General features: G+C 63.9%; 48 protein-coding genes and 1 pseudogene (2 of these 49 cut by a window edge). 27 read left to right on the plus strand and 22 right to left on the minus strand.

Translation table 11 applies throughout. The features are described from left to right. Positions 1–505, minus strand: partial view of an NAD(P)-dependent alcohol dehydrogenase gene (locus tag AB3X98_RS05150; RefSeq protein ID WP_368604435.1) — the 5' end (the start) only. The gene continues 512 nt to the left of window position 1, outside the view; the window shows 505 of its 1,017 coding nt (coding positions 1–505); its start codon is at positions 503–505; its stop codon lies off the left edge, out of view. A 110-nt stretch (positions 506–615) separates the two neighbouring features. On the opposite strand from AB3X98_RS05150, the gene AB3X98_RS05155 reads away from it, so the two are divergent. Next, positions 616–1,530 (plus strand): LysR family transcriptional regulator, encoded by a 915-nt coding sequence (locus tag AB3X98_RS05155; protein WP_069266654.1) that lies wholly within the window; start codon positions 616–618, stop codon positions 1,528–1,530. A 143-nt stretch (positions 1,531–1,673) separates the two neighbouring features. Here the strand turns inward: AB3X98_RS05155 and AB3X98_RS05160 are convergent, their stop codons facing one another. Beyond that, positions 1,674–3,185, minus strand: a complete 1,512-nt coding sequence (locus tag AB3X98_RS05160; protein WP_368604434.1) for a CoA-acylating methylmalonate-semialdehyde dehydrogenase — start codon at positions 3,183–3,185, stop codon at positions 1,674–1,676. Positions 3,186–3,370: 185 nt separating this feature from the next. Between AB3X98_RS05160 and AB3X98_RS05165 the strand changes: the two genes are divergently transcribed. Both AB3X98_RS05165 and AB3X98_RS05170 read left to right on the plus strand, forming a co-directional pair. After that, complete coding sequence (locus tag AB3X98_RS05165) at positions 3,371–4,312, plus strand: LysR family transcriptional regulator (RefSeq protein ID WP_069266652.1); 942 nt, start codon at positions 3,371–3,373, stop codon at positions 4,310–4,312. 110 nt (positions 4,313–4,422) lie between these two features. After that, positions 4,423–5,619, plus strand: a complete 1,197-nt coding sequence (locus AB3X98_RS05170) for a phytanoyl-CoA dioxygenase family protein (protein ID WP_368604433.1) — start codon at positions 4,423–4,425, stop codon at positions 5,617–5,619. A gap of 63 nt (positions 5,620–5,682) precedes the next feature. On the opposite strand, the gene AB3X98_RS05175 is transcribed toward AB3X98_RS05170, so the two are convergent. Continuing rightward, entirely contained in the window at positions 5,683–6,588 is a 906-nt protein-coding gene (locus tag AB3X98_RS05175; RefSeq protein ID WP_368604432.1) for an SDR family oxidoreductase, read from the minus strand. A gap of 162 nt (positions 6,589–6,750) precedes the next feature. Between AB3X98_RS05175 and AB3X98_RS05180 the strand changes: the two genes are divergently transcribed. Together AB3X98_RS05180 and AB3X98_RS05185 are read left to right on the plus strand one after the other, a co-directional pair. Further along, on the plus strand, positions 6,751–6,945 hold the full coding sequence (locus AB3X98_RS05180) for a hypothetical protein (protein WP_368610220.1): 195 nt from the start codon (positions 6,751–6,753) through the stop codon (positions 6,943–6,945). A 195-nt stretch (positions 6,946–7,140) separates the two neighbouring features. Continuing rightward, positions 7,141–8,622 carry an alkaline phosphatase family protein gene (locus AB3X98_RS05185; RefSeq protein WP_368604430.1) on the plus strand — a complete coding sequence of 494 codons (1,482 nt, stop codon included), beginning with the start codon at positions 7,141–7,143 and terminating at the stop codon, positions 8,620–8,622. Positions 8,623–8,660: 38 nt separating this feature from the next. On the opposite strand, the gene AB3X98_RS05190 is transcribed toward AB3X98_RS05185, so the two are convergent. The 4 genes from AB3X98_RS05190 to AB3X98_RS05205 all read right to left on the minus strand — a co-directional run bounded on the left by AB3X98_RS05190 (position 8,661) and on the right by AB3X98_RS05205 (position 12,140). Beyond that, a complete protein-coding gene (locus AB3X98_RS05190; RefSeq protein ID WP_368610223.1) occupies positions 8,661–9,269 on the minus strand; it encodes a membrane integrity-associated transporter subunit PqiC in 609 nt (202 codons plus the stop codon). Further along, positions 9,269–10,567, minus strand: a complete 1,299-nt coding sequence (locus tag AB3X98_RS05195; protein WP_342948784.1) for an MlaD family protein — start codon at positions 10,565–10,567, stop codon at positions 9,269–9,271. The genes AB3X98_RS05190 and AB3X98_RS05195 overlap by 1 nt, the downstream gene beginning before the upstream one ends. Next, positions 10,564–11,769, minus strand: a complete 1,206-nt coding sequence (locus AB3X98_RS05200; RefSeq protein WP_368604429.1) for a paraquat-inducible protein A — start codon at positions 11,767–11,769, stop codon at positions 10,564–10,566. The genes AB3X98_RS05195 and AB3X98_RS05200 overlap by 4 nt, the downstream gene beginning before the upstream one ends. A 101-nt stretch (positions 11,770–11,870) precedes the next feature. Then, positions 11,871–12,140 (minus strand): CsbD family protein, encoded by a 270-nt coding sequence (locus tag AB3X98_RS05205; protein WP_069266645.1) that lies wholly within the window; start codon positions 12,138–12,140, stop codon positions 11,871–11,873. A 416-nt stretch (positions 12,141–12,556) separates the two neighbouring features. Between AB3X98_RS05205 and AB3X98_RS05210 the strand changes: the two genes are divergently transcribed. Further along, positions 12,557–12,805, plus strand: a complete 249-nt coding sequence (locus tag AB3X98_RS05210; protein WP_069266644.1) for a hypothetical protein — start codon at positions 12,557–12,559, stop codon at positions 12,803–12,805. A gap of 46 nt (positions 12,806–12,851) precedes the next feature. On the opposite strand, the gene AB3X98_RS05215 is transcribed toward AB3X98_RS05210, so the two are convergent. Continuing rightward, positions 12,852–13,316, minus strand: a complete 465-nt coding sequence (locus AB3X98_RS05215) for an LEA type 2 family protein (RefSeq protein ID WP_069266643.1) — start codon at positions 13,314–13,316, stop codon at positions 12,852–12,854. 331 nt (positions 13,317–13,647) lie between these two features. Between AB3X98_RS05215 and AB3X98_RS05220 the strand changes: the two are divergent. Beyond that, positions 13,648–13,791, plus strand: a pseudogene (locus AB3X98_RS05220) (GGDEF domain-containing protein); the annotation flags it as partial. Between the two features lie 595 nt (positions 13,792–14,386). Then, a complete protein-coding gene (locus AB3X98_RS05225; protein ID WP_069266641.1) occupies positions 14,387–15,166 on the plus strand; it encodes an ABC transporter substrate-binding protein in 780 nt (259 codons plus the stop codon). Between the two features lie 77 nt (positions 15,167–15,243). On the opposite strand, the gene AB3X98_RS05230 is transcribed toward AB3X98_RS05225, so the two are convergent. Further along, positions 15,244–16,140 (minus strand): AraC family transcriptional regulator N-terminal domain-containing protein, encoded by an 897-nt coding sequence (locus AB3X98_RS05230; RefSeq protein ID WP_368604428.1) that lies wholly within the window; start codon positions 16,138–16,140, stop codon positions 15,244–15,246. Positions 16,141–16,294: 154 nt separating this feature from the next. On the opposite strand from AB3X98_RS05230, the gene AB3X98_RS05235 reads away from it, so the two are divergent. Next, a complete protein-coding gene (locus AB3X98_RS05235; RefSeq protein ID WP_342948788.1) occupies positions 16,295–17,074 on the plus strand; it encodes an SDR family oxidoreductase in 780 nt (259 codons plus the stop codon). Between the two features lie 21 nt (positions 17,075–17,095). On the opposite strand, the gene AB3X98_RS05240 is transcribed toward AB3X98_RS05235, so the two are convergent. Further along, positions 17,096–17,299, minus strand: coding sequence for a DUF3079 domain-containing protein (locus AB3X98_RS05240; RefSeq protein ID WP_342948789.1), 204 nt, complete (start codon positions 17,297–17,299; stop codon positions 17,096–17,098). A gap of 232 nt (positions 17,300–17,531) precedes the next feature. On the opposite strand from AB3X98_RS05240, the gene AB3X98_RS05245 reads away from it, so the two are divergent. The 3 genes from AB3X98_RS05245 (at position 17,532) to AB3X98_RS05255 (ending at position 21,693) form a co-directional block, all read left to right on the plus strand. Continuing rightward, positions 17,532–20,054: a penicillin acylase family protein gene (locus tag AB3X98_RS05245; RefSeq protein ID WP_368604426.1), complete on the plus strand. Its 2,523-nt coding sequence runs from the start codon at positions 17,532–17,534 to the stop codon at positions 20,052–20,054. A 265-nt stretch (positions 20,055–20,319) separates the two neighbouring features. Then, the gene (locus tag AB3X98_RS05250) at positions 20,320–20,880 is read left to right on the plus strand and encodes a hypothetical protein (RefSeq protein WP_368604425.1); all 561 of its coding nucleotides are present in this window, start codon (positions 20,320–20,322) and stop codon (positions 20,878–20,880) included. Between the two features lie 300 nt (positions 20,881–21,180). Next, a complete protein-coding gene (locus tag AB3X98_RS05255) occupies positions 21,181–21,693 on the plus strand; it encodes a hypothetical protein (RefSeq protein WP_368604424.1) in 513 nt (170 codons plus the stop codon). A gap of 278 nt (positions 21,694–21,971) precedes the next feature. Here the strand turns inward: AB3X98_RS05255 and AB3X98_RS05260 are convergent, their stop codons facing one another. The 7 genes from AB3X98_RS05260 to tssJ all read right to left on the minus strand — a co-directional run bounded on the left by AB3X98_RS05260 (position 21,972) and on the right by tssJ (position 28,730). Further along, the gene (locus tag AB3X98_RS05260; protein WP_368604423.1) at positions 21,972–22,871 is read right to left on the minus strand and encodes a transporter substrate-binding domain-containing protein; all 900 of its coding nucleotides are present in this window, start codon (positions 22,869–22,871) and stop codon (positions 21,972–21,974) included. Further along, positions 22,864–23,724 (minus strand): ABC transporter permease, encoded by an 861-nt coding sequence (locus AB3X98_RS05265; RefSeq protein WP_256094886.1) that lies wholly within the window; start codon positions 23,722–23,724, stop codon positions 22,864–22,866. The genes AB3X98_RS05260 and AB3X98_RS05265 overlap by 8 nt, the downstream gene beginning before the upstream one ends. Beyond that, the gene (locus AB3X98_RS05270; RefSeq protein WP_368604422.1) at positions 23,705–24,559 is read right to left on the minus strand and encodes an ABC transporter ATP-binding protein; all 855 of its coding nucleotides are present in this window, start codon (positions 24,557–24,559) and stop codon (positions 23,705–23,707) included. Before AB3X98_RS05270 ends, AB3X98_RS05265 begins: the two co-directional genes overlap by 20 nt. Then, the gene (locus tag AB3X98_RS05275) at positions 24,556–25,641 is read right to left on the minus strand and encodes an ABC transporter substrate-binding protein (protein WP_368604421.1); all 1,086 of its coding nucleotides are present in this window, start codon (positions 25,639–25,641) and stop codon (positions 24,556–24,558) included. Before AB3X98_RS05275 ends, AB3X98_RS05270 begins: the two co-directional genes overlap by 4 nt. Before the next feature lie 234 nt (positions 25,642–25,875). Beyond that, on the minus strand, positions 25,876–26,658 hold the full coding sequence (gene icmH, locus AB3X98_RS05280) for a type IVB secretion system protein IcmH/DotU (RefSeq protein WP_069266633.1): 783 nt from the start codon (positions 26,656–26,658) through the stop codon (positions 25,876–25,878). After that, positions 26,655–28,001, minus strand: coding sequence for a type VI secretion system baseplate subunit TssK (gene tssK / locus AB3X98_RS05285; RefSeq protein WP_069266632.1), 1,347 nt, complete (start codon positions 27,999–28,001; stop codon positions 26,655–26,657). The genes icmH and tssK overlap by 4 nt, the downstream gene beginning before the upstream one ends. 114 nt (positions 28,002–28,115) lie before the next feature. Then, complete coding sequence (gene tssJ / locus AB3X98_RS05290) at positions 28,116–28,730, minus strand: type VI secretion system lipoprotein TssJ (RefSeq protein WP_342948796.1); 615 nt, start codon at positions 28,728–28,730, stop codon at positions 28,116–28,118. A gap of 354 nt (positions 28,731–29,084) precedes the next feature. Between tssJ and AB3X98_RS05295 the strand changes: the two genes are divergently transcribed. The 14 genes from AB3X98_RS05295 (at position 29,085) to AB3X98_RS05360 (ending at position 48,187) form a co-directional block, all read left to right on the plus strand. Beyond that, on the plus strand, positions 29,085–29,777 hold the full coding sequence (locus AB3X98_RS05295; RefSeq protein WP_176732944.1) for a M48 family metallopeptidase: 693 nt from the start codon (positions 29,085–29,087) through the stop codon (positions 29,775–29,777). Positions 29,778–29,837: 60 nt separating this feature from the next. Beyond that, positions 29,838–30,392, plus strand: coding sequence for a type VI secretion system contractile sheath small subunit (gene tssB, locus AB3X98_RS05300; protein WP_342948797.1), 555 nt, complete (start codon positions 29,838–29,840; stop codon positions 30,390–30,392). An 18-nt stretch (positions 30,393–30,410) separates the two neighbouring features. Then, on the plus strand, positions 30,411–31,904 hold the full coding sequence (gene tssC / locus AB3X98_RS05305) for a type VI secretion system contractile sheath large subunit (protein ID WP_069266629.1): 1,494 nt from the start codon (positions 30,411–30,413) through the stop codon (positions 31,902–31,904). Positions 31,905–32,044: 140 nt separating this feature from the next. Further along, on the plus strand, positions 32,045–32,548 hold the full coding sequence (locus AB3X98_RS05310; protein ID WP_028206760.1) for a type VI secretion system tube protein Hcp: 504 nt from the start codon (positions 32,045–32,047) through the stop codon (positions 32,546–32,548). 81 nt (positions 32,549–32,629) lie between these two features. Further along, positions 32,630–33,109 (plus strand): type VI secretion system baseplate subunit TssE, encoded by a 480-nt coding sequence (gene tssE, locus AB3X98_RS05315; RefSeq protein ID WP_069266628.1) that lies wholly within the window; start codon positions 32,630–32,632, stop codon positions 33,107–33,109. A 69-nt stretch (positions 33,110–33,178) separates the two neighbouring features. Beyond that, positions 33,179–35,017: a type VI secretion system baseplate subunit TssF gene (gene tssF, locus AB3X98_RS05320; RefSeq protein ID WP_368604420.1), complete on the plus strand. Its 1,839-nt coding sequence runs from the start codon at positions 33,179–33,181 to the stop codon at positions 35,015–35,017. Next, positions 34,981–36,066 (plus strand): type VI secretion system baseplate subunit TssG, encoded by a 1,086-nt coding sequence (gene tssG, locus AB3X98_RS05325; protein ID WP_342948799.1) that lies wholly within the window; start codon positions 34,981–34,983, stop codon positions 36,064–36,066. The genes tssF and tssG overlap by 37 nt, the downstream gene beginning before the upstream one ends. Positions 36,067–36,097: 31 nt before the next feature. Beyond that, complete coding sequence (tssH, locus tag AB3X98_RS05330) at positions 36,098–38,758, plus strand: type VI secretion system ATPase TssH (RefSeq protein ID WP_368604419.1); 2,661 nt, start codon at positions 36,098–36,100, stop codon at positions 38,756–38,758. A gap of 69 nt (positions 38,759–38,827) precedes the next feature. After that, on the plus strand, positions 38,828–39,949 hold the full coding sequence (tssA, locus tag AB3X98_RS05335; protein WP_368604418.1) for a type VI secretion system protein TssA: 1,122 nt from the start codon (positions 38,828–38,830) through the stop codon (positions 39,947–39,949). Between the two features lie 2 nt (positions 39,950–39,951). Further along, entirely contained in the window at positions 39,952–42,480 is a 2,529-nt protein-coding gene (locus AB3X98_RS05340; RefSeq protein ID WP_368604417.1) for a type VI secretion system Vgr family protein, read from the plus strand. 73 nt (positions 42,481–42,553) lie between these two features. Continuing rightward, positions 42,554–45,484, plus strand: coding sequence for a hypothetical protein (locus tag AB3X98_RS05345; RefSeq protein WP_368604416.1), 2,931 nt, complete (start codon positions 42,554–42,556; stop codon positions 45,482–45,484). Further along, the gene (locus AB3X98_RS05350; protein ID WP_368604415.1) at positions 45,481–46,536 is read left to right on the plus strand and encodes a hypothetical protein; all 1,056 of its coding nucleotides are present in this window, start codon (positions 45,481–45,483) and stop codon (positions 46,534–46,536) included. Before AB3X98_RS05345 ends, AB3X98_RS05350 begins: the two co-directional genes overlap by 4 nt. A 182-nt stretch (positions 46,537–46,718) precedes the next feature. Further along, positions 46,719–47,432, plus strand: a complete 714-nt coding sequence (locus tag AB3X98_RS05355) for a hypothetical protein (RefSeq protein ID WP_368604414.1) — start codon at positions 46,719–46,721, stop codon at positions 47,430–47,432. Between the two features lie 470 nt (positions 47,433–47,902). Continuing rightward, complete coding sequence (locus AB3X98_RS05360) at positions 47,903–48,187, plus strand: PAAR domain-containing protein (RefSeq protein WP_368604413.1); 285 nt, start codon at positions 47,903–47,905, stop codon at positions 48,185–48,187. Between the two features lie 42 nt (positions 48,188–48,229). On the opposite strand, the gene AB3X98_RS05365 is transcribed toward AB3X98_RS05360, so the two are convergent. The 4 genes from AB3X98_RS05365 to AB3X98_RS05380 form a co-directional block, all read right to left on the minus strand. Further along, the gene (locus tag AB3X98_RS05365; protein ID WP_368604477.1) at positions 48,230–49,132 is read right to left on the minus strand and encodes an OmpA family protein; all 903 of its coding nucleotides are present in this window, start codon (positions 49,130–49,132) and stop codon (positions 48,230–48,232) included. Between the two features lie 28 nt (positions 49,133–49,160). After that, positions 49,161–50,171, minus strand: a complete 1,011-nt coding sequence (tagF, locus tag AB3X98_RS05370) for a type VI secretion system-associated protein TagF (RefSeq protein ID WP_342948813.1) — start codon at positions 50,169–50,171, stop codon at positions 49,161–49,163. Then, positions 50,168–54,025 carry a type VI secretion system membrane subunit TssM gene (gene tssM, locus AB3X98_RS05375; protein WP_368604412.1) on the minus strand — a complete coding sequence of 1,286 codons (3,858 nt, stop codon included), beginning with the start codon at positions 54,023–54,025 and terminating at the stop codon, positions 50,168–50,170. The genes tagF and tssM overlap by 4 nt, the downstream gene beginning before the upstream one ends. Positions 54,026–54,157: 132 nt before the next feature. Further along, positions 54,158–55,015: a M15 family metallopeptidase gene (locus tag AB3X98_RS05380; protein WP_069266615.1), complete on the minus strand. Its 858-nt coding sequence runs from the start codon at positions 55,013–55,015 to the stop codon at positions 54,158–54,160. Positions 55,016–55,159: 144 nt separating this feature from the next. Here AB3X98_RS05380 and AB3X98_RS05385 point away from each other — a divergent pair, with 144 nt between their 5' ends. Further along, positions 55,160–56,077, plus strand: coding sequence for a hypothetical protein (locus tag AB3X98_RS05385; protein ID WP_368604411.1), 918 nt, complete (start codon positions 55,160–55,162; stop codon positions 56,075–56,077). A 39-nt stretch (positions 56,078–56,116) separates the two neighbouring features. Here the strand turns inward: AB3X98_RS05385 and AB3X98_RS05390 are convergent, their stop codons facing one another. Continuing rightward, positions 56,117–57,187, minus strand: partial view of a 3-deoxy-D-arabino-heptulosonate 7-phosphate synthase gene (locus AB3X98_RS05390; protein ID WP_368604410.1) — the 3' portion only. It continues 378 nt past the right edge of the window; only the last 1,071 of its 1,449 coding nucleotides appear in the window; the start codon falls outside the window, past its right edge; it ends in the stop codon at positions 56,117–56,119.

Genomic DNA, 57,187 nt, shown 5'->3' on the forward strand with positions numbered 1-57,187 from the left:
TGCCGAGCAGCACCACGGTCGCACCGGGCCGTGCGCCGCCATCCGCGAAGATCGCGTTCCAGGCGGTGATGCCGGCGCACGAGATCGTTGCGGCCTCCTCGTAGCTCAGGTGCGCGGGAATCGAGACGAGCGAGGTTTCCTCAGCGACGAAGCGTTCGGCGAGCACCCCGTCGAATTGCGCACCGGGCGACTCGCGCACTTTCCACGGTGTGGGTGGGCCATCCACCCAATGCGGGAAGTAGGTGTTGATCACGCGGTCGCCGGGCTTGAAGCGCGTGACGGCCGCACCGACTTCGACCACTTCGCCCGCGCCGTCGGCGACGGGCACGAGCGGCGTGTCGCCAAGGCCGAGGTAATCGCCGCGCGCGAACATCAGGTCGCGATAGTTGAGCGAGGCTGCGTGAATCTTCACGACCACGTCATGCGGACCGGGCGCGCGCGGCGTGAAGTCGGTGCGCGCGAGTGCGCCATGGCCGCTGCCGGCCTTCAGTTTCCATGCGTTCATGACTGCTCCAGTACGAGTGGGAGCACCTATGATAGTGTTGCTTGCGAGGCGACATTGGTGAGATTCCGGAGCTTGGTTGTCGCCGCGGTGGATACAAAAGGAGTGGGGATATGAACGATCGCCTGAACGGCGTGGCCGAATTCGTAGACGTGGTGGACGCGGGCAGCTTCTCCGCCGCGGGCGAGCGCCTTGGCGTGACGCGCTCGGCGGTCGCGAAGATCGTCGCGCGGCTCGAACAGCGCCTGGGCGTGCGCCTGCTGCAGCGGACCACGCGCAGCTTGAGCCTCACCGACGAAGGCCACGCGTACTACGAGCAGTGCCGCCGCGTGCTGGGGGAGCTGAGCGCCGTGGAAGCCGCCTTCGATCACGGACGGCGCGAGCCTGCCGGGCGCTTGCGGATCAGCGCGCCGGTGCTGTTCGGACGCCAGTGCGTGGCGCCCGTGGTGCGGCGGCTCGTGGAGGAGCATCCGCGTCTGAATGTCGAACTCTCGTTTAGCGACCGGGTGGCCGATCTCGTCGAGGACGGCTTCGATCTGGCCGTACGCATCGGGACGCTGCCCGATCACGGCACGCTCGTCGCGCGCCGGCTTGGCGTGCAGCGCATGGGTATCTGCGCGTCGTCTGCGTATCTCGCGCAACACGGCAAGCCCGCGGACGTCGCAGCCCTCGCCACTCACACGGGCATCGCCTATGGCCGAGCGGGGCAGAGCCCGGCGTGGCGCGTGCGCGGGCCCGGCGGCGAGATCGAGGAATGCCGGCTCGCGTCGCGGCTGTGCTTCGACGACCTGCTGGCGATCGCCGATGCCGCCGCCGCCGGCGCCGGTCTCGCGTGGCTGCCGTGCTGGCTCATGAGCCCGTATTTGAGCGACGGTCGACTCGAACTCGTCATGGACAGCAAGAGCGTGATGGGCGACGAAGTGCACGTCGTGCGGCAGAAGGCGCGTCACATGCCGTCGAAGGTGCGCGTGGCGGTGGATGCGCTCGTCGCGGATATTTCGCGCATGCTCGGCGCGCAACCGGACTGACCGTGCGCAGCGCGTCTCGCACTGCCGACGCGTCATGGCGTCGTGATGATCAGTGACACTTCATCAAAGCATGAATGGCGTCCTTTGATGCGACCGCGAGGCCAGTGTCCACGCCACGCAAACTCACGCAGGCCCGACAACTGTTACTTCGCCACCGGCATCGAAAATTCCGCACCCTTTTCGGTGCTTTCCGGCCAGCGCTGCATGATCGACTTCTGCTTCGTATAGAAGCGCACGCCTTCTTCGCCATACGCGTGCATGTCGCCAAAGAGGCTGCGCTTCCAGCCGCCAAAGCCGTGCCATGCCATCGGCACCGGAATCGGCACGTTGATGCCCACCATGCCCACTTCGATCTGGCGGCCGAACTCGCGCGCCACGTGGCCGTCGCTCGTGAAGCAGGCGACGCCGTTACCGAACTCGTGATCGTTGATGAGTTCCACGGCCTCGGCGAAATCCTTCACGCGCACGCAGGCGAGCACCGGTCCGAAAATTTCTTCCTTGTAGATGCGCATCTCGGGCGTGACGTTGTCGAACAGCGTACCGCCGGTGAAGAAGCCTGCTTCGTGGCCCGGCACCTCGAGGCCGCGTCCATCCACCACGAGCTTCGCGCCTTCTTCCACACCGCTCGCGATATAGCCTTCGATGCGCTCGAGCGCCTGCTTCGTGACGATCGGGCCCATTTCCGCGTCGGCTTCCATGCCGTTCTTCACGATGAGGCTGCGTGCGCGCTCGGCGAGGCGCGGCACGATCTTGTCGGCCACATCGCCCACCAGCACGGCCACCGAGATCGCCATGCAGCGCTCGCCGGCCGACCCGTAGCCCGCGCCGATCAGCGCGTCCACGGTCTTGTCGAGATCCGCGTCGGGCATCACGACCATGTGGTTCTTCGCGCCGCCGAGCGCCTGCACGCGTTTGCCGTGCTTCGCACCGGTCTCGTAGATGTAGTTCGCGATCGGCGTGGAGCCCACGAAGCTCACGGCCTTCACGTCGCGGTGCGCGAGCAGGGCGTCGACCACGGCCTTGTCGCCTTGCACGACGTTGAACACGCCGTCGGGCAGGCCGGCTTCCGTGAGCAGACGCGCCATGAAAAGCGAAGCGGAAGGGTCGCGCTCGCTAGGCTTGAGGATGAACGTGCAGCCGGCTGCGAGCGCCACCGGGAACATCCAGCACGGCACCATGCAAGGGAAGTTGAACGGCGTGATGCCCGCCACCACGCCCAGCGGCTGGCGCACGGTCCAGTTGTCCATGCCCGTGGAAACCTGTTGGGTGTAGTCGCCCTTGAGCAGTTGCGGAATGCCGCAGGCGAATTCGATCACGTCGATACCGCGCGCCACTTCGCCCTGCGCGTCGGAGAAGACCTTGCCGTGCTCGGCCGTGATGATCGCCGCGAGTTCGTCCGCGTGACGGTTCATCAGCTCGAGGAACCGCAGCATGACGCGCGCGCGGCGAATGGGCGGCGTGTCGCGCCACTTCGGGAACGCGGCTTTCGCGCTCGTCACGGCGGCGTCCACGTCGGCGACTTCGCCCAGCACGAGGCGGCGCGCGGCGGCGCCGGTCGCGGGGTTGAAGATCGCTTGCGTGCGGTCGCCCGTGCCGCGCTCGGTCTTGCCGCCGATGAAGTGGACTACGTCTGCGGAATCGGTATAGGCCTGCATGTCATCTCCTCGTTAGGTGAGTGCGTGCCGCCAGTCTACGGAGGGTGCGGGGGCGAGGAAAGACGCTGGCGCTGAATTGATTGTTTTCAGCTGTGAACAATCACTGGCGTAGTCTGTGAAAAGTGCGCGAACGGCATGCTAGTATCGACGCGGGATTCACGAGTTTTGACGCGGACTTTTTATCGATGGATACGCAGCGAGTCGAAGCACTCTGGACGCATTTGCACTGGCTCAATGTGCTGGCCACCCAGGGCAGCTATACCGCGGCGGCGACGCGCCTGGGCGTGAGCAAGGCGGCCGTGAGCCAGCGCATCGCGGAACTGGAGCGCGTGGCGGGCGTGCCGCTTGTGCAGCGCACCACGCGCAGCGTGCGCTTCACGGAGGCGGGGCTGCGGCTCGTGGAGGACACGCGCGCGCAGTTCGACAGCATCGCCGCGAGCTTCGCGAGCGTGCGCGAGATGGCCGACGTCGCCCGCGGCACGGTGCGCGTCACTGCGCCGGTCGCCTTCGCGCGCCAGCAACTGGTGCCGCGTCTCGCGCACTTTTCGCGCACGCATCCCGAAGTGCGCGTGCAACTGGAGCTTTCCGACCGGCTCAGCTCGATTGCGACCGAAGGGTTCGATCTCGCGATTCGCCATAGCGCGCAGGTGCCGGAAACCCACGTGGCCTGGAAGCTCTGCGACACGCGCTCGGTCATCGTCGCCACGCGGCCTTACCTCAAGCAGCGAGGCACGCCGCAAACGCCCGCCGATCTGGCGCAGCACGACTGTCTGTTCTATCCGCGCCCGCTGGGGGCGGGCGTGTGGTCGTTCGAGAAAGCCGGCCGCCGCGCGGAAGGCGCGCGCGAGACGGTGACGGTAAACGGCCCGTTCTCGGCGAACAACAGCGAGGCGTTGCGCGACGCGGCGCTGGAACATCTCGGCATCGCGCTGTTGCCCGATTTCAGCGCGCAGGCCGCGCTGCAGGCCGGCAAGCTCGTCGTGCTGCTGCCCAACTGGCGCCCCGTGGGCGCGTTCGCTTCGCAATTGCACGTCGTGCGGCCGTATGGGGCGCAAGTGCCGCGAGCGGTCAAGCACTTTACGGAGTTTCTGCGGCAGACGTTCAAGGATGGCTTTCCGCTGGAGTGAGGTGGCGCACGCAGCCCTGCCGCCGCCTTCCTGATGCGGTTTTGATAGATTTTTGGTATCCACGGCGCCGGGTGCCGACGTTATGCTTGATCCAACATGGAGGCAGACGCATGGACCAGCACGAAATACCGGTGGCGGATGTGGGACGGCAATGGTACGTCGAACGCGAATGCTCGCTGGACGCCTTCGTGAACCGACTGCGCGACGACGGCAGCCCGTTGCGTTACGCCTGCGATGTGAGGCAGCGCATTCCCGTCTACGACTGCGCCGCGCTCGAAGGCGCGCTGCACGACGCGGCGCGGCGCGCGCAGTTGCAGGCGGAATGGGCGCATGTGCTGCGCGACGGCGCCGGCGTGCTGGTGCTCGAGCGCGCCTACGCGAATACGCAGCCCGTGGACGATGCCACCGCCGTGTTCGAAGCCATCATCCGGGCCGAGCGGGAGCAGGGCACGAGCGGCGCGGACCATTTCGCGAAGGCGGGCGCAAACGACCGCATCTGGAATGCGCAACAGAAGCTGTGCCTCGAAGCGCCTGCCGTGTTCGTCGACTACTTCGCAAATCTGCCGCTCATGGCCGTGTGCGAGGCGTGGCTCGGACCGTGCTATCAGATGACTTCGCAGGTCAACGTGGTGCGGCCGGGCGGCGCGGCACAGGAAGCGCACCGCGACTATCACCTGGGATTCCAGACGATCGAGCAGGCGCAGCGTTATCCGGCGCACGTGCATCATGTATCCGCTTTCCTCACGCTCCAGGGGGCGGTGGCGCACAGCGACATGCCGGTCGAGAGCGGGCCGACGAAACTCCTGCCGTACTCGCAACGCTATGCCGAGGGCTATCTTGCATGGCGGCGAGCCGATTTCCGCGCGTACTTCGAAACGCATTGCGTACAGTTGCCGCTTACCAGGGGCGACGCCCTGTTCTTCAATCCCGCGCTATTTCATGCGGCGGGCGCGAACCGCACCGCCGACGTGCAGCGCATGGCGAATCTGCTGCAGGTTTCGTCGGCAATGGGGCGCGCAATGGAAGCGCTCGACCGTGCGAGCATGTGCGAGGCGATTTATCCTGTGCTGCGCGAGTGGCGCAGGAAGGGCCTGGGCGTTGCAGACGAACTCGCGACAATGGCGGTCATCGCGTCGTGCGCCGAAGGCTATCCGTTTCCCACGAATCTCGACCGGGACCCGCCTCTGGGGGGCCTCGCGCCAGAAAGCCAGCAGGCACTCATGCAGCGCGCGCTGCATGAGGACTGGGAGCCAGGCAGATTCGCCGTGGCGTTGCGCGCGCATGACGCGCGACGCGACCCCGCGTAAGCGCGGCGATGGCGTCGTCGACCACGAGACGGTGAGGTGAGGATATTCAGGATTGCTGCCGGATCAAGTCGACGCTCCCACCTCGGCGAAGCGCGCTTCGTTCAGATCGGCAATCAGCGAGGGACCGGTCGGGCGCCAGCCTAGCCGCGCCTGGGTGAGCGCGCTCGAAGCGGGCATGTCGAGGCCGACGAACATCCCCATCCAGCCGAAATGCGCGGCTGCCTCTTCCGGCGCGATGGAAACGACCGGCAGGCCGAGCCCGCGGCCTAGCGCCTCGGCGATTTCGCGGCTCGTCACGCCTTCTTCGCCAACCGCGTTGTAGCGCGCGCCCGGTTGACCTTTTTCAACGGCGAGCCGATAAAGGCGCACGACGTCGGAGAGGTGGCCGGCCGGCCAGCGGTTCTGGCCGTCGCCCACGTAGGCGCAAACGCCTTTCTCGCGGGCGATCGCGACGAGCGGCGTAATGAGTCCCTGCCGGAACGGGTTGTGGACCTGAGGCAGCCGCACCGCGCCTACATTGAGCCCTTGTTCCAACAGTACCTGCCCAGCCAGTTCGGACGCAATGCGCGGGTTGGGATGGCCCGGATTGAAGACGTCCTCGCTGGCCAGTTCGCCTGGCTGGGCGTTGCCGATGCCCGTGCCGGACGTGATCAGTAGCGGACGATCCGAGCCGGCGAGGGCGGTGCCGAGCGCCGCAATGGCGCGCTTGTCCTTTTCGCAGTTTTCGACGAAGCGCGAAAAGTCGTGGTCGAAGGCCGTGTGGATCACGGCGTCCGCTTGCTCCGCGCCGCTGCGCAGGCTTGCCGGTTCCTCCAGCGTGCCGCGATGCACGCGTGCACCCGCCCTGGCGAGCGCCTGTGCGCCGGCTTCGGAACGGGTCATGCCGATCACTTCGTGACCGGCTTCGATGAGTTCCGGCACGAGCGCCGAGCCGATGAAGCCGGTCGCGCCAGTTAGAAAAATACGCATGGTCATCTCTCCTGGGTCATGACTGGCGTACTATCTCCAAATTCTCTATACCGTTAAAGTAGTGAGTTCATCATAGTAAGATGACTAACAGGCTTTCCATTCCGATTCATTCGGCGGGCTCGTCGACGAGTTGTGCAGCATGAGCCCCGAGTTCGACGCACTGTGGCGCGAGAACGAAGTGCTGGCACATGCAGAAGCCGACCACGTGAGCGCTTGCACCATCCCACGCTGGGTCTGATCGCGCTGGAGCAATCGGCGTTTTCCGTCGATGGCCGGCCCGACCTGCACATGATCGCCTACCAGCCGGTCGATGCCGGGCAGGCCGAGCGCATCAAGGCGCTCATCGAGCAGTCGTGACCCTGCCGCACGCATCCTGACCTCCCTCGTCCTCCTCTCTCATCGCCACACTCCGAGCGTGTCGTGGCTGCACCACAGCGGGCGCGAGGCTTGCGGGCAAAGGCCGTCCGCTGCTCGCCGTCGCGAGCGCGTTTCGCTTCGCGGCAGCGAGGCACGGGCGGATTGCCAGCGCCGCATCCAACCAGGAGACGTGTCATGGGAGACGACAATAGCCCGCATCACGGATACGACCGGCGCCGCTTTCTTGCCGGCGTAGCGGCGGTTGCCGGCAGCGTTGCATTATCGGGCTGCGGTGGCGGAGGCGGTGACGACCCGGCCGGCCAGAACGGCGACGCGCCCGCGCCCTCGGTCGGCGACGTTCCCTCGCCGGACGGCGCTGACCGTTATAGCTTGCCGCGTCCGGCGTTGCCGAATCCCGCGAGTTCGGGCATCGACTTCATCGTGCTCGTCACGATGGAAAATCGTTCCTTCGACCACTTCCTCGGCTGGGTGCCGGGCGCCGAAGGCATGCCCGCGAACCGGCAGTTCAAGGACGCGTTCGGCGCGACGCAAACGCCGTTTTCGCTCGCAGCGAATTCCGCCTATGGCTACCAGGCGTGCGCGTACCAGGACCCCAATCACAGCTACGACGGCGCGCGTACGCAACTCGCTTCGGGCGCGATGAACGGCTTTCTCCTCACGCCGGGCACGAGCCTGCATCAGGGCGACTTGCTGCCCATCGGTTACTACACTTCGGCCGATGTGCAGTTCTTCGACGCGGTCGCGAGCAGTTACACGATCGGCGACTTCTACTTCACCGGCATCCTCACCAGCACGTTTCCCAATCGCCTTTATCTGCACAGCGGCGCCACGGATCGCCTCGACGACAGTATCGACAATTCGACGCTCCCCACGATCTGGGACAGGCTCAGCGCCGCGAATATCGGCTGCAACTACTACTATCACGACGTGCCGTTCACGGCGCTTTACGGCAGGCGCCATGTCGGCATTTCGCGTCCGTTTGCGGATTTTGTCGCGCATGCCGGGACGGGTACGCTGCCGCCGTTCTGCATGGTCGATCCGGCATTCGCGGGCGAGCCGCAAGGCACTTCCGCGGACGATCATCCGCACGCGGACATCCGCAACGGCGAGGCGTTTCTCGGGCAGGTGTACGAAGCGCTGCGCACGAGTCCGACCTGGAACCGCACGCTGATGATCGTCGTGTATGACGAGTGGGGCGGCTTTCTCGAGCACGTGGTGCCGCCCACGAGGCCGATCAGCAAGAACGAGCTCGCACTCGGCAACGACGGCAAGCTGGGTTTTCGCGTGCCGCTCGCGCTGCTGGGGCCGCGCGTTCGCGCGGGCACGGTCACGCGCTATCCGTTCGACCCGAGTTCGATTCACGCGCTGCTGCAATGGCGCTTCGGCTTGCAGCCGCTCGGCGTGCGCAGCAGCGATTCGGCGACCTTCAATCTGGCCTATGCGCTCGATTTCACCGATGCGCCGCGCACAGACGCGCCTGCGTTCACGATTGCCCAAGGCACGTTCGGCGGGGAGTGCTCGGGGATCCCCGGGGTGTCGCCGTCGAATCCGGTGTCGTCGATCGATCAGTCGCAGCTCGCGACCAACCCGAACGTGGACCGCTTCGCGGACCTGCGCGCCAAGGCGGCGTCGTTAGGATTCCAGACGGGAGGTTAGCGCTGCGGGGAGGGCTGCCTGTGTCAGCGATCGCCGTGTCAGCGCACGGCGATCGATGCGGCGATCCGGACGGCGAGCTCGCCGAGCACGCGACTGAGCGCAGCGGCTTGCGCCGCCGCATCGTGACCCTCGACCGGCGCGCTTAGCGCCGCCTCCTGGCTCATTGTGGTTCGTGCGGGCTGACCCGCGAGCAGCGTCCACGCCACTTGCAGCGTGAGCGTGCCGCCCGCGCTCGCGTTGCAGTCGAGCACGGTGACGACGAGCGTGCGCGTGCCGACGGGCGCGGGCGCGTCCGGAAAAACGAATGCGCCGGGCGGCAGGCGCGGCAGCAGGTCCTGCGCGAGCGTGCTGCGCATCATCTGCCCGAGCGGCGCCCCCCAGCGGTCGTTGTCGTCGACGGCGAGCCGGTTGGGCGCGACATGCGTCACCACTTCGGGCCGGTCGAGCACGGCGGGAATATGCACCGCGCCCAGCTGCACCGGCGCCATGGCGGCGGTGGCAAGCGGCGCTTGCGCAGGCGTCGCGTTGAGCGTGACGTAACGCGTGGGTGCGCTGTGGCCACATGCGGTGATCGCGACGACGATACCCGCGAGCACGGCCGCATCTAGCAGTCGCGCGATCGAAGCCCGGCTCGCTTGGCGGCGCATCATTGGCTCTCCTCCTGCGCCTTGCCGCGCAGCAGCGCTTCGGGATGCCGGTCGAGATAGTCGGCTAGCGCGCGAACCGAGCGCGCGGTATCCGTCAGCTCGCGCAGCGCGGCGGGCAGGTCGTTCTGGCTCGAGGCGTCGGCGCCCAGCGTGCGATTGGCCGCCGCGACGGTGCGATCGGCTTCGTTCGCCGTCTCGCGCAGCTGCGCGACGAGCGGGCCGATCTTGGGCGACACCTGCGCGAGCGTCTGATCGATTTGCGCAACCGAGCGGTCGATATGCATGAGGCTGTCGCGGATCTGCGGCGAGGCGCTGATGGCGTTCACGTGCGCGGCAATGCTGCGCACTTCGTCGCCCGTTTGCTTGATCGGCAGGTCGTCGATCTTCCGGATCACCTCGCCGGCGCGCGAGGTCATGGTATCGAAATCGGCGGGGGCGACGCTCGGGATCACGGGGAGCCCGCTGTCGGCGGTGAGCGTCGCGCCCGCTGCGCCCGCAACGAAGTCGAGATTGACCTTGCGCGGCCCGACGAGCGGCGGGTCCTGCGAAAGGCGCGCGCGCAGCCCGTCGGCGACGAGGTGATCGAGCATGCCGTCGACGAGCGGCCGCCAGTTGCCGTCCGCGGGCGGCGGTGCGCCGACGATGCCAAGCTGCGACGGGTCCAGCGCGAGTTGAACCGGGGTGCTCAGCGCGCCAGTGCGCACGTCGTAGCTCAGGCGCACGCTCGTGACGGTCCCCACGGGAAAGCCGCGCAGGTCCACTTCCGAGCCGGTCTCCAGGTTGCCGACCGCGCCGTCGAAGCGCACCGCATAGCGCACCATCGGACCGTGTTCGGGCGCAAGCGGCGGCCGGCGATCGCTGCCGTCGAAGTGGTCGGCATGTTTGCCGGGACCGGGCTCCATGACGATTTCGGGTCCCGAAAGCATGGCCTTCAGCGAGGCAGGGTCGCTCAAATCCACCTTCGCGCCGCGCAGGTAAAACCGCGTGCCCGAGCGCAAATACGGATTCTCCGCCCGGTCGATCCGGAGCTTTGCTTCGACATGCTGACCATCTGGCGCGAGCGACACGTCCGAGACGGCGCCCACTTTCACGCCGTGCAGCGTGACGATCGTGTCGTCGGGCTTCATGCCGTAGGCATTGTCGAACGTCACGACAACCGTCTCGCCGTCATGGACGAGCGCGCGCAGGCCGAGCCATCCCGTCGCGCCGATGGCGGCAATCGGCACGGCCCAGATCCAGCCGGGCCAGGCGCTGCGCCGCACTTCGGCTTGCGTGCGATGGCGATGCGGGCCGCTCATGGCTTTCTCCGCCTATGCACGTCCCACATCATGCGCGGGTCGAAGCTGCGCGAGGCCAGCATCGTGAAGAAGACGACGAGTGCAAACGCCGTCGCGCCGGTGTCGGGTCTCGCCACCGCCACGCCATCGAAGTGGATCAGCGGCACGAATGCCGCGATCGTGAAGACGTCGACGTTCGACCAGCGGCCCAGTTCGTCGATCCAGCGATAAAGATGGGCCTTGGCGCGCAGGTGCCGGCGCGAATGGCGCAAGACCGAGGTGATGAACCACACCATGCCGCCGAGCTTCGCAAGGGGAATGACGATGCTCGTGCCAATGATCAGGATGCCGAACGGCCATAGTCCGACGTGAAAGAGCTGATAGACGCCGTCGATGATGCGGTGCGAGTCGTAATGCCCGAGTTGCCGCGACATGGTCATCGGATAGAAGTTGGCGGGCACGGTGAGCACGAGCGCCGCGAGCGTGAGCGCGGCCGCGCGCACCACGGCGTCCGGCTTGCGCGCGCGCAGTTTCCGGCCGCAGCGCGGGCATGGCCGGCCTTCATGCGAAATGGGCACGACGAGGTCGCACACGGGGCAGGACAGCGCGCCATGCCCGTGCGGCGCCTGTTGGTCGGGGACGATGGCGCGCCAGACGGTGCGGCGATCGAGCGAGGCGCGCGTGAGCATCGACATGAGCGCGGCAAGGATGAAACAGTAGCCGCCCGCCCCGATCGTTCCCGTGAGGTTCTGCGTGACGCGCGCATAGCCGACGAGGCAACCGGCGAGGTAGACGTCGGGCATGGCCCAGATGTCGAGCGCGATGGACCAGCGAAAGAGCGTGCCGATATGCCTGAATCGCACACCGAAGCCGACCAGTCCCAGCACGATCATGAGCAGGCCGAAGCGTCCGAACGGCAGCACGATGCCGAATGCGCCGAGCAACAGCGCGAGCGCGAGCCAGCCGTCGCGCCAGATCGACACGATGCCCGACGCGAGAACGGATGAACGATCGGCGCCGAGCATGTGCACCGTCATCAGCGGCGCGAGGTTGGCGGGGAACAGCAGGACGAAGGTCGTGATGGCGCAGGCGAGCGAAGCGGTGATGCTGCGCCCGCTGCGCCGCTCGAGCGGGTAGTGGCAGATCCTGCAGCGCGCGAGCATGCGCGGGCCGAGCGGAGGGATGTCCTCGAGGGCGCCGCATTCGGGACAGCCGATCGTCATGGGCGGAGCTCCTGACTACGCCTCGCGATGACACACGATTCGCATCAGTGAGGCGATTTCACGACCATGCGCATAAAGCGTTCCCGAGCCGGGGCTGGCTTTCAGCCTTCGGATTTATTGCGGTTCAAGACCCATGCCGCGCCGAGCGCGAAGCCGACAGCGGCGGCGAGCCCGAGCGCGGTCATGGGCTTGTCGGCGACGTTGTCGCGTGTTGCGTCGGCCGCATCGTTCAAGGCCTGTTGGGATTTGCCGTACAGCACCTTTGCCTTGCCGGCCAGGCCCATGGCGGGGTCGCGCAGCATGCGGCCGGCCAGGTGCTGCGCTTCTCCCGCGACCTCGTTCGCGATGGCGTGTGCGTGTCTCGTGTCCATGATCGTGCTCCTGTGTGCTCAGGGTGGGTCATTGAATTTGCGCGCTCCACTTGCGCAATGACGGTGGAGCAACGCGAATGCCCGCAGTGCAGCGATCGATGAAACACGGGCGAATCAGCGCTCGCGCGCAAGCATCAGCGCGGCGGTGAGCTAATCAAGGCCGGTAGGCCTGGCGAGATGCCGATCGAAGCCGGCCTGCGCGTTGCGCTGCACGCCGGGGCGACGCTTTCCGAGGTGAAAGGCACGTCGGGCCTGACTTATTTCGATGCCTGAATAGCGCGGGGCGCAGGAACATGCGATGCGAATTTAAAGGTATCCGAAGTCCGATTGGCTGAGCATGCCGGCATGCCCGATGCACCGTATCAATGGGGATGCCGCGGGTTGGAACATCGGAGTGAGTTGGGAGGGAAACGACGATGCGCAGGAAATCACGCTCATTGCGAGCGATGGCCGATAAATGGCTCTTCTTGCGGCCGGACACGCAAGTGCATGTGACGCGTGTTGCGCAGGGTGCGAGGAAGCATCGGTCGTGCGTCTATGTCAGCGCGGTCGGCGCCGTCGGCGAATCGGGCATGTTCTTCTTTCGTCACGACGACGGCAGCTGGTACATCTTTCCGCCGGACGAAGCGCGTCCGGCGCTCGGCGTCGAGGGCCGTGACGTTTGAGCGCCGAAGCAAGCTGCGACACGCCCGGCCGGCGCGCTGGCGCCGTTCACGGGCCGAACAGGCCCTGCGTTGGCAGCGACAGGTTGCCGTGATCGACGAAGCGTGTGCCGCCGCCGATGCCGCCCGCCAGGCGCCCGCGTATTTCGTAGGGAATGTTGCCGGCCTGTGCGCTGCCCGCAAAGGCGAAAGCCTGCCGGACGGCGGAGAGTGCCGGCACGGTCAGCGGCACGATGATCACCGCTTCGCCGAAGCGCGGCACGACGCCGCTTTGATCGCTTACGCCGCTCGCGAACGATTGACCGTTCAGGTCCAGTTGCAGTGACACGCCGCTAAATTCGACCGGCGTGTCGTTGGGATTCTGGATGCGCAACTTCACGTTGAAGCGCATTTCCATGCCTTCGCCCTGGAGTGGCTCCAGCCCCGCCACGTTGACCCGCAGCGGGTCTCCCGTCAACCCCGCGCAGCCGCCAAGCCAGAACAGCACACAAAGCAAGGCGCAAACAAGTCGCATTGAGCGCCTGACGTCAGGTGCTGGCATGGCGAGTACCTCGTCTGGAGAGTCTGCGGGTGCCGCTTAGTGTAGCGTCGATCCTTCGCGGATTTCGCGCTGTGCGCCCGACTGTTGCCGGCCCCCGAGTTTCGATTCGCGTGTTCGAGCGGGCGGAGTCGACCGGATCGATCCGGATTGCATGGATTCGGGCCAAACCTGGGATACGATACGTCCCCGACGCTTAAGCGATATGCGCCACACGCGGCCTGGATTCTTTCAATCTGCTTTCGCTGGTCGTCGTGCTGCTCCTGCAGGGCACGCGCCAGTTTTTTGGCATGCGTGCCGTGTGGCGGTGCAGCCGTCGCCCTCGAACGTGGTGCTGCTCGGCCTTGCGATCGTCACGTTGCCTTGCATGTCTATCGGCATGGTGATGCTCGCTCACGATCGGATACCTGGGCGCATGGAAAAACTCGCGACGATCGACGAACTGACGGGCGCCTCGGTCGACTTCAGCCGCGAGGTGCAGACCGTCCTCTATTCGCGCAACGACGGCGACGTGCAGATCATGGAGGGCCCGCAGGTTCAGTGGTTCGACACCCTCTGCAAGCGCAGTCTGGAAAGCGGGCGGCGCGTGGTCAGCAACGTCAAGGATATCCGGGGCGATTCGCGGGCGGCCTCCGAACTCGGGATTTGCACCTATGCGAGCGCACCGGTCTGCGCGCAAGGCGGCGCCGTGATCGGTACGCTATGCGCCATCAGCCGGAACATCTCGCACAACGCGCCCTGATCGACGACATGACGGAACTGCCCAACCGGCGCGCGTGGCTCGCGCCGGCAAGAGCAACTGGACATTCGGGTAAGTCTTCGGCTGCCGCTTTCAACCCCCTTTAGGGTCTTCCCTGCCATAGGTGTTTCCGCCTGTTTTTGACGACTCGACGCGCGTATTCTGGACTGCTACCTTGCCGGGCGCAGGTGCACCCGCAGCGTCGATCACGTTTGCGGCGTGCGCCGCGAGGGAATGTCCGCGCCGCAACCATGCGGGCGGTGTTTATGTTCTTGACCACCTTGATATCCAGAACCGAGGGGATCCCATGAAAAAGTTGTTTGCAGCCGTATCTATTGCCTTGATCGCCTCCACGGCCAGCGTCGGCGCCTTTGCGGCGGACACCATTCGCTTCGGTGTCGATGCAAGCTATCCGCCGTTCGAATCGAAAGCGCCGGACGGCAAACTGGTCGGCTTCGACATCGATCTCGGCAACGAGATCTGCCACCGTCTGAATGCCAAATGTGTCTGGATCGAGAACGACTTCGACGGCATGATCCCGGCGCTGAAGGCGCGCAAGTTCGACGGCGTGCTTTCGTCGATGTCCATGACCCCGGCGCGCAAAGAGCAGATCGCGTTCTCGGACAAGCTGTTCAACACGCCGACGCGTCTCGTCGCCAAGACGGGTTCGGGCATCATGCCGACCGCCGAATCGCTCAAGGGTAAGCGCGTGGGCGTGGAGCAGGGCACGATTCAGGAGGCCTACGCAAAGGCGCATTGGGCAACGGCAGGTGTTGAGGTCGTGCCTTACCAGAACCAGGACCAGGTTTATCAGGACCTGCTGGCCGGCCGCGTGGACGCCGCGCTGCAAGACGCCGTGCAGGCCGACGTGGGCTTCCTGAAGACGCCGCGCGGCAAGGGCTACAGCTTCGCGGGCGGCGACCTCGACGATCCGGCAACGCTCGGCAACGGCGCCGGCATCGGCCTGCGCAAGGAAGACGCCGCGCTCAAGACGAAGATCGACGGCGCGATCGCCAGCATCATCAAGGACGGTACGTACAAGAAGATCGAGAAGAAGTACTTCGACTTCGACGTGTATGGCAAGTGATGTGACGCGTCCAGCGTGACGTGTGCACGGCGCGAGAGCGGATGCACCGCTCTCGCGCTGCGTGTCAGCGGAGCGTGCTACGCGGCCTCGCGCAGTGCCTTCGCTTGAGTCGAGTCTTTTTTCGGTGGCGCTCCGAACATTCGCGTGTATTCGCGGCTGAACTGCGAGGCGCTCTCGTATCCCACTTCGAAGGCGGCGGCCTGTACGCTCATCGACAGCGAAAGCAGCAGTCTGCGCGCTTCCAGCAGCCGCAGCTGCTTCTGGTACTGAAGGGGCGGTAGCCCGGTCAGCGCCTTGAACTGCCGGTGGAACGCCGAAGCGCTGAGCTGGGCGACTGCCGCCAGGTCTTCCACCCGCACGGGTTCGGCAAACCGCACACGCAAGTTTTCCACCGCGCGCAGCAGGCTGTGAGAAGGGCTTTCGGTCGACGCCAGCCTCGCGATTTCCGAACCGTTCGGACCGCTTAGCAACCAGTAGCAGATCTCGCGCATCAGCATGGGATACAGCATGCCGATGGCGTCCGGCGTGTCCAGCAGGCGCACGGCGCGCAGCGCGCAATCGGCGAGGGGGCCGTCGAAGTTCGCGACGAACACGCCGCGGCTTGCGTCCGCCGCCGGCACGGGCGCAGGCGACATCTCCTTTGCCACGGCGCGCAACATGGCCAGGTCCAGCTCGAGAATCAGAACCAGGCAAGGCTTGTCCGGGCTCGCCTCGAACACGCGGCCCCGCGACGGCGTTTCCACGCCGACCACGAGCGCTTGACCGGCGCGATACTCCAGTTGTTCCCCGCCAAAACTGGCCCATTTGGCGCCCTGGGCGACGATGCACAAAGCCGGCCGCGCCGAGCGAAACGTGGGCGGCGCGGGATGGTCGGAGCGCAGGATGAGCAGTCCGTCGACAGCGGTGCTGTATGGGCTCGTGCCCGGCTGTGTTTGCGTGTAGCGCAGCAGGGCGGCGGCCAGATCGTTTGTCATGGGGGCTGGATAAGAAACGCGCGACGGAAAGTGCGCGACGGTCCATCTTAGTCAGCGAAGCAGGATTAGGCAAGAATCGGGGAGATTCGGGTATTCACTCGCCGGTGCCGTCAGGCGCAGAATCGACGCTATCCAACCCAGCGAGAGGTGCCAAATGGCAACGAACAACGGCAGTCAGTCGGGCCCGAAAATCGCGGTCGTCACCGGAGGCAGCCGAGGGATCGGTCGCGACACGGTGCTGCGGCTGGCAAGCCGCGGCGTCCATACGGTTTTCACCTACAACACCAATCGAGACGAGGCGGAGAAGGTCTCTGCCGAGATCGCGCAAGCGGGCGGCCGGGCGATTGCCCTGCAGTTGAATATCGCGAATTCGGGTGCGTTCGACGACTTCGTCGCGCGCCTGCGAGAGGCGCTTGGGACGCTCAATGCAACGGGCTTCGATTATCTGGTGAACAACGCCGGTATCTCATCGACGGCCACGCTCGCAGCGGGCACCGAAGCGGAGCTCGACGCGCAGTTCGCGGTGCATTTCAAGGGGCCGTTCCTGCTGACGCAAAAGCTGCTGCCGCTCATTCATGACGGCGGCCGGATTGTGAACATCTCCTCGGGCCTTGCGCGTTTCGCGTACCCGGGCCGCTCGATTTATGGCCCGATGAAGGCGGCTGTCGAAGCGCTCACGCGCTATATGGCGCTCGAACTCGCGCCGCGCAGGATCGCGGTCAACGTCGTGGCGCCGGGCGCCATTGCCACCGACTTCAGCGGCGGTATCGTGCGGGACAATCCTGAGGTCAACAAGGCAGTGGCGGAACATACCGCGCTGGGCCGCGTGGGATTACCGACGGACGTGGGGCCCGTGATTGCCGGTCTACTATCGGATGACTTTGGCTGGGTGAACGCGCAACGCATCGAGGTGGCTGGCGGCATTCATATCTGATTGCGCGGTTGATTTCGCGCGTTAAGGCGTGACGCTTTTGCCGGACGCGTCGACTTCGATACCCCAGTCGCCCTGTTCGAGCCAGTCGTCGCCGAGCAGTTCGGCCGGATGCTGCGTGCGGCTCTGGCCGTTGCCGCATCGCATGTCGTTGGCCGGGCAGTAGTGGTCGCAGCCCCAGCACAGGCGCTCGGGGCGCAGCGGGTGAATCGGAAACTTCTTTGCCATGATGTCGCCCCTGTACGATCTCGGACGGAACGCAATATCGAGATTGTGTTCTTTCCGCGGCACGGTGGCAGATGGCAGACTGTCGCGCCCAGGAAGGGCGGTGAAGAGGTAGAAGGCCGCGTCGCTCTCCCTGCGTGTTGTTGCCACAGGGTCATGCTATGGTCGTACGGCGTCCGGCCGATCCGGTCGCTGCGCCTGGAAGCGCTGAACACAACGACCTGCGTGCTCCTCCATGACCCGTTCGAGTCCTTTCCCGCCAAAGCGGCGCCGTGCGTGGCCGCTGATTTTGCTGTGTGCCGTCGTCATCGTCCAGGCTGCCATGGTGCTGGCGGGCTGGCTGGCATTGCGCGGCAGCTTGCCACAGCTGGACGGCACGCGTGCCGTGCCGCTCTCCGCACCGGTAACGATCGGGCGCGATGCGCTCGGCGTGCCGACGGTACAGGGCGGCACGCGTGGCGACGTTGCGTATGCGAGCGGTTTCCTTCACGCGCAGGACCGCTTCTTCCAGATGGATTTGCTGCGCCGGGTCGCCGCTGGCGAAATGGCGGCACTCATCGGCCCGGCGGCGCTGCCGCTGGACCGACGCGACCGGCCCTTGCGCTTTCGCGAGCACGCGCAGGCGGCGCTCGCCGCGCTCTCCGCCGACCAGCGGGAGCTGATCGAGCGCTACACGGCGGGTGTCAACGACGGCCTGCGTTCGCTTCGCGCGCGGCCGTTCGAATACTGGCTGTTGCGCGCGCAACCGGCGCCGTGGCGTCCCGAAGACACAGTGCTCGCGGTCTACGCGATGTACTTCGATCTTCAGTATGACCAGGTGAGGCGCGTACTCTCTCGCGCGGCGTTGCGCGAGCGCGTGCCGGCCGATCTGCTTGCGTTCCTGCTGCCTGAGACGAGCCACTGGGACGCCCCGCTCGACGGGCAGCGCCCATTGGCGCAGCCGCCGGCGGCGCTGCCCGCCGCGCCGCCGTCATGGCTCCCGTCAACGCGGTCCGCCGTCGATGCCGAACCGGAGGCCAACGTACTTGTCGCCGGCCTGCCTGGTTTCGTGAGCGGCTTCGCGGGCGGCGGGAGCGCGGTCGATTCGATGGTCGGCAGCAACGGTTTCGCGGTCGACGGCGCGCACAGCGCACACGGCGGCGCGCTGCTCGCGAGCGACATGCACCTCGGCCTGTCGTTGCCGAACATCTGGTACCGGATCTCGCTCGTCTATCCTGCGCCCGAAGGCGGCGAGCGGCGCATCACGGGCGTCAGCTTGCCGGGTACACCGTTCGTCGTGGCCGGCAGCAACGGCCATATCGCCTGGGGCTTCACGAACAGCTATGGGCGCTTCGTCGATCTGGTCGAACTTCAACGCGATCCGGCCGATCCACTGCGCTACCGCGTCCCGAGCGGCGGATGGGAGCGCGCGCAGGTGATCCACGAGCGGCTCGACGTGAACGGCGGCGCGAGCGTCGATCTGCCGGTCGTCCAAACGCGCTGGGGGCCACAGATTGTGGCCGGCGAGCGCGCGTATGCATTGCATTGGGTCGCGCAGGATCCGCAGGCGACCAACATGAACTTCATGCGGCTCGAAGGCATCACGAACGTCGCCGACGCGCTGCATGCCGCGCAGACCTTCGGCATGCCGACGCAGAACTTCATGGTGGCCGACGCGCAAGGCCATATCGGCTGGACGCTCGCCGGGCCGCTGCCGCGCTTCGCGGATGCCAATGCGGACGCTGAAGTGGACGGTCAGGCGGCCGCGCTCGCGAGCATGCCGTACCTCTCCGGGACGTACGCCGGCTGGCAAGGGTATCGGACGCCCGATGCGTATCCCGTGCGCGTCGATCCGCCGGCCGGCCGCATCTGGACCGCGAATAACCGTACCCTGCCGCTGGAGGAAGTGGCGCAGATCGGCGACGCCGGCACCGATCTCGGCGCGCGCGCCACGCAGATTCGCAACGACCTCCTCGCGCTGCCGCACGCGGGCGAGCGCGACATGCTCGCGGTGCAGACCGACGATCGCGCGTTCTGGATCGAGTACTGGCGACGCGTTGCGCTCGACGCGCTCGATGCACGCGCGCTCGACGGCCATCCTCAACGCGCCGAATTCCAGCGCCTCGTTCAGGCGTGGGATGGCCGCGCCGAGGTGAATGCTGTCGGCTACCGGCTGGTGCGCGCGTTCTACGACTCGCTCTACGAAGCATGGTTCGGGGTACTTGACAAACAGATGGCCGCGATTGCGCCGGACCTCAGCTATCGCGCGGCGAACTCGCGTTACGAAGCGACGATGGAGACGCTGGCCGACCATCGCGCGTGGATACCGGGAGGCTTCGCGGACTGGCGCGCGTTCATGCTGGACCGCATCGATCACACGATCGCCCGGTTGCCCAAGGGCACCACGCTCGAAGAGGCGCGCTGGGGCGAGCGCAACCGCTCGACCATTGCGCATCCGTTCGCGCGCATGGTGCCGGCATGGCTGCCGTGGGTTCGCGGCTGGCTCAGCGCGCCGCACGACCCGCTCCCGGGCGACATCAACATGCCGCGCGTGCAGGCCCGGGCATTCGGCGCGTCCGAGCGTTTCGCGGTGTCGCCGGGGCGCGAACAGGACGGCATCTTCGAGATGCCGGGCGGGCAATCGGGCAATCCCATGTCGCCGTATTTCCTCGCGGGGCATGAAACGTGGGTGCATGGCGACGCGGCGCCGTTCTTGCCGGGCGCAGTGGTGCATACGCTGAAGCTCGTACCGGGCAGCGCGCAGCAGGCTGGAAACTGAGGGCTCTCAGCGTCATGGATGTCACGTCCCCCTCGAAATGCGGCGCGCGCAGCGGGTTAGCAGAACTCCGCTGACACCGCTAGAAGCGCTGGCTGATTCTCCCTATATCCGTTGCCCTCCTACCCTTGGTGGGGGGATTGCATCAAGCTTGGCGCCCTTGCGTCGAGGCTTTCTCTCGCCGTGATAGACATAAAACGGAATCGAATAAGGGGGCAGCCATGAGATGGCTCGATCGCATGACGGTGTTCAAAAAGCTGCTGACAGCATGCATCAGCAGATCGGTTTCGCGCCCGTGCCGGCAGGCGTGGACAACGCCGAACTCGTACGCCGCGCCATTGCGGCGAGTGTCGCGTTGGGAGACAGCGTCGCCGCGCTGATCGATTCGCTGCAACGCGAGGCCAAGAGTGCGCAGACCGAAGCCACGGTGCAATTCCAGCACATGCGCACCCTCATCGTGGCGACGCTGCTCGGTGCGGTCGCGACAGGCGCATTGCTGGCCTGGTTGATTTCGCAGCGGCTTTCGCGCCAGCTGGGCTGCGAGCCGGCTCACGCCATGGAAATCGCGGGCCGTATCGCGGCTGGCGATCTTTCGGTATCCATAGCAACGCATGCTGGCGATACGAGCAGCTTCCTGTACGCGCTCGGCGAGATGCGTGCGCAGCTAACCGGCATCGTCGCCGACATTCGCGCGGTCGCGCAAATGGACCAGGTCACGCAGCAAAACGCGGCCTTGGTCGAGCAGGCGGCTGCCGCGGCAAGCTCGATGGCCGATCAGGCGGCGCAGTTCCAGCAGGCGGTGTCGGTTTTCAGATTTGTGGGCGCTTGACGTAAAAGCGGATGCCGCAGCGATCGTTGCGGCATCGGAGCGTCATCGGGAAAGACCGCGTGCGTCGACTGGCCAGATCGCTTCCACGCGATCGCCCCGAAAGCAGAGGTCGCGTGTAAACGCCGCTGGCAACCCGTTCGGGGCGTGCAACCATGCTGCACCAGTATTGCACACGCCGTGGCCGGCCTCCGCGGAGCGCCGGCTTTTGCCGGTAGGACCAAGGTCTGATTGTCCGCATCCGCCACGGCCGCCATGATCTGCGTGTGTTGCTCGCCAGATTCGCTACTCAGGGGTGCGTGAATGGGGTCTCTGTCCAGTTTCGTGAAGCGCGCGTGGCTCGCCGCCGCGGTGCTGCTCGCGGCCGGTTGCGCCCAGCCGTGGCAAAGCATCGAACCGGGCAGCGACCAGTCTGCGTTGATCGCGCGTCTCGGGCCGCCGCGCGAAACCTATAACCTGCCGGACGGCGGCAAACGTCTCATGTGGCCGACCCAGCCGATGGGGTCGACGAACACCGTCGCCGACATCGACGCGAGCGGCAAGGTCGTGAGTGTGCGTCAGGTCATGCAGGAGAGCGAGTTCTATCGGGCGAAAGTCAACGAGTGGACACGCAACGATGTCCTGATCAATTTCGGCCGGCCCGCGGAGACGGCCTACTTTTCGCGCATGCAGCGGGAAGTCTGGTCCTACCGCTACATCGCGAACAACATCGACTACATGATGTTTCACTTCTACTTCGACGATCAGGGCATCTTGCGGCTCACGCAGAAGACGCCCGACCCAATGCGCGACCGGAACCTGAGGCGCGGGTTCTAGACCGGGTTCCGTTTAGAGGCGTGTGTGCGTAACGCCCAGGATTCGACGACTCTGCACCGCCTCGCGCGTGCGTGGCTATCGGCTGCGCTACTCGTGCTGCCTGGCGTCTTGCGCGCCATGGAGTTCAATATCTACTGAAGCTTTGCGCGAGCGCCGCTTTCGTTACCGGCTAAGGGCAGAGCAAGGGCATGGATTCGAAACTCGCGCAATGCGTGCGGCCACAAGGCGTGCCTGTTGAAAAGCTGCCAGCTGCGCGTGGCAGAACTCAGGCGGCGCAGCTAGTGGCAATACAGGTCGTTTTCCGCGTTGAACATGTCGAACGCGAGGCTGATTGCCTGATCTTTGCGCACGGTCGCCAGCCAGCGGCTACGTTGCCACTGCGCCACCGTATTGCCGACAAAGACCGCGCTTGCCGCGTCGCCCGCGCGCGTGGCGATGAACGCCGCCTGCGCAGCGATGGTTCCGGGTAGCGGGCGATAGTAGGACCAGTCCGCCTGCTTGAGCAGCGCCTCGATCACGAATTCGTCGTCGACAAGGGCGGCGCAATCGCCCGCCTGGAACGCCAGCAGCGCATCGAGCGGCCGGTCGAATCCGCGCAGGTTCGCGTGGTACTCGCGCGCTGCGCGCCGTGCATAAGGGTTGCCCTGCGATGCGCAAATCGCGTGGCCGCTCAGGTCTCGCCATGTCCGCACGTTGCCATGATCCAGCACGAGCGCCATGCCACGGCCGCTCGAATACGAAGCCGGTGCGAACGCGACCCGCGCGTCGGGCGAGAAGTCCAGGCCGGCAATGGCGGCATCGGCTTTGCCCGCCTGCAGCGCGGCACGCGCGGCGGCCGGTTGGGCCAGCAGGAACTGCACAGGCAGCCCTGCGCGGCGAGCGAGGTCCGAAGCGAGCGCCGCCGCGAACGGGTCGGGCGAGCGCAGCGCGCGGTCGACCTTGCCGACATAAAGCGCAGGCGCGGGGCGCGGGGGCACCGCCACGATCAGCACGCCGCGTGCTGCCGCGGCTGCGAAAGGCAGGTCGCTTTCGGCAAGGGCGCGTGGCAACTCGCGGTTCAGCGCCCACGCGAGCAGCGCGAGTAATGCGAGCGCTGCGAACGTGGCCGTTAGCGCGGTGGCGGGCCAGCGCAGGTGCCGCGGAATTGCCGAAGCGTCGAGCTCAGCGTTCCTAGCCATTCTGCGCGAGTCCGACGCGCCAGCGCAGCAGTTGCCGTTCGAGTATCGACAGGCCCTGATTGATCAGCAGTCCAAATATGGCGAGCAGCACGATACCTGCGTACATATCGGGAATCTGAAACGTCTCCTGCGAATTGAGCGTATAGAAGCCGAGCCCCGAACGTGCCCCGATCATTTCCGCCGCCACCAGGGCCGTAATGCTGTAGGCGCCCGCCAGACGCACGCCTGTGAGGATCTGCGGCAACGCAGCCGGCAGCACGACCTTCGTCGCGATAAAGCGCTGCGAGGCGCCCATCGAGCGCGCGCAGTCGATCAGCACGCGCTCGACCTGTTTCACGCCCGCAATGGTGTTGAGCAGCACCGGCCAGAACGCGGCCCACACGACAATGGCGATCTTCGACGACTCGCCGATGCCGAGAAACAACATGAAAACGGGAAAGAGCGCAAACGCCGACACCTGCCGCAGCAGTTGAAAGACAGGATCGACGACGCGTTCGACGCGCTTGAACCATCCCAGCAGGAAGCCGCATGCAATGCCACCGGCCACGGCAAGCAGCAAACCGCTGATGGAGCGCACGGCGCTCGCACCGATATGGGTCCACGCGTCGCCGTTTTCGAAGAGCCGCGCGATGGCGAGGGCGACTTGTGAAGGCGGGCTCAGGTAAGCCGCGTTGACCACGCCGAGTCGGGGCAGCAACTCCCACAACAGGAGGAAGGCGGCGAGCGCGAGGGAGCGCTCCACGCCTACGTATAGGCGCGCGAAAGATGAAGCTGTGCGCGCGCGCTGAACGCTGTGCGAGGATTCGCGGACCGCGCCCGGGTTGGACATCGAGTCAGACATCGAATCGGACATGATCGGCTCCCTTCAATGCATGGGTTTGCGGCTGTGCGCCGAGTCGCGTGTCGAGTTCCGTGCTGAGGCTCGCCCATGCGCGCTGACGCAGCGCGACGAACGCCGCCGAGTGACGCAGCGCGGCGTCGCGCGGGCGCGGCAGGTCGACGTCGATGATCTCTTTCACGTGTCCGGGGCCGCGCCCAAGAATGGCGATGCGATCGGAGAGAAAGATCGCCTCGTCGATGCTGTGCGTGACGAACACGACGGTCGTGGCGCTTTGCTCCCAGATCGCGAGCAGTTCCTGCTGAAGCAATTCGCGCGTCTGTGCGTCGAGCGCGCCGAACGGCTCGTCCATCAGCAGGATCTCGGGGCCATAAGCGAGCGCACGCGCGATGGCCACGCGCTGGCGCATGCCGCCGGAAAGCTGATGCGGATAGTGATCCGCGAATTCCAGCAGGCCCACGAGGCGCAAAAAGCGTTCGGCCTCGCTGCGCCGCTCGACGCGTTTCATGCCACGAATTTCGAGTCCCGCCTCCACGTTCTTGCGCACAGTGCGCCACGGAAAGAGCGCGTAGCCCTGAAACACGAAGCCGAGCTTTTGCCGCACGGCGCTCACGGGGTCGCCGTCCACGCGAATATCGCCCGAGGTTGGCAGCGTGAGGCCGGCGAGCACGTTGAGGAAGGTCGACTTGCCGCAGCCGCTCGGGCCCAAAAGCGCCATGAATTCGCCTTCGCGTACGGCGAGATCGAAGCGGTTGAGGACCGTATGGTGCGTGTCCGTTTGCGCGTTGCTATAGGTGAGGGAGAGATCGCGCGCGACGATCTTCTCGCGTAGCGCAGTTGGCGTGCTCACGAGCGTGTTCCGTTCGGCAAGGGCGTCGCGCTGGCCTGGGCCTCGTGCTTCGCGAACGGATTGAAGTCGTTCGTGTAGACATCCTTGACGTTGACCTTGCCCTTCGGGATCTTGCCTGCCGTTTCGAGGATATCGATGTAGTACTGGATGGGCGGCTCCGTGACCACGAGATCCTTCACGTAGGCATACCGCTCCACGAGCCGAACGTCGATGCCGAGCCGCTCGGCCGTCAGCTTGCGCGCTTCGTCGGGATGCGCATTGACCCAGTTGCCCGCCTTCGCGATGGCCGTGACGAAGTCGCGCACCGCCTGCGGGTGGGCACGGGCGAACGCGCCGTTCACGCTATAGGGCGCCATGCCGCCAAGGCCGTGATCCTCGTCCCAGTCGCTCCACAGCTTGCGCAGTTGCGGATCGGCCTCCGCCGAGCCGGAAAAGGGCGGATGAATGATCGCGACATCCACGTTCTTCGTGACGAGCGCCTGCTCGGACTGATTGTCGGGCACGACGAGCCAGTTCACCTTCGATACATTCACACCGTGTTGCGCCAGATACTTTTTGGTCACGAACTCCGCGCACGCGCCGAAGCTATTGAACGCTACCGTTTTGCCTTCGAAGTCCTTCGGACCGAGAATGCCCGAATCCTTGCGCACGAAATACTTCATGTGCGGCGCGTCGGGCAGTGTTTCGCCGCCTGCGGAAATGACCTTGATATCGGCGCCGCTGGCAATCGCGGAGATGACGAGCGGCACCATGCGCGTGCCGAAATCGATATCGCCGGTGCCCACGAGCGGAATGATCTGCGGCGCGGAAATCTTGCCGACATATTTGGGCCGCGTGCTCGTGTTGTCGAAGTAGCCGAGCTTGTCGGCGAGATAGACCAGGTCGAACGCGGGATTGTCGGGGTACTTGAAGTAGGTGATTTGCTGCTGCGCCGGCGCCTGTCGGGTCGTGACAGACGCGTCTTGCGCCTGCTCCCCATGCGGCTTGCAACCGCCCTGGAGTACCAGGACCGCAGCGGCGCACGCGGCAAGCAGAACGGTTCCGGCGGAGCGCCGACGGATTTTCGGGGAGAACGCCTTCATGAGCGGAGACTCGGCAACGAGCAGGGTAGTGGATTGACGATGCTCGATGATTGTCGATCTGCAACGATTCCAGGCAAACCAACGAATTATGATTTGCTTAGTTGTTCGTATCGACAATGCGTCAATCCGGCTACTCTGCAGTTGCTTCGAAATATCCGCTGCGGCGGTGGTTTTGCTTTTTGCGTTGATTGGGTGCGAAAGGGGCGGGCCGCACGCCACGCCCCTTTCGAACGCTCAAGGCAGCGAGATCGTCAAATTTGCCGATTGCGGCCCGAGCTTGATGAGTTGCGTATACGGGGCGAGCATGTGCACCGTGTTGTCGCGCAGCCAGGTGCTGAGGCCGAGCCAGGCGAGCAGACCCACCAGCGCGAACACCGCGCCGATGGACCACAGCGGCACCTCGCGTTTGAGGCGGTGCGCAACCTGATCGGGCAGCGGCCAATGCGGCGCGAAGGCCGCGCGCTTGCCCTTGATATGCGCGATCTCGTCGCCCAGGCGCGCCGTGAGATAGGCGAGCTTTTCCGGCCCTTCGAGAATGTACTTGCCCTGGAATCCGAGCAGCAGGCACATATGGAAGACCTCGAGCGACTGCAGCCGCGGCGCGCCTTGTGCGCGACATTCCTCGAGATACTGGAAGAACTTCTCGCCCGCGAGTTGCTCGCCAAAGAGCGCGAGCTGCAAGGGGCGGCGTTCCCACTCTGCGCGAATTCGGAACGACGACGCCAGCACCGATTCGTCGAGTGCGGCGCAGAACGCGAACTTGGCCGCGTACACGTCTTCGGCCGCGACGTTCAGCTTCTTCGCGCCGCGCTCGAAATCGCCCAGAAACTGCTGCACGCGCGCGCCGAATTCGCTGGCGTCGCCGGGCTCGCGGCCGTTCTTCAACAGGAACAGCATGAAGAAGCCGTCGTAGAGCAAATCGAGCAGCGAGCGCACCTGGTAAGCGGGCTCCGCGGCAGGCGCGGGGTGATTCACGGGCGGCGCCGCGTCGCCGAAAAGGGAAGGGGCGTTGCTCATGACGTCACCGCGATCAGTTCGAGTTTGAGATCGTTGATGCCCGAGGGCGCATAGACCATGGCCGACTGCGCCTGCACCATGCGCTCATAAAGCGCGCTACGCGCCTCGAACGCGAAATAGCATGCGCCGGGCCGCACGGGAATGGCGGGCGGCACCTGGGGCGTGTAGACGAGCCGCACGCCCGGCATGGCCGAGAGCACGAGCTTGTCGACGTCGTCGGGCGCGCCGACCTTGAAGCGAGCCGGCACGGCCTCGACGAGGTCGACGGCGGGCATGTCTGCCGAAACGGCGAGATAGAAGGTGGTCTTGTCGTCGATCTTGCCTGAATCGAGCCGGCCGATATGGAACGACGGACGCACTTCTTCGAGCGCAATGGCGAAGTATTGCGTGGAGATCACCGTTTCGAGCAGGTCGCGCAGTATCGTATCGAGGCGCGCAAAGCCGGGGCCGGGATCGTCGTGACGGTACGCCGGCAGGTCGGCCAGCGCGTAGCCCTTGGAGAACGTCATGAGCTGGCCCGCGAGCCGCAGCAGTTCATGAAAGAGCCGCTCGGGGTGAAGCGCCGCATGCTGATAGAGATGCGCGAGCGTGGCGAACGCGCCGCTCGCGGTATGCAGCAACCAGAACGAGGCGATGTCGCCCGAACGGAACTCGATGATGTTCTTGGTCGGCTCGCGATGAAAGCCGTAGAGCGCATTGACCTTGGCCTGCAGCGCGTCGATGAGGCGGCGCAGACGCTGGTGCAGGAGCGGCGACGCTTCGATGGCGAGACTCGGCGGCACGAAGCTTTCGTCGACCTCGAATCCCGAAGTCGCAGTGCGCCGCACGCGTGCGACGGGCACCGAGAGCAACTGATCGCGCGGCTCGCTGTGCGCGATCAGCTTGACGTTCGTTTTCAGGAACGTCACGTCGGCCTGCGCGGCGTCCGTGTAGTGATCGGCTACGCTCGCCTGCTCGCTCACGTAACGCGTGACGAAGCCGTCGTTGCGATCCGGCGCGTAGTTCGTGCCGGTTTCGCGCATCTGGTGCAGCGCCAGGTAGAACGTGAATTCGTTGATGCCCTCGGGCAGCGTGTCGAGCGCCACGGGCGGCGGCAGGTCGTCGGCCTGCGGCGCGCTGTAGAGCGTGCCGTCCGGAAACACGAGCGCGAGTTCGCTCATGCGCAGCATGTTGCTGCCCAGTGCGTCGTGGTCGAGCCGCGCGGTGCGCACGCCCCAGTTGTACGGCGCAATGGCCTGGATCGATTCGAAGAGGCGCGCTTCGTGATAGGCGTCCTGCCGCTGGAAGTGCTGAGGCCTGAGGAACAGGCCTTCTCCCCAAAGCACTTTCGAGGAATAACTCATGTTAAATCGGCTATATGCGTGATTCGGCCCGTGCCGCTCGCGCCGGCGATCGGCGGACTGAAATTGTTAAATATCCCGCTTGCTCGTTACTCTGCCTGGTGCTTTGCCCTTTATTCACCCGCAAGTCACCGACGAAAGCAGATTCAGCTGCTGCGGCGGTAATCCCTGGTCCGGCGAGATCACCGTGCCGCTCGTGACGGTCATTGCGCAGTTATGCAGGCCGACCATTATGCCGGATTTCTCGGATTTCGCAGGATCGAAGGCGAACTTCCAGCGCTGCATGGCCGGATCGCGGAATAGCGCGACGATGCCGAAGGCTTGCGCCTCGCGTGAAACCTTTTCTGTGGCGTTATATCTCTGGCCCGGAATGAGCGTCACTTCGCGCACGCCGAGCAAGTCGCTGCCCAGCGCGCTCTTTTCTTTTGCGGGGTCGGTGAACGTATCGAACGGCGCCTGCTGGAATGACGTAGGGTCCTTCAGCACGTATAGCCGCACGACGAGCGCAAGCGGCTTGCGGTCGGTCGCCGCGTTGAGGTTTTGCGCGGCAAGCAGCGTGATACCGAGGTCGCGCGGGGGTTTCTGGCTGTCCGGCACGTCGGGCTTGCCGATGCCCGCGAGTTGCAAAGCGGCCGACGCCGCACTGCCGAGCGCCGGTACGGCCGCCGCGCAGCCGGCGAGTTGCGCCGCGACGATGAGGATCGATGCGAAACGAATAACACGCGCATTCATTATTTGTTGGCCAGGCGTGAATGCCCGGGGTCCGTTAAGTGGTGATATGCGATCCGGATAATGCTATCCGCATAAAGACGCGTTTAACCCCGCGTGGCGCCGATAAGCGGTTGATTAAGTGATGCGGCAAACTTTTCCGGCTCGCTCGTGTTTTCAATTGCACGAGTGAGAAATTCTTTCCTGTGTGAATTTCTTGTGGCAGTAAACCCCGTGTCAAAGAAGCTATTTAGTGTCGGCGCATTACATTAAGAAGTTGAATTATCAAAATTTGGGCTGTACTATACCCGCGCGCTAGAGCTAAAGCAAAACTCTAGTTCCCTCCCATCGAATTAATAATTACACGCTGGTGAAAGAATGATAAACCGGGTCATTTCAAGGCTCTCCGGGGTGGTGCTGGCATGCGGGGTAATCGCGGGCTGCGCTACGCAGGACCATAATCTCGCGGCATCGCCAGACGCATTCAACAAGGCGCTAGCCGACGCCGATACCGCGGCGAAGGGCGGCGATCAGGATCGCGCGATCGCGCTTTACCAGAAACTCGCCGCTGCGGATCCCACGCGCGAAGAACCGTGGTCGCGCATCGCGCAGATCCAGTTCCAGCAGCAACACTATGGACAAGCCATCGTGGCGGCGCAGGAAGCGCTGCAGCGCGATCAGACCGACCGCGCCGCGAAGAGCGTGCTGGCCGTGGCCGGTTTGCGCGTCGCGACGCAGTCGCTTGGCGAACTGCGCCAGGATGCCTCGCTACAGGGTGATGCGAAGTCCGATGCGCAGGCGCTCGCGAAGCAGTTGCGCGACACGCTCGGCGAGGATTCGCTGTTCCCGCCCGAGCAGGCGGATAAGCCCGCGCTGAAGAAGCGCCGCATCGTTCGCCATGTGCAGAAGCCGGCGGCGAAGCCCGTTGAAACAGCCGAGGCTGCGCCGGCTGCACCGTCCGCGCCCGCAGCCCCCGCGGCTGCGGCTCCTGCGCCCGCGCCCGCCAAAGCGGCGCCGGCCAAAGCGGCGGCAAGCGGTGGTGCGTCCGATCCGTTCAGCGCACTGCGCTGAACCGCACGGCGGTGAATTGCTGACAACAGGTCTTGAACGACTCGAACAGGGGAGCCCTCGATGGCCAAGAAAGAAAGTATTCAGAAGCGCTTGCAGAAAGTGCGGCCGCCGCGCGTCCAGTTGACGTACGAAGTCGAACTCGGCGACGCGATTGAGGTGAAGGAACTGCCGTTCGTAGTCGGCGTGATGGGCGATCTCGCGGGTCAGTCGGAAGTCGAACAGCCGCGGCTGCGCGACCGCAAGTTCGTCAATATCGACCGTGACAATTTCGACGACGTCATGAAGGGCATCGAACCGCGCGCGGCGTTCCAGGTCGAGAACCGCTTGAGCGAGGCGGGCGGCAAGTTCGCCGTGGACTTGCGCTTCCGTTCGATGGCCGACTTCAATCCCGACGAAGTCGTCGCGCAGGTCGAGCCGCTGCGTCGTCTGCTCGAGGCGCGCTCGAAGCTCGCGGACCTGCGCAACAAGCTCGCCGGCAACGACAAGCTCGAAGACCTGCTGAGCGAGGTGCTGGCCAATACGCAGCAATTGCAGGCGCTCGCGGGCAACACGGGCGGCGCTGGCGAAGCGGATCGTGGCGAGCGCAACGAATCCGGCGACGGCAACGAGCAATAAGCGCGAGGGGAGATCGACATGAATCAGCAGACTGGCGCAGTTCGCGCACCGGCCCTGGAAGAAGCCAAGGCCGCGCCCTCGTTGCTCGACGAGATCGTCGAAAAGAGCAAGGTGGCCAAATCCGAATCCGAGCACGCTCGCGCGAAAGACCTCATTGGCGAGCTCGTGCATCAGGTGCTGGAAGGCACCGTGATCGTCTCGAGCAATCTTTCCGCGACGATCGATGCCCGCGTGGCCGAACTCGACCGCCTGATCTCGGCACAGCTGAGTGCCGTGATGCACGCGCCGGAATTCCAGGGGCTCGAAAGCACCTGGCGCGGCCTCGAGTATCTGTGCAAGGAAAGCAATACCGGCTCGACCATCAAGATCAAGGCGCTGCACGCGCCCAAGCGCGACATCGTGCGCGACTTCAAGACCGCCGTCGAATTCGACCAGAGCGCGCTCTTCAAGAAGATCTACGAAGAAGAGTTCGGCACGTTCGGCGGCGCGCCCTTCGGTGCGCTGATCGGCGACTACGAAGTGACGCGCCAGCCGGAAGACATGTATTTCATCGAGCAGATGTCGCATGTCGCGGCGGCGGCGCATGCGCCGTTCGTCGCATCGGCCTCGCCGGAACTGCTCGGCCTCGAGTCGTTCGCCGACCTTGGCAAGCCGCGTGATCTCGGCAAGGTGTTCGACACCGTCGAATACACAAAGTGGAAGTCGTTCCGCGACGCAGAAGATTCGCGCTACGTGGGTCTCACGCTGCCGCGCTTTCTCGGCCGCCTGCCGTTCAATCCGAAGGACGGCGCGACGGCGGAAGGCTTCAATTTCGTCGAAGACGTGGACGGCACGGATCACGCAAAATACCTGTGGTGTAACGCGGCATGGGCCTTTGCGGCGCGTTTGACCGCGGCGTTCGACGACTTCGGCTGGTGCGCGGCGATTCGCGGCGTGGAGGGCGGCGGCCTCGTGGAAGACCTGCCCACGCATACGTTCAAGACCGACGACGGCGAGATCGCGCTGAAATGCCCGACCGAAATCGCCATCACCGACCGGCGCGAAAAGGAACTGAGCGACCTCGGCTTCATTCCGCTCGTCCATTGCAAGAACTCGGACTACGCTGCGTTCTTTGCCGCACAGTCAGTGCAGAAGCCCAAAAAATATAGTACCGACAACGCGAACGCGAATGCCGTGCTTTCGGCGCAGCTGCAATACATCTTCTCGGTGTCGCGTGTGGCGCACTATCTGAAGGCGATGATGCGCGACAAGATCGGCAGCTTCGCGTCCGCGCAGAACGTCGAAGTGTTCCTGAACCGCTGGATTTCGCAGTACGTGCTGCTCGACGACAACGCCTCGCAGGAACAAAAGGCGCAGTTTCCGTTGCGCGAGGCATCGATCCAGGTCAGCGAGATTCCGGGCAAGCCGGGTTCGTACCGGTCGGTCGCGTTCCTGCGGCCGCACTTCCAGCTCGACGAACTGTCGATTTCGCTGCGGCTCGTGGCGGATCTGCCGAAGCCGGCGAATGCATAAAACCGCGCGAGCGCGCAACTGAGTTGAGCAGGAGCGGTCCGCTATCCAGCGGATCGCACCGGGAAGCAACCCGGGGGCATCGCCCTCGGGCCCGCGTTAGCAAACTACCGTAAACCACCACTCTGGGGAGTCGAGGCGTTATGAAGGACATCTATCTAAAATTCGGCAATCCGGCCATCAAGGGCGAGTCGCAGGACAAGGACCATGCTGGCTGGATCGAAATCGATTCGTGGAATCACTCGATTCTGCAGCCGCGTTCGGCAACGGCCTCGACGGCGGGCGGTCACACGGTCGAGCGCTGCGAGCATGCCGACATGCGCTTCCTGAAGGACATCGACGTGGTGAGCCCGCTGCTCTATCAGCACGCTTCGGGCGGCACGACCTTCGACGAAGTCACGATCGACTTCATGCGCTCGGACGGCGAGGGTAACCGCATCAAGTACCTCGAAATCAAGCTCAAATACGTGATCATTTCCAGCATCACGCCGGAAGTGGTCGGCGAAGGGCTGCCCACGGAGCAGTTTTCGCTGAAGTATGCGGCCGTGCAGTGGAAGTACACGCAGCAGAAGATCGGCGGCAACCAGGGCGGCAATGCGCAAGGCGCATGGAGCCTCACGAAGAACGACAAGACCTACGCGGTCTGACGCGGCGTGCGCAGGCGGCGCGCGCGATCGCGTGCAATGCCTGCGCCGGTCTCATCTGGCTGACCGACTCTATTTGAACCGATGAAGCGTTTCGAGCCAGGACTGCTTGACAAGCTCTTCGACGACGATCCGCATTCGCCGGCACCGGCGGCATTGCGGCAGTTCTCGATCGAAGAGCTCAAGGCGACCGTTGCGCGCGATCTGGAGTCGATCCTGAATTCGCGCATCGCGTTCACCGAGCACGAACTCGCGATGTTGCCCGAGTGCCGCCGTTCGATCCTGACCTACGGGCTGAACGATTTCGCTGGCTTGAGCCTCGCGAGTCATTACGACCGCGCGTTCATCTGCAAGTCGATCCAGCAGGCGATCGAGCGGCACGAGCCGCGTTTGCAGCGCGTAACGGTGACGCTCGAACTGAACGAGCGCTCGACCAACGCACTGTACTTCGCGATTCAGGCGTTGTTAGTGGTGCATCCGGCGCAAGAGCCGGTGAGTTTCGACGCGATGCTGCAGCCATCGACGCTGCAGTATTCGGTCACGCGCGCACGCGCAAAAGCATGACGCGGCCGCGACCGGCGGCGCGCGACATGGCATGACACAAAGGTAGTTTTGGGGGGCGGGAGCGTACCGATGGAAGAGCTGTTGCCGTATTACGAGCGCGAATTGTCGTTCCTGCGGCGTTATTCGCGCGAATTCGCCCAGCGCTACCCGAAGATCGCGGCCCGCCTCGCGATGACAGGCGAGCACTGCGAAGACCCGCACGTCGAGCGGATGATCGAATCGTTCGCGTTGCTCGGCGCGCGCATCAACAAGCGACTCGACGACGACTACCCGGAGTTCACCGAGGCGCTGCTGGAGGTGCTCTACCCGCATTATTTGCGCCCATTCCCCTCGTGCTCGATCGCCCAGTTCGGCGCCGCGGGCGCGCTCGGCAATCTCACCGAGCCGGCCGTGATCGAGCGCGGCACGGAACTGAAGTCCCGGCCGATCCGCGGCGTGCAATGCCGCTTTCGCACCGCCTATGACGTGACACTCGCGCCGATCCGCATTTCGGAGGCGCGCTACGTGCCGACGGCGATCGCACCGAGCGCGACCGTGCTCCCGCCGAATGCAACCGGCGTCCTGTCGATCACGTTCGAGTCGACGTCGCCGCAGTTCGACCTCTCTGCGTGGAGAAGCGGCGGGCTGCGCACGTACCTGCACGGCGAGCAGTCGTTCATCGCGGCGCTCGGCGATTGCCTCTTCGTGCACGCGATCGCCGCGTACGCCGAGCCCGAACGCAATGGCCGCTGGCGTGCGCTCTCCGCGCTGCCGTTCGCGCAAGCCGGCTTCGACGCGGCTGACGCGCTGATCGACTATCCCGCGAAATCGCACCCTGCGTACCGCTTGCTCACGGAGTATTTTGCGTTTCCGGACAAGTTCGATTTCGTGGACTTCGACCTCGCGGCAATGACCGCCGCGGCGGGCCGCTGCCAGCGACTCACGCTTCATATCGTGCTCAAGGACGTGCGCGGCGACTCGCACGTGGCACGGTTGCTCGACGCACTCGCGGCGCATCATCTGCGGCTTTTCTGCACGCCCGTGGTGAACCTCTTCAAGCAGCACGGCGAGCCGATTCGCCTCGATCATCAGGCGGTCTCGTATCCGGTGGTGGCGGAGGGCCGGCGAGCGTTCGCCTATGAAGTTTATTCGATCGACTCCGTGCAACTGGTGCGGCAACGTGCACACGAAGAAACGGTCGTCGAGTTCCGGCCTTTTTATTCGCTGCGGCATGGCGAATCGATGCGGGCCGGCCACTACTGGTTCGCCCGGCGCGACGAAGCCGTCGCGCAAAAGAGTCCGGGCTACGAAACCGAAATCTCGATCGTCGATATCGACTTCGAAGTCGATACCGAGCAAAACGAAACATTGAGCCTCGATCTGACCTGTACCAACCGCGATTTGCCCACTGCGCTCGCGACCGGGCTCGAAGGCGGCGATCTGTTTCTGGAGGGCGGCGCGATGGCGAGCAGCATCGCGCTCCTGATGCGGCCGACGCCGTGCGTGCGCTTCGAGCGCCGCCAGGCCGCGCACTGGCGGCTCATTTCGCATCTCGCGCTCAATCACGTCTCGCTCGTGAACCACGGCGCCACGACGCTCAAGGAAATGCTCGCGCTCTATGACCTGCGGCGCACGGCGGTTTCGGCGCGGCACGTGGACGGCATCGTCGACGTCGAGCAGCGCGCCGCCGTGCAATGGCTGCCCGGCAAGCCGTTCGCGACCTTTGTGCGCGGCATCGAAATCCGCCTGACCGTCGATGAGGATCACTTCGTCGGCACGAGCCTCGGAACGTTCGTACGCGTCATCGACGTGTTTTTCGGGCTTTACGTGCACATCAACAGCTTCGTGCAACTGGTCGTCGTTTCGCGGCGCACCGGCGAGGAGATCATGCGATGCAGCCCCCGCAGCGGCGAATCGATTCTGGCGTAATCGAGCGGCTGCTCGATGAGCCGCACCGCTTTGGTTTTTTCCAGGCGGTGCGCCTGCTTGAACGCTGGTTCGTCGACAAGGCCGGCGCGCGGCAGCGTGACGTGCTCCCACAGCGTATCGGCTTTCGCAACACGCTGTCGCTCGCGTTTCCTGCCAGCGAGATCGCGGGTGCCGTGTCTTATGACGCGGCTGGCGCGCCGCTGGCCGATGCCGGCCAGCGCACGGCGGCGCTCGATGCAGGCGAACTCGAACGCGTGGATCTCACGCCCGCGTTCTTCGGGCTGCTGGGCGCGCAAGGCGCGCTGCCGCTGAACTACACCGAGCAGATCGTCGCGCGCGAGCAATTGCGGCGCGACCGCGCGGCACGCGAGTTTTTCGACGTGTTCTCGAACCGCGCCACGGCGCTGTTCTATTCGGCGTGGAAAAAGTACCGGCTGCCGTTGCACTACGAACTCGATCGCGACGAACGCTATCTGCCACTGCTGCTCGCGCTTGCGGGCGTGGCCAACGACGCGTCGCGCGAGAGCCTGCAGGACGGCGGCGGCGCGCTCTTCGACGAGGCGATCGCGGGGCATGCGGTGGCCGCGCGTCATCAGCCGGTTTCCGCCGCGTATCTGCGCCAGACGCTCTCCGACTATTTCGGCGTGCCCGTGCAGGTCGAGCAGTTCGTGGGCAAGTGGTACGACGTGCCGCCCGACCAGCTTTCCATGCTCGGCCAGCGCAACGTGATGCTCGGTGCAACGGCGCTTGCGGGCGAGCGCGTCTGGCAGCGCGACATGCGTGCGCGCCTGGTGATCGGGCCGCTTTCGAAGGCCGACTATGAGGCTTTCCTGCCGGGCGCGGAACACGCGCTCGCGCTCGAACGCATGCTCACGCTGCTCGCGCGCGTGACGCTCGAATACGAGGTGCTGCTGGTGCTGCGCCGCGAGGAAGTCGGGCCGAGCCGCCTGGGCGCCGGCGCGCGTCTGGGCTGGGATGCTTTCCTTTGCACGCACGAAGCCGACCGCGAGCGCCGCGACGCACGCTACGAACTGCACGTCATTCATTGAATACACGAGACCCGAGGCCGGACCGGACGACATGAGCACGCCCCTGAAAACCCTGATCGCGAAGCTGAACACGACTTGCCGGCTGGCTACCGAGCGTGCGGCCAGTGCGTGCCTGTCGCGCGGGCACTACGAAGTGGACCTCGAACATGTGCTCCTCGCGCTGCTCGAGGAACCGGCCAGCGACCTCGTATGCGTGCTGCGTGCGTCGCGCGTCGATGCGCATGCGCTGCGTGCGGATCTGGAACGCGAACTGCAACGCCTCAAGACGGGCAACACGCGCACACCGGTGTTCTCCCCGCATCTGATCGCGCTGTTCGAGCAGGCCTGGCTGATCGCGTCGCTCGACTCGCAGATCGGGCGCATCCGTTCCGGTCATCTGCTGCTCGCGCTCTTGAGCGCGCCCGATCTTGCGCAGTTCGCGCAGCGCATATCGACGCGTTTCGCTGAGATTCCTGTCGGCGAACTCAAGCATCGTTTTGATGAAGTGACGCTCGGTTCGGTCGAGGTCGAGCCTGTCGAAGGCGCGGCAGAAGCTGGTGGCGAGGTCGGAAGCGCAACAAGTGTCGCTGCGTCGAAAACGCCCGCTCTCGACACCTACACGACTGACCTGACCCAGCGTGCGCGCGAAGGGTTTGTCGACCCGGTGATCGGGCGCGAAGCGGAGATCCGCCAGACGATCGATATCTTGATGCGCCGCCGCCAGAACAACCCGATCCTCACCGGCGAGCCGGGCGTGGGCAAGACGGCCGTGGTGGAAGGGCTCGCACTGCGCATCGCCGCGGGCGATGTGCCAGAGGCGCTGAGCGGCGTTGCGCTGCGCGTGCTGGACATGGGGTCGCTGCAGGCCGGCGCGAGCGTGAAGGGCGAGTTCGAGAACCGTCTGAAAAGCGTGATCGACGAGGTCAAGAAGAGTGCGCAGCCCATTGTGCTCTTCATCGACGAGGCGCATACGATCATCGGCGCAGGCGGTCAGGCCGGCCAGAACGATGCGGCGAACCTGCTCAAGCCCGCGCTCGCGCGTGGCGAGCTGCGCACGATCGCCGCGACGACGTGGAGCGAGTACAAGCGTTACTTCGAGAAAGATGCGGCACTGGCGCGGCGTTTTCAGGTGGTCAAGATCGAGGAGCCCGACGAAACGCTCGCGGCGGCCATGCTGCGCGGCATGGTGGGGCTCATGGAGCGCCACTTCGACGTGCGCATTCTCGACGAGGCGATTACCGAGGCCGTGCGGATTTCCCACCGGTATATCAGCGCGCGGCAACTGCCCGATAAGGCCGTGAGCGTGCTCGATACCGCGTGCGCCAGAGTGGCGCTCGCGCAGGGCGCGACGCCTGGTGCGATCGATGACGGCAAGAAGCGCATCGAACGTATCGAAGCGGAGATCGCCTCGCTCGAGCGGGAAACCGTGCATGGCGCCGAGCATGAGGGGCGCCTCGTGGCGCTGCGCGAGGCGCGGGACACTGCCGCTCGCGAACTGGCAGAAAGCGAGGCGCGCCACGCCGAGGAGCGCGAACTCGTGGCGCAGATCACGAAACTGCGTGGCCAGATCGACGCGGCGCGCGAAGACAGTACGTCATCCGAACGAATGCGCGAAGCCGATGCCGCGCGCGAATCGTTGCCGCCGCTCATCGCGCGCCTGCACGCGCTGCAGGAGAACGCGCCGATGGTGCCGCTGCAGGTCGACGCACACGTGGTGGCGGAAATCGTCGCGTCATGGACCGGGATTCCGCTGGGCCGCATGGTGAAGGACGAGATCCAGACCATGCTGAATCTTCATCCGCTGCTGGCCGAGCGCGTGATCGGCCAGGATCATGCGCTAGAAGCCATCGCGCAGCGCGTGCGCACGGCGGGCGCGAATCTGGAGGACCCGAACAAGCCACGTGGCGTCTTCATGTTCGTGGGACCGTCCGGCGTGGGCAAGACGGAGACGGCGCTCGCATTGGCCGACATTCTGTACGGCGGCGAGCGCAAGCTCATCACCATCAACATGAGCGAGTATCAGGAGGCGCACAGCGTATCGGGCCTGAAGGGCTCGCCGCCCGGCTATGTAGGCTATGGCGAGGGTGGCGTGCTGACCGAGGCGGTGCGCCGGAACCCGTATTCGGTCGTGCTGCTCGATGAAGTGGAAAAGGCCCATCCCGACGTGCTGGAAATGTTCTTTCAGGTCTTCGACAAAGGCACGATGGACGACGCCGAAGGCCGTGCGATCGACTTTCGCAATACGCTCATCATCCTCACGTCGAATGTGGGCTCGACTGCGGTCATGCAGGCCTGCCTGAACAAGTCCGTTGAAGAACTGCCTGACGCTGAAGCGCTGGCAGAGTTGCTGCGCCCGCAACTGTACAAGTCGTTCAAGCCCGCTTTCCTCGGCCGCATGAAAGTCGTGCCGTACTACCCGATTTCCGACGACGTGCTCGCGGAGATCATCGAGCTGAAGCTCGAGCGCATTCGCCGCCGCGTCGAGGCAAACCACGGCGCCACATTCGAATGGGACGAGTCACTCGTCGATGCGGTGCTTGCGCGATGTACCGAAGTCGATTCGGGCGCGCGCAACGTCGATCACATTCTGAACGGCACGCTCTTGCCGGAACTCGCACAGCAGGTTCTGGAGCGCATCGCGCAGGGCACGTCGCTCGCGCGCGTGAGCGTGCGCGCCGATGATGCGGGTGAGTTCAAGTACGCGGTGCAATGACCATGACGTTGATACGCGACCCCCATGCTTCGCTCGAAGCCCGACGCCTTAGCCCTTCTGTAGAACGCCATGTCGACTGACACGACCGCGCTGCTAGCGCCCATTAATGAAGCGTCGCCGTGCGGCGCCGACCTGCTGTTTTCGACGGATTTCGACGCGATCCAGCATGCACGCCGCTTCGATGACCCGTCGCTCGACCAGGGCGAGTGGATCACCGAGATCAAGGAAGCCGACTGGCCTTTCGTCGTCGAACGCTGCACGGCGTTGCTGCGCACGCAGACGAAGGACTTGCGGCTCGCCGTGTGGCTTACCGAGGCGCTCGCGATTCAGGAGGGCGTGCCGGGGCTCACGCAGGGCTATGCGCTCCTGAGCGGACTGGTCGAGCAGTATTGGGAGCAGGTGCATCCGCTACCGGAAGGTGACGATACCGAGTACCGCCTCGGCAATGTCGCGTGGCTTGCGGGCCGCACGGCGGAATTGCTGCGTTCGGTGCCGCTCACGCAGTCGGGTGTGGCTTTCAGCGCGATCGATTGGGATGTCGCGATGCACGTCGCGCAGGCCGTCAAGCGCGATCCGGATCACGCAGACGATATCGCGCGCGGCAAGCCTTCGGTGGAGCAGATCGACGCCTCGAAGCGGGCCACGCCGGCTTCGTTCTATCGAACGTTGCTCACGCAGTTGAAAGCATTCGAAGCCTCTCTCGCTGCGCTCGATATGGTGCTCGAGGCGCGAGCCGGTGATGCGGCGCCGAGCTTCCGGCAAGCGCGCGAGGCCAACGAGAGCGTGTATGGACTTGCGGAGCGGTTCGCGCGTGACGTGGGCGTGAACCTGAATGCGGAGGCCTTGGAGCCTGCCGTGCAGCCGGCCGCTTCGCCCGTGGCTGTCGAACGCGCGGAACCAAGCTTCAAGACACCTTTGGCCGTTGAGGACACCATGGCGAATCCGATTCGAATGCCGGTACGCGCGTACGCGGGCATACAGAGCCGTGCCGAAGCCGTTGCGCAACTGCGCGCGGTTGCTGTCTTCTTTCGCGAGACCGAACCGCATAGCCCCGCCGCCTATCTCGCGGACAAGGCGGCGGAATGGGCGGAAATGCCGCTGCACAAGTGGCTTTCGTCCGTGGTGAAAGACGATGGCACGCTCGCGCAGATTCGCGAGATGCTGGGTGTGAAGACCGATGATGCGGGTTGAGCATGAATCTCACTGAACTTGTTCAGGTCATTCAGGGCGGTCTGATCCAGCAGGACCGCCTGATCAAGACCGATATTCCAGCCTTGCCGGATAGTGCGCTCGTGCCGCGCAGGGCGGTTCTTTGTTCGGAGCTGGGGCGCGATTTCAGTGGCACGCTCGATCTGGTGTCCACGGCGGGCGACATCGAACTCAAGAAACTCATTGCGCAGCCAATGACGCTGTGGATTCAGCAAGCGGACAAGTCCTATCTTCCGGTCAACGGCTATATTCATACGGCCCGAAGGCTCGGCGCAGATGGCAGCTTCACGAGTTACCAGCTGACCTACGCCTCATGGATGCACTTTCTTAGGTTCCGCAGCGACATGCGGTACTGGCAGGACAAGAGCGCCGACGCCATCATGACGGACGTATTCAACGAGCATCCACAGGCGCGCGGCCAGTTCCAGTTCGCCTTGAGCAAGCCGCTGCCGCAACGCTCGTATTGTCGCCAGAGCGAAACCGACTGGAATTTTATTCACCGGTTGTTAGAAGAAGAGGGTCTGTTCGGCTTCTGGCGTCAGGCCAAGGACGGCAAGTCACATACGTTGGTCGTGACCGACGACATTCATTCGCTCGACGAGGTGTCGCCTAATCCGGTTACGTTCTACCGGTCCGGCACTGGCAGCGAAACGGACGCCTTTACGCAGTGGTCGGGCTCGCGCACGTTGCAAAGCACCGTGCACACGACGCGCACTTTCGACTACAAGACGCCGTCGTCCGCGGTCAATCCCAAAGGGACAACGCTGCCGACGATGGCGAACCAGGGGAATCTGCCCGAGCAAGCTGAGGTCTACGAATATACCGGTGCATATACATACTCGGACCAGACTCGTGGCGAACACCTTTCAAGAGTTCATCTGGAAGAATGGGAGTCGCGTGCCAAACGGTTCTATGCGGCGGGTGGCGTTCGCGGTATGGATGCGGGACTGCGCTTCGAACTGACCGGTCACCCGGAGCACGATCACGATCCGGCGGGCCAGCGGGAATTCGCGGCAATCAAGGTGCGCCGGTACATCGAGAACAACCTGCCGCTTTCGGACCACGAAGCGAGCTTTCCGCACAGCTTGCAGAACGAACTGGCGAGGGCCAAATCCGGGCACACCGGAGAAACTGTTACCCAGGAAGACGGTTCCGCAGGTTTTTATCTGGTCGAAGTCGAAGCGCAGCGCGTGACGGTTCCGTACCGCAGCCCGTTCGAGCACAAGAAGCCAGAAATGCACCTGGAGACGGCTATCGTCGTCGGTCCGCAGGGCGAAGAGGTCTACACGGACGAACTGAACCGGGTGAAGGTGATGTTCATCTGGGACCGGCAGAATTCCGGAGATGCGGGTGCTTCGTGTTGGGTGCGGGTCGCGCAGTCGGATACGGGCGGCGGTTACGGGAGCGTTCACGTTCCTCGGGTCGGTGAAGAAGTGCTGATCGGGTATGTGGGCGGAGATTGCGATCGGCCCATCGTCCTGCATCGCGTCTACAACGGGAGTGTCCAGCCGCAGTGGCACAGCAACGGTATTCTCTCGGGCTACCGGTCGAAGGAGTATTCGGGTTCCGGCTTTAATGAAATGGTGCTCGACGATGCGACGGGGCAGAATCGGGCGAGGTTGTACAGCAGTACGGGGAACAGTGTGCTTCATCTGGGGTATCTGATCGACCAGAGCGGAAATACGCGCGGTTCATACCTTGGATCAGGATTCGATCTGAAGACGGATTCGTACGGTGCGGTGCGTGCTTCGCAGGGGCTGTACGTCACGACGCATCCTAAACAGGCTGGCAGCCAGCAACTGGACGTGAGCGAGGCCAGACAGCAACTCATGGGCGCCAAGAGCGTGGTTGAGTCGATGTCGCAGGCTAGTGAGGCGCATCAGGCGGAGAGTCTCAGTGACGGGCACGATGCGCTCAAGTCCTTTACCGATGCGACACAGAGCAGTGCGCAGGGTGGGGCATCGTCTGGTGGTAGAACGGCTGGAGGTGGCACCGGCAATGCGAACGCGTTCAAGTCGCCTGTGATGCTGGTTGCGAGTCCGTCTGGTATTGCGCTGTCGACGCAGCAGTCAGTGCATTTGGCGAGTGATCAGCAAACTAATTTAGTGAGCGGGAAAAGCACGTTTATTGCCACCGGGAAGTCACTCGTGGCGAGCGTGGCGGAGAAAATAAGTCTCTTCGCGCAGAACGCTGGCATCAAATTGTTTGCTGGCAAGGGCCCCGTGCAGCTGCAAGCGCAGTCGGATGCAATCGAACTGGCGGCGCAGAAAGGGCTGACGGTAATTTCGGCGACCGATATGGTCACAATCTCGGCAAAGACGGGAATTTTGCTGACGAGTGGCGGCGCCTATATCCGGATCGCCGACGGCAATATCCAGATCCACGCGCCTGGGACGGTCGATGTGAAGGGGACGGCGCACAATTTCTCGGGACCGACGCGCCTGGACACGAACTTCCCGTCATGGGTAGCGGCGGACGGCAAACCAAAGCGTTCTACCTCGTTCTCGGGATAAGCGCTTCGTGGAGCGAGCAGGACGCCCTGCGCACCCACGGTGCTTTTATGAGCATAATCAGGAAACCAACAGCATGGCAGCCGACAATGGCGATACGTTGACCCCGGTCTCGCAATGGGCCTATCCCTTTCCACAGAAAAATGCGGCAGGAACAGTGGACCCGGACGCCTATCTGGCCGCACTCCAGGGCAGCGATGGCGCCTTCCCTTTGGGCTTGAACGGTCTATGGCATGGCGGGATTCATCTAGATGAGATCGGCGCGTCGCCGACGGCAGGCGAAAGCGCAATGGACCGCAGCGGCGGCGTACGGTGTATCGCGGACGGTGTGGTCGTGGCTTACCGGCTCGATAGCGACTACCAGCATTTGTCTTATCCAGACAAATCGACGGCGCTATATTCGCGAAGCTTCACCTTGGTCAAACATAGGCTGACCTTGCCCGCGGTGCCGGCGAATGCGCCGAATGCGCCTAACAATGCGTCGCATCCAACTGGCACTCCGTCGCAGACGCCCGCGAACAACCAACCGAACAAGTTGAGCACGGACCCGGCAGATTCGCTGGTCTTTTTCAGCTTATACATGCATTTGGCGCCTTGCACGGTATACAAGCATTCGGAACAGGACAAGAACAAAAAGACCTGGCCGAGTTACTACAACGCCGAACCGCTTTACACCGTCAACGAGAAGCGCGCTACCGATAAGCAAGAGAACGTCAAGGACGGGGAGCCGATCAAAGGCTCGCATGTGCATCGCGACAACCATGGCCATGTAGGCGAGAACATTGGAATTTTGCCGTCGGGCAGCAAAGTTAAACTTCAACGTCTGGCACATGCGCCGAAGAACTGGGGGCGCATTGCCAGCATCGTTTCCGGTGGCATCGTCCCGCTTGTGCCCGGAAAAGAGGCGCCGGCGGATGCGTCGCATGGCTGGGTATTTATCCCGTGGCTCGATGGCGAGATCGATCCTGCGGCCCTCGACAGCGTTTATGTGCTGCCCACGCCGGTACGCATTGGTGCCGGTGACGTGATCGGCTATCTGGGTGAATATCAGAATGTCGAGCATACGTCGACTTTGCCGCCGAGTCCGCAACGTGCGTTGCTGCATGTCGAGGTGTTCGCAGGCGACGATTTACAGGCGTTTTTAGCGCGCAGCCGCGCGCGTGCGGCGCAGTTGACGCAGGAGCCAAAGACACAACTGGTGCTGTCGAAAGGGGCGAATCTGTACGGCTGTAAGACCGATGGCGATTTTACGTTGCCCGCGAACACTGCGGTGACGGTTGCGAAAGACGCACCACAGACGGGCATGTGGACCAAGGTGCAGGCCAAGGCGGCTGGCGCCAACAGCGCAACGGATTACTGGATTTTGCGCAGTGAGCTGGCAAGCAAAGACTCACGACGCGCATGGAATTCCTTTCCGTTGTCGTTGTCGGCGGCGCCCACTGGAAGCAGCGACTACACGCGCGTTGTTAATATCGCCGGTCTGACCGAACATTTGGACGACAAGAAGAGCAAGTGGTACGAGGTCGATGCGGGCGATGCCAGTATGAAGACGGTCAAAGGGTTCGTTTGCGCATCCGGACAGCCGAATGTCTCGCTGCAGAACAAATGGGCATGGGCCGGATTTGAATTGCTGTCGTCGAATCTGACGACAGCCGATATGTACAAACGTTACCTTTACCTGAAAGGCGACAACGCAACTGCAGACGAAAAGAGCGCGTTCGAGGCGAGTTTCAACACGGCGAAAAGCGATGCGCTGATCGCAAAGCTTGATGAGATTCTGACGCCAAGGAGCGACCCGCAAGGCAAGATCGGTGGACGGAGTCTGCTCTCTGCATTGGACCTGAAATGGCGCGCGAGTCGTATCGATCATTTGGTCGTGAAATACGAGAGCGAGTGGGGCGGCCCGATGAGCAAATGGGACGCGCTCGACTCTTTTATGCATGATGGTCTGCCCTATTGGAAGACGGAGAAAGAGCGGATCAAGCTGTTGCAGATGTGGGATGCTTGCCAGGCGGCACTGAATCCCGTGTCGGCACCGAGTGTCTATCATTTGCATCCGGTGGGGATCGTGGGGAATTTCTTCGATCCCGACGCTTGTGCTTGCGGCTGCTGCGTAACGGTGACCGGAACGCGCTTCAAGAAGGATGCGAATACGTCTTGGTATGGCCCGCAGCATTCGGGTTCGATCTCGCTGGGCAACTGTCCGGCGTTGGCGACGATGCGGACCAACGGGACCCTAAGCGAGACCGAGGAAAGGATTCTGCGCGCCATGTCGCAGAATGAAGGCAAGGTGGATACGGTTCAAGCGATCGATGTAGCAATCATCAGCGCTGGGGCAATGCAGAAGACCATCCGTGGTTCGGCAAGCCAAGGCGAACTGGCCACCCAGATCGCTGCGTTTCGAGACGCGCATCCTGCTGAGTACCAACGGTATTTTGCTAATTGCGGCTGGACCGTTACCGGTTCGGGCAGCGATGCTTCGCTGGGGTACGCGCATTCGACATTTACGAGTGGCGCCCGGATCATTGGTGACGAGCTTTACACTGCGTTACGGCGCGATTGCTCCATCTCCACTTTTGGCAAGCCGGTCAACTGCCCGCCTGTCGCGTCGATGGCGCACGCTGTGTCGTCACCGCTATACCAAGAGCTGCAAATCAAGGACTTCGTCGATCGGCTTAATCAGGCTATCAACAAGACACCTAGCGGCTACGCTTATCCGATCAAGGATTATCTTCAGTCAGCGCTCGGCCGTGCGACCGTGCTGGATCAGGACGTCAACTGGCCCCGTGCAACACCAGTCAGTATGAAAACTTCGTTGGATCGCTTTTTTCAACACAATCCGCAGGCGTCGCACAATCCGGCAGAATGGGGGGCGAACAGGTCTGCATACGAAACAAGTATCCTGCAAGATTACGGGCCATCGCGCTCTATGGCGCAAGTCAACGGCGAGTCGGTCGCGCCGGGAAGATATCAGCATCTGGTCCAAGCCTTGGGAATGCCATCTTGAGAAAGAAGACTTCAAAATCTATGAAGACAAGTAACCTGCAGTTTCGAATCAGCTTAGTTTGCTTGGATGCTGTTCGTATCGGCACGGGGATTGCCACCGCTTTTCTCCTGACCAACGGCGCTGCTACGCCATCACTTGCCTCCGAAACATCGTCCACATTCCGCTTCGCTCTACCGGGTGGGGCAGCCATTCTTTACGGCAACGCATCGAACCCTCAAGCACCATTGGCCGAGCGGTCCTGGCAACAGGCAGTATTTTATTTCCCGAACGGAGCGACGTTCAGCCTGCTGCCAAGAACTGGCAAAACGAACGCTGGCGGGGCTGCAATTGAACCGCCGAGCGAGAGCGATATTTCGCCGTCCGGCCAATTTGTTGTTGTAGGGCGAGTCGAATCGGGGACGGTATCGTCTGGGCCGGGGCAAGCGGAGTCCGTTCTGAGCCGGGAGTACTGTCCTGTCATTGAGATACGCACGGGGTGTATTACCGCCGATCAAACTGGTGCGATATGCGGAGCGGGCTGGCAAGCTGGCCAGCCCGCACAGTGGGGAACGGAGGATCAAACGAACGTGATGCTGAAGCGCGATCGTCCGTCGGCGAGCAGGCTGCTGCGCTTCATCAGCGCCGGTCAGCCGGTACGATTAGTAATCGACGACGATTCCGGTGCGGACAATCTCTTGCGGTGCGATCCGCTGTCGTCCATTAATCGCGAGGCCTATCAAAAGATTGCAACTGCTTTGCATGCCGCAGGCGCGAGCAACGATGCGCGATTGATAGACGCCGCACTGTCGAATGCCAACGACGGCGCGGCACATACGTTAGAGTCTGCAGTCGCGGATGACCGGCACCGTGCGGCGACTGTGTCGGCACATAATGCAACGCTCTATACGGCACCCGATGATAGCCACGCGAGCCGCGCCTATCTAGTCCAGAACGATACGGTGACGGTATTGAAGCAGTCGCCTGCCGGGTGGGCCTATGTCGACTACGTCACAGCTTCCGGCAAGCATCTGGTTCGATGGGTCAAAGCCGACCAACTGTCGATCGAGCCCTGATGTGATCGAATAACTGAATTGAAATGCCGTGACCACTTTTTCGGGCGTATCGTGCGTAAGCGATTTATCGGAAAGACGACTCTGTCGCCTGGAAGTGTTGCCGTTTCTTGGATTCTGGCCTCAAGTTGGCATTGGAGCTTCCGCAGCGGCGGCGATGGGGTTCGCAGCGACTTGAAGGCTATATGACCTACGACTATCTGACGAAGGTATCCATAAATCGCCCCGTGACGGCGGAGGAGTGCGCGCGTCGCCTCGATATCCGCAAGCCGGCGGCAAGCGATGCGAAAGACAAGCACATGGTCTTTCGAATGAACAACATCTATTTGGACATTTGCGATACCTCATACCAGCAGGTGGGTTGGGCAACCCTGGCCTTTCTCGTCGGATTTCCCGGATTTGCCTATTTTGGCTGGCAGTTCGTGTTGTTCACTCATAGCAGCGCGATTTTCTGGACACTGGTTGTGCCGTGTGCCATAGGATGCGCGTTTTGTGCCGGCATTTTGCTGAAGGACTGCTTCAACTACCGGCACAAGACAATTCGGTTTAACAGGAAAAACCGGATGGTCTATGCCTTCCGCCATAACGGCAAGAACGGGGTCGTTGCCGTGCCTTGGGACAAAGCTTTCTTCTTCACTGACCGGCAGACGTCTTCGCCGCTCTTCGGCGGTGCGCCAACCGTCCTGAGATGTTTCGTGCTCGCCGAGGACAATAAAACCATCGTCAATACCTTCAGTTTTGGCAAACGTACGGTCAACGGGGGATCGGAGACGTCAGCGTGGGGGCGAACGTTCTTGAGCAACTTCTGGCGAACTTCGAATTCGTTCGAAAGTTTATGGAAGACGGCCCGGAATCGCTTCCACCTATCAAGGAGTACTTGCCCGAAGGACCGTCCTTGAGGGCATCGGCGAGTGTGTTGTTTTCCAATTTCAAGGCCGTTCGCAGGGCAAACGCCGCCCTTTGGCTGCTGACGACCGTGATCGCGGTTCCAATGTGCCTGATGGTGTTATTGCATTACATTGCGCAACTGACTAGTCGTGAGCCGGTGTGGCCCGAGGACGTACAACGAGCTTCGCTCCCCGGTGAACCGTCTTCGACGGTGGCGGCCCAAGTGGCGGGACGCTAAGACTCTGACGCGATGGCATTCGACGGCAACATCCGGGTTAAGACTCAGCGGCCTTTGACTGACAAGGGAGATCGTCAGGAAGGCAAAGTTCGTGGGCAACCTCCAGTCCGTGTTCGCCTGGCTTAGCTGGAAAACGTGCCGTGAGCCGGTTTTGCCAGAAGCCATCCAGCAGTCATCGAAGCTCGACACATTCGTGGCGAGCGCCACTAAAGTCGGATCAGAGAAAAATCTCAGGGAGCAAATATGACTCGCAAATTCATACTGAAAGACGACAAGACCGATCAAAACGGCGTCGTTATGGATGGCATCGAGGGGTCTTCGTTTTCCGGGAGGCCGATGGCCTATATCGGAGCACCGGTCATGTGCCACACCTGCAATACCCAAGGTGTCATCGTGTCGGATGGAACTCCGCACACGCTGACGGTAATGGGAAAACAGGTCGCTCTAGAAGGCGACCTGTGTCAGTGCCACTGTCAACCCCAGCCGAAGCTTGTGGCATCGCAAACCACGGGAACGCTTTCCGCCTGAAGTGATCTGTGGTTGTGATGATAGGCCCGAGGGCCATTCCCCCTACAACCCCGCCCGAAACTCAATCCGCCGATTCCTTGCCCGCCCATCACTCGTATCATTCGAAGCAATCGGCTGATCAGGACCCACACCAGTCGCCGTCATCTGTTGCGGCGAGATCCCCTTGCCGACGAGATACCCTTTAACAGCATCGGCACGCGCCTGGCTCAGCGCAATGTTCGACGCACGATTGCCCGCATTGTCCGTATGCCCGATGATCGCCACAGTACGCGTATTCATCTTCGCAAGCACGGCCGCCATCTGATCAAGAATCGCCCGGCCTTGCGGCGTGAGCGTCGCACTGCCCGTTTCGAATTCGATAGTGCGATTTGCGAGCGTCTGGTCGAGCAGCCCCTGTTCGGACGCGCTCACGCGCAACCCATTGCGGATCGTATAGGTCGGATTGAGCGCGGTGGCCATGTCGCTCGCGATCTGCTGGCGCGTGGCCTCGTTGCCCACCTCGCCGCGCACGTCGATCTGCGTGCCGTCGATCTTCAGTTGTCCTTTATGGATCTGCTTGAGCTGCGCGTTGAGCAGCTTCTGCACGTTATCCGACCAGTTGGGCGGCGTCGCTACGTCGCCCACTTCAATCTGATCCACGACGTTCGCCGCGCCATAGGTCTCGCGCAGACGAGCGAGCACAGCCGCGTGCGTGGCTTCGTCGGGCACCTTGCCGCCTGCCACGACCTGGCCGGGCGCCGTATCGACAGGCGCGGGCGTGGACGTGGCGGTCGAGCGGGGAACAGTATCAGCCGTAGAGGCGGCCGGGTTCGCCGCAGGAAGCTCAGTCGTGCTGACCTGCGCGCCGCTGTTGTTCACGGGCGTGACGCGAGCAGGGCTCGCATCGTCGGCCCACGCGTTCGAGCCAGCGAATCCCAACACGCCAGCCGCGAGCGCCGCAGCCATCGCCGTACGCACAGGAACGCGCGCCTGTTTATCCGCGCCGAGCATGCCCAGCCTCCCCAACGAACGCTTCCTGGAACGTGTCGATCGCAAGACGCAGCGACAGTTGCGGCTGATCGAGGTAGCTGACGAGTTTGCTGATGCCATGGTCGCTTTGTGCGTGACCGTCGATCCATTCGGGATCGTCGATATCGATGTTGTGGGCGGCGTAGGTTTGCGGATCAACCACGCTGTGCAGGGTCCGGGCCGATGCGCCGTTGAAGCCGACGATGAGCCGCTCGCGCTGCGCGATGGTGCCGATGAAGATAGCGAGCTCGAAGTCCGCCTTCGAAACGAACGGCGCGATCAGCTCCAGCCAGAATGCGGCCACGAGGCTGCGGTAGAACGGGTCGACCGGCAGCGGCAGCGTGAGGCCGCGCTCCAGATGCGAGGAGCCGCTCGTCATCACTGGTCGCAGCAGCGAGCCGAGCGCGAGCATCGCGCCGCGCAGGCGCACGGGGTGGCCGCTCGCGAGCAGCATCCGCTCGAGGCCTTCGAGCGTCTGGTGTTCGACGAAGTCGTTGAAGGTGCCGTCGTGCGGGTTGCCCACGCCGCCCACATCCACGGGAACCTGGGTTTCGCCGAGCGCATGCAGCGCGCCCGCCGGTTCGCTCGTGCCAAGGAGCGGCTGCATCTGCTGCGCGGCACGCGACCACAGCCGCGCGAAGGCGAGCGGGCTGCGCGCGAGAAAGGCGAGCGGCTGCTCGACTTCGAGCGCGGTGGCCGCGAGAAACGGAAAGCGCCGCGACGACTGGTCCTGGCTCGCCACCATGTGCCCGGCGATCGCGAGTTTGCTCTGCGAGCCGAGAAACGCGAAGTGCATGGGCTGCGCTTCGGCATAGACGATCTTCCACCGCGGATCGTCGGCGAGCAGTTCCATCGCCTGTGCGATCCAGCGGTCCAGTGTCTGCAGCAGCTGCGGATTATGAGCACTCTTGACGAAGTCGCCGCGCGACGGAATCTTGCCGAAGTACGCGATCTGCGCCTGAACGGACTGCGTCATTGCGCGGTTCCTCCTGTCTGGGTGGGGGCCGCCGATGTTGTTACGGCGGCCACGGCGGCGGGCGACGCACTCGCGCCGGCCGCAGGGTTGGCAGCCGCACTGTTCACTGTCCCGACGCTTGCGATCGAAGAGGGCAGTTGCACGCCGCTCAAACCTTGCTGCTGCGGCGCGTTACTGCTCGCAGCCGTGGGCTGCGAGGTGCTGACGATGCGCATGCTCACCGATACGGTCACGCTGCCTTGCGTCCACGTCAGGTCGAACGTGCCGTCCGGATGGCGCGTGCGCTGTGCCGAGTTGATGAGCTTCTCCAGGCCGTAACGTCCCGGCTCGTTGACGAACTGGATCGTGCGACCGTCGAACGTGGTGGCCGAGAGCGTCGCGCCCGGCGCGCCCTGAGGATTGGGCCAGACGAAGTTCGTCCACTGCGGCGGCGTGTTGCGGTAGCGCAGTTGCTGGCCGTCGATCGCGATCGTGTACTCGGTCGTGCCGCTCGACGGCTGCGGCAGAATCTGGAACACGGTCTGCGGCTCGGACGAGCCTTGTCCCGCGCCCGCCGCGCCGCCCGCAAGCGGCGCCACCCAGCGCGCGAAGCCGGTCGTGAAGTCGGGCGTGAGCGTGAGGCCCATGTCGCCCCAGGTGCGTGCGGAGAGCGTGTCGCCGCGGCGCACGGCGAGTGGCCCGAGCGTGGTGCCGACGAACTTCGAAATCGCACCGTCCGGCCCGAACATCTGGGCGATTTCGCTCGCGCCTGCCTCGATCTTCGCGCTGCCCGCAAACGGGTACTTGTTCGCGAGCGAGGCCTGGAACGGTTGGTACACCTGCGCATTCCAAACCTTGTTCACTTCCACGCTCGCAGGCTGGATCACCACGGCGTAGGCCTGCATGAGCGGGCGCACGAGCAGCGGGCGCAGCGCCTTCTTCTGCGCGTCGGTCAAGCCCGTGAGCATCTGCTCGTCGACGAACTTGAGCGAATCGGAAAGTTCGGAGCCGTTGCCGTCCAGCGTTTGCTGCATGAGCTGGCGCGCGCCCGGTCCCGGGTCGCCCTGATTCTTGATGACGTTAAGACGCGTGCGCACCTTCGAGAGCGAGTCCATGTAGCCGCCGAGCAGCGACGCGTTATCGTGCGTCACGACCATGCGGCCCAGCCCCGCGAATGCCTGGCCGATCGGACCCATCGAAGGCTCGACCGGATTGCCGTTGAGGTCGAGATTGGCCGTGGCAGTGTTGCCCGACATGCGCGAGAACCATTGCCTGACCCATCCCGTCACGCCGCTTTCCGCGCGCTTGATGCTCACGCTCGCGAGCGATGGGTTATCCCACGAGGTCTGGTCGTACGCGGTTTCGAGGATCTTGCGGATCGGCGAATCCTGCGGGTCGCCCAGGCGATTCATCGCATCGACGGCCTGGCCGAACGTGCCGAAGTCCTGCACGGCAATGCCCTGCATGAACTTCTGCCAGTTCTGCGCATACTCGGTCTTGTACATCGACACCAGCGCCTTCTGGATCTGCTCGGGGCTGCCTTCGAGCGTGAGATCGTCTTGCGCCGAGGTGTTGAGCACCCAGTCTTTCGCTTGCAGTTCCTTCGTTGCGGCGTCGCGGATCGCGGGCTGCACGTACTGGAACCACGCCTCGCGCGTGAAGGTGCCGGAAATCGCGTAACTGCCCGCAATCAGCGAGGTATTCGTGTCGCCGACGATGCGCGCCACCGTCATGGGCGCGAAACGCGTGGAGGCGCGCGCCTTGATCTCCTCGTACACGCGCTGACGCGCCGGCATGCCGCGCACCACGTGGCGCAGGTTTTCTCGCGTCTGGTCGACGAGCGCGAGGTTCGCGTCGATCATCGGCCAGTCGTCGTCGGAGACGCGCGCGAGGTAGAACGTGATCATGCGCTCGGCACTCTTGATCATCTCGTCGCGAGGCATGTTGCCGCGATTCGTTTCGAGCCAGCCACGCCAGAAGCGCGCGATCTGGTCGGTCAGGTGCGCGGCCTCGACGTGACGCTTGTCGGAGAGCATCAGGTAGGTTTTGAGCGCGTTGTAGGCGTCTTCGACGCTCGTGGGCGAGGCGGCGCTATAGAGGCCGCCCTGGCTGCCGCCCGCCATTGCCGTGTGCGCCGAGACGGGAATCGCACCCGAATCGGGCGTATGCGACATCGGCGCGAGCAGTTCGGGATGCGCGTCCACGTCCTTGAGAAACGAGGCGAGATTCTGCGAGACGGGCGTCAGCATGATCTGCCGTACGCCGCTGTAATACTCTTCGAGCAGATGCTGTTCGAGCCGGTCGCCCTGGTAGAGTCCGAGCGAAACGGCGAGCGGGCGGTCGCGACGGAACTGCTCGAGTTGCTCGATGCGGTCTTCGAGAATGTCCATGGCCTGCAGGCGCGACTGCAGGTCGTTGCGGTTCTGCTGCATGCGCTCGACATTGTCGAGATCGGCCTGCACGTTCGCCACGAGCTGCTGGTTGCCGATGGTCGACCATGTCCAGCCGCCCAGCGCGAGCGCGAGCACCGCGACGAAGCCGAAGAACGTGGCGTAGCGCAGGCGCGTCTTGGCAGGGCTCGCGAACTGCTTCACGGTTTGCCGGTCCGCGAAGATCACTTTCGAGAAGAGATCCCGCAGGAAGAAGCCGTTTTTGGAAAACGCGCTATGCGGCTTGGGCAGCCCCTCGGCGGAGAGCACGAAACGGTTGGCAATGCGCTGCGCGGCGGCGCTGCTGGTTTCGCCTTCCTGCAGCGCGCTCGTGAAATAGAAGCCGCGGAAGATCGGCTTGTACTGGAAAGGGTTGTTCTCGAACAGCGTAGCGAGGAACGCGCGCAACGCCGGCTTGATCGCCGAGAATTCGAGCGGGAAGCTCAGTTGCCCAGGCGAGAGCTGCTTGCCGCGGCTGAGCGACATCTGCGCGATGCTGATTTCCTTGAGGCCTTCGTAAAGCTCTTCGAAGCGCTCGTCGAACAGCGCGACGATATCGCGCTTCTCATCCGGCTCGTAGGGCAGGGTAGCGCCCCACACGCGGTCGTACTCCTGGCGGTCGTTGCTGCTGAAGAATTCGGTGAAGCCGGTAATCAGGTCGGCCTTCGTGAACATCACGTACACGGGCGCAAACACTTCGAGCTTTTCGGTCAGTTCCTGCACGCGCTGGCGCAGATTCTTCGCGAGGTTGATGGCGAACTCGGGGCGGTTGCCCGTGAGTTCCGCGATGCTCGCGGTGACGATGATGCCGTTGATCGGCGCTTTCGGACGATGGCGCTTGAGGAGGCCGAGAAAGCCGAGCCATTCGGTGCGGTCTTCCTCGTGGACCGAATAGCGGCCCGCTGTGTCGAGCAGGATGCCTTCGGTCGTGAAGAACCAGTCGCAGTTGCGCGTGCCGCCAATGCCGTGCACCACGGCGTCGTGCTTGTCGGCGAAGGGGAATTGCAAGCCCGAGTTCAGCACGGCGCTGCTCTTGCCGGCTGCAGGATTGCCGATGACGATGTACCACGGCAACTCATACAGCGCCGAGCCGCCCGAAAGCTGGCCGATCTTCGAGGACTTGATGGTTTTTACGGCGTCGACGAGCCGCGTGCGCAGCACATCCAGCTCCGCCTGCCTGGCAGGGGCGGGTGCGGGCTCTCCGTTATCGGTCTGCGCCTGCTGCTCCAGCATGTCGCCGAGCTTGCGGTTCGCGCGCCGCACGCGCGCGCGGCGCCAGAGCCAGAACACGAGCCAGATCGCGAACAGCGCGCCGAGCACGGCAGCGGGCCAGACCGGGCTGATTTGCAGTGCATCGGCCGCGATGAACAATGCGGCCGCGAGCGCGATCACGCCGACGACAGAGAGCGTGCGCGTGTTTGTCAACACGTTGAAGAAGCGTTGCATAAGCCGTTCAGGTCCTGGTGCCTTGGGTGCTGTTTGTCGTGGTGTGCGGTGTCGTCACGCAGCAAGAGGTTTTGCCGCCCGGCAGAATGAATGAACGCCCCATAAAACTCCCCATTTATTTCCCGCTGCGCCTCATTTAACAATTGCCGGCGCGCGACCCAGAACGAAGCCGGGTTTGTGATATTCGACGTGGCCCAGGTCCATCAATTTCCAGCGTCCGCCCCAGGTCAGGCCAACCTGCTCGGCCACCTGGCCGTATAACTGATAACCCCGCATCGCCCAGGGATCTTTTTCTGAAATGACGAGCTTGCCGTCACGCAGAAATGCGTTATCGGCCGCGAGTCCATATTGGTGATAGCTTTGGAAAGCTGCCGCGTTTGTCACATTACCGCCCATTTGCGCAAGCCTGTTTTGCCGCTCGGGGCTGCGGTAACCTTCCAGTAGTGCCATTTCATAACCGTATTGCTCGCGCATGATCTTGTAGACGAGCAATAGCCGCGTGCGGAAATCCGCATCCAGCAGATTCCAGTCGCGGCTTGCGTCGTGCAGCGCGGGCCGCACCTGCTCGACCTCCTTCGTGGCGAATACCTCGGGAGGCAGCGGCGGCGGTGGAACCAGCTGCTCGCCGTTCAGCAAGGCAGCGATTTTTTCGTCCGGCACCCGGGGCGTGTCATCGTATTGAAATAACTGATGACCGCGCAATGTAATGGCAATGAGCGGCGGCGTCGCAAGAATACCTGCGGTAATGAAAATCAGCAAGCGCCGCCTGATGAGTATATTTTTCATATCGGCCATTCTCGAATGAGAAATTTTTGCCGACTTAAAGAACTGACTACGGGCGTGAGTGGCGCTTGCTGAAGCGCGACGCATAATTAAATTATGCAATTCGAATAACGTGCTGAAAAGCGATGCGCGTACGGCGGGCAGCAGCAAGAGTGCGGCCAGTGGTACGGCAATGGCAAAATAGGCGACGAGAGCAATGGCGACCAAAAGCGAACCCGCGGAGTGGCAATTGTTTTTTGTAATGCTTGATTTTAGAATCAGCGCTGCCCGAAGTTGGGCCGCCTCGTATTATTGCGGTGAAACAGGCTCAATTCAATGAGCACAATGAGCACGATTCCAACGAGACAGTGAATGAGTGCGCCGGACAACTCTACCCCCAAGGCTGCCCCCAGCCTCCTCGCCGACACGCCAGCCAGCGTCCCGGGCGCACAACCGGGCGGCTCGCGCATCCTCGCGAATCTCGAGGGCCGCGTCGTGCCGCCGGCCGCGCCGCCTGGTACAGGTCGGCGTTCGCGCACGCCGATGCTGGTCGGGGCGCTGGCTCTGATCGGCGCCGCCGGTTTCGGCGCCTGGCACGTGGCCGAGCGCAGCGCACCAGCGAACGCCGGGACGCAGGCGGCTGCCACCGCCGTTGCACCGATAGCTGCCCCTGCAGGGGCAGCGCCAACCGTCGCGAACGCGGCGAGCGCGCATGATACGGCGTCGGCTTCGCACGCCGCCACGATCGTGAGCGACGACGAAACTGCCGACAACGCGAAGCCCGCACCTGACGCCGTTGCGTCCGCAACGGTACCCGACGATGGCCGGCTTTCGCGTGCGTTGGCCAATGGCGCGCGCGATGCCGGAGCGAGCGCACCAGCGGGCGGTGCGGCGCCGCAGGCGAGCGCGTCCGTAGACGCGAATCACAAGCATCCGGCCAAGGGCGCCGAAGCCCGCCACGAAGCGAAAAGCGCCGCGCATGCAGGGAGCGCCAAGGGTGAAACGCTGGCGAAGAAGCGACACGATGCGCGGCCAGGCGGCCAGAAGGACGATTCCGATGTCGATCTGCTAGCCGTGCTCGTTGCCCGCACCAAGCCGGGCGATGGCAAGGACGCGTCCGCGCACGCGTCGAAGCCGGCGGCTGGCAAGCTCACGCTCGCGCAGCAAGTCAAGGCGTGCGGAGAACAGGGCTTCTTCGAAGATCAGCTTTGCCGTTGGCGCGTGTGCGACGGGCATTGGGGCAAGGATCCGGCGTGCCCCGCGGCGGCGCGCGCAAGCACGGAGCATTGAGGCGTCAGCGCGCCTCTCTCGAACGCACGCACGCGCACGTCAACAAGGCCGTTCGTTCGCTGTGTACTGTGAACACCCCGGCGAGCACCCCGTTGCATCGCGAATCGTGGCCATCAGGTCATCGGGGTGCACCATCAATTCGCGCACGAGACGCAGCATCGAATACTGGTCGAGCACGGCATGCCAGCGCGACGATTGCGTGAGGTGCTGCCAGACAGCAGCCAGTATTTCCGGATCCGCATGGCGCCCGTCCCACTGGGCGCTGGCGTATTCGAGGCTCGCCGGTGCGGACAAAAGCTGCATACGGCTCGCGGCGTTGAGCATTCGCGAAACGCCGTTGGCGGGCGCGTCGCAGCAATAGAGCACGGCGTTCAGCAAGCCGCACTCGTCGAAGCCTTGCGCGCGTAGCGAGGCGCCGTGCAGTCGCACTGGCCCCTGCTGGGTCTCGAACGTATACACGACGTTTTCTTCAGCGTGCGTGAGCAGGCGCAAACCGCGCATGAGCCGCGGCAGGTCGGTCGTTGCGGATTCGACGGATGCCTTCGCTTCGACGAGCAGGCGCACGTTCCAGACGGGCACGATATCGAAGGTCTTCGCATGCAGCCGCTCGAGCAGGACCACGTCCCATTCCGTTTTGGCGCGCTCGTGCGAACCCGGTATCGAGGCCGGGACGCGCATCGAACTCACGACACGGTACGCGTGCGGGTTCTCCTGCGCCGCGTTGAGCCTTTGAGCCAGAGATTCGAGGGCTTGGATGGCCAGCGCTTCGACAGCCGCGCCGCGTCGCTGCGACGCCCGGCCTTGCGCCACGGCCGCCGGCGTACCCGGCCGCGGACCATACGCATCCAGCAATGATACGTATTGCTGCACGAGTGGGTCGGGCGCCAGGGCTTCGAGCCGGCACAAGCGCGCCAGTGCCGGACTGTTCTGCAGATCGGCCAGCGCGGGTTCGAAAGCCGAGCCCTTCGCAAGCTCCGGCGAAGCGAGAAGGTCTCGCGCGGTTTCATGGAGTCCCGCGTAATGGGCCTCGTGGTGCGCCAATGCCGCGGACGCATGCAGCCGCGCAAGCGCTTCGCGCTGCCAGGCCTCGAGGGCGCGCTGCTGTTTGGC

The organism is Paraburkholderia sp. BR14312 (genome assembly GCF_040948675.1).
In the GTDB taxonomy this organism is placed as follows: domain Bacteria; phylum Pseudomonadota; class Gammaproteobacteria; order Burkholderiales; family Burkholderiaceae; genus Paraburkholderia; species Paraburkholderia nodosa_A.

What these genes read in the sequence shown, in the direction of transcription:
- AB3X98_RS05195 (WP_342948784.1), bottom strand. Translation starts at nt 10,567, where the DNA reads ATGAGCGGCCCGCATCGCCATCGCACGCAAGCCGAAGTGCGGCGCAGC.
- tagF (WP_342948813.1), bottom strand. Translation starts at nt 50,171, where the DNA reads ATGACGCAGTCCGTTCAGGCGCAGATCGCGTACTTCGGCAAGATTCCG.
- tssA (WP_368604418.1), top strand. Translation starts at nt 38,828, where the DNA reads ATGTCGACTGACACGACCGCGCTGCTAGCGCCCATTAATGAAGCGTCG.
- AB3X98_RS05235 (WP_342948788.1), top strand. Translation starts at nt 16,295, where the DNA reads ATGGCAACGAACAACGGCAGTCAGTCGGGCCCGAAAATCGCGGTCGTC.
- AB3X98_RS05360 (WP_368604413.1), top strand. Translation starts at nt 47,903, where the DNA reads ATGACTCGCAAATTCATACTGAAAGACGACAAGACCGATCAAAACGGC.
- AB3X98_RS05345 (WP_368604416.1), top strand. Translation starts at nt 42,554, where the DNA reads ATGGCAGCCGACAATGGCGATACGTTGACCCCGGTCTCGCAATGGGCC.
- tssJ (WP_342948796.1), bottom strand. Translation starts at nt 28,730, where the DNA reads ATGAATGCGCGTGTTATTCGTTTCGCATCGATCCTCATCGTCGCGGCG.
- AB3X98_RS05200 (WP_368604429.1), bottom strand. Translation starts at nt 11,769, where the DNA reads ATGACGATCGGCTGTCCCGAATGCGGCGCCCTCGAGGACATCCCTCCG.
- tssG (WP_342948799.1), top strand. Translation starts at nt 34,981, where the DNA reads ATGCAGCCCCCGCAGCGGCGAATCGATTCTGGCGTAATCGAGCGGCTG.
- tssH (WP_368604419.1), top strand. Translation starts at nt 36,098, where the DNA reads ATGAGCACGCCCCTGAAAACCCTGATCGCGAAGCTGAACACGACTTGC.
- icmH (WP_069266633.1), bottom strand. Translation starts at nt 26,658, where the DNA reads ATGAGCAACGCCCCTTCCCTTTTCGGCGACGCGGCGCCGCCCGTGAAT.
- AB3X98_RS05265 (WP_256094886.1), bottom strand. Translation starts at nt 23,724, where the DNA reads ATGTCCGATTCGATGTCTGACTCGATGTCCAACCCGGGCGCGGTCCGC.
- AB3X98_RS05170 (WP_368604433.1), top strand. Translation starts at nt 4,423, where the DNA reads ATGGACCAGCACGAAATACCGGTGGCGGATGTGGGACGGCAATGGTAC.
- AB3X98_RS05340 (WP_368604417.1), top strand. Translation starts at nt 39,952, where the DNA reads ATGAATCTCACTGAACTTGTTCAGGTCATTCAGGGCGGTCTGATCCAG.
- tssC (WP_069266629.1), top strand. Translation starts at nt 30,411, where the DNA reads ATGAATCAGCAGACTGGCGCAGTTCGCGCACCGGCCCTGGAAGAAGCC.
- tssB (WP_342948797.1), top strand. Translation starts at nt 29,838, where the DNA reads ATGGCCAAGAAAGAAAGTATTCAGAAGCGCTTGCAGAAAGTGCGGCCG.
- tssE (WP_069266628.1), top strand. Translation starts at nt 32,630, where the DNA reads ATGAAGCGTTTCGAGCCAGGACTGCTTGACAAGCTCTTCGACGACGAT.
- AB3X98_RS05155 (WP_069266654.1), top strand. Translation starts at nt 616, where the DNA reads ATGAACGATCGCCTGAACGGCGTGGCCGAATTCGTAGACGTGGTGGAC.
- AB3X98_RS05185 (WP_368604430.1), top strand. Translation starts at nt 7,141, where the DNA reads ATGGGAGACGACAATAGCCCGCATCACGGATACGACCGGCGCCGCTTT.
- AB3X98_RS05215 (WP_069266643.1), bottom strand. Translation starts at nt 13,316, where the DNA reads ATGCGACTTGTTTGCGCCTTGCTTTGTGTGCTGTTCTGGCTTGGCGGC.
- AB3X98_RS05245 (WP_368604426.1), top strand. Translation starts at nt 17,532, where the DNA reads ATGACCCGTTCGAGTCCTTTCCCGCCAAAGCGGCGCCGTGCGTGGCCG.
- AB3X98_RS05165 (WP_069266652.1), top strand. Translation starts at nt 3,371, where the DNA reads ATGGATACGCAGCGAGTCGAAGCACTCTGGACGCATTTGCACTGGCTC.
- AB3X98_RS05255 (WP_368604424.1), top strand. Translation starts at nt 21,181, where the DNA reads ATGGGGTCTCTGTCCAGTTTCGTGAAGCGCGCGTGGCTCGCCGCCGCG.
- AB3X98_RS05190 (WP_368610223.1), bottom strand. Translation starts at nt 9,269, where the DNA reads ATGCGCCGCCAAGCGAGCCGGGCTTCGATCGCGCGACTGCTAGATGCG.
- AB3X98_RS05160 (WP_368604434.1), bottom strand. Translation starts at nt 3,185, where the DNA reads ATGCAGGCCTATACCGATTCCGCAGACGTAGTCCACTTCATCGGCGGC.
- tssF (WP_368604420.1), top strand. Translation starts at nt 33,179, where the DNA reads ATGGAAGAGCTGTTGCCGTATTACGAGCGCGAATTGTCGTTCCTGCGG.
- AB3X98_RS05240 (WP_342948789.1), bottom strand. Translation starts at nt 17,299, where the DNA reads ATGGCAAAGAAGTTTCCGATTCACCCGCTGCGCCCCGAGCGCCTGTGC.
- AB3X98_RS05385 (WP_368604411.1), top strand. Translation starts at nt 55,160, where the DNA reads ATGAGTGCGCCGGACAACTCTACCCCCAAGGCTGCCCCCAGCCTCCTC.
- AB3X98_RS05210 (WP_069266644.1), top strand. Translation starts at nt 12,557, where the DNA reads ATGCGCAGGAAATCACGCTCATTGCGAGCGATGGCCGATAAATGGCTC.
- tssK (WP_069266632.1), bottom strand. Translation starts at nt 28,001, where the DNA reads ATGAGTTATTCCTCGAAAGTGCTTTGGGGAGAAGGCCTGTTCCTCAGG.
- AB3X98_RS05275 (WP_368604421.1), bottom strand. Translation starts at nt 25,641, where the DNA reads ATGAAGGCGTTCTCCCCGAAAATCCGTCGGCGCTCCGCCGGAACCGTT.
- AB3X98_RS05310 (WP_028206760.1), top strand. Translation starts at nt 32,045, where the DNA reads ATGAAGGACATCTATCTAAAATTCGGCAATCCGGCCATCAAGGGCGAG.
- AB3X98_RS05355 (WP_368604414.1), top strand. Translation starts at nt 46,719, where the DNA reads ATGACCTACGACTATCTGACGAAGGTATCCATAAATCGCCCCGTGACG.
- AB3X98_RS05250 (WP_368604425.1), top strand. Translation starts at nt 20,320, where the DNA reads ATGCATCAGCAGATCGGTTTCGCGCCCGTGCCGGCAGGCGTGGACAAC.
- AB3X98_RS05205 (WP_069266645.1), bottom strand. Translation starts at nt 12,140, where the DNA reads ATGGACACGAGACACGCACACGCCATCGCGAACGAGGTCGCGGGAGAA.
- AB3X98_RS05295 (WP_176732944.1), top strand. Translation starts at nt 29,085, where the DNA reads ATGATAAACCGGGTCATTTCAAGGCTCTCCGGGGTGGTGCTGGCATGC.
- AB3X98_RS05225 (WP_069266641.1), top strand. Translation starts at nt 14,387, where the DNA reads ATGAAAAAGTTGTTTGCAGCCGTATCTATTGCCTTGATCGCCTCCACG.
- AB3X98_RS05260 (WP_368604423.1), bottom strand. Translation starts at nt 22,871, where the DNA reads ATGGCTAGGAACGCTGAGCTCGACGCTTCGGCAATTCCGCGGCACCTG.
- AB3X98_RS05175 (WP_368604432.1), bottom strand. Translation starts at nt 6,588, where the DNA reads ATGCGTATTTTTCTAACTGGCGCGACCGGCTTCATCGGCTCGGCGCTC.
- AB3X98_RS05365 (WP_368604477.1), bottom strand. Translation starts at nt 49,132, where the DNA reads ATGGCTGCGGCGCTCGCGGCTGGCGTGTTGGGATTCGCTGGCTCGAAC.
- AB3X98_RS05230 (WP_368604428.1), bottom strand. Translation starts at nt 16,140, where the DNA reads ATGACAAACGATCTGGCCGCCGCCCTGCTGCGCTACACGCAAACACAG.
- tssM (WP_368604412.1), bottom strand. Translation starts at nt 54,025, where the DNA reads ATGCAACGCTTCTTCAACGTGTTGACAAACACGCGCACGCTCTCTGTC.